We start from the raw sequence: 57,671 nt of genomic DNA, 5'->3' as shown, positions 1-57,671 counted from the left end.
ATGTGCGGTACTGTTGATTTTCGGCCATGTGTTGTTGGCAAAAGCATTTGCTGATATGGCATGGACTGAATACACCACAGCTGCTATTCCATTTGTTCTATTTGGTATCTGTGCGCTGGCGATTCGTTACGCAGAAAAACAAGAAGAATCCTAACCGATTATCAATGACAGCTTTCTACTAAGGAGTAGGGAAGGAAAAATCTATTTCTTACTCCTTATCAAATTGGCTTGTCCAACTCATTACCACTCATTATTCGTCCTCACCAAATATATTCCCCTTGTCAAATGTAAGCCCGAGTAAGTGCTTTCTCAAAAATTGTTAGTCATAGCCAAAATGTTGACCCCACTCTAAAGCTATTAATAAATTGATCAGCGAATAAACCTTGTTGTATTTGTGTCAATTATTGGTCGTGCGCAAATTAGCAAACAAGTTGATGTGCTTACAGTGTCTTACACCATATAAATATCTCTCTCATACAATCGTATTGTTCAGTTGAGAGGAATAAATATGAATAAAATGAGTGTATTAGCAATCGGGCTGGTGGCGAGTTTTGCTCACAGTAGTGAACTTGTCGTTGACCTAAACGACTTATCGAATGTCACTGAGGTAGAAAGCCACGGATTGACATTGATAAGTGAATTTCATGGTTATGAGCTTGATGAAGGCCGTTATCGCTATGCGAACGACGTTGACCTTGATGGTTTAGATTGGTCTTTTTGGTACGGTGAGCATCAACATATAGCAAAGCCTGAAGTCAGCTATATCTCAAACGTGCGTGAAACAGGCAACTTAGAAAAAGTAAAAAACGGTACTACTAAGAATGCTATCGGCAACCGTTATTACTGGGATGGAGGAAGCTCGCTAGATTACAGTGACCAATTGGCAGACTCTGCAATTATTCATGGCAATGGTGGTTACGAGTTTACGGTCACTCCAGGAAAAGAGGGCGAGTTTGTTGTTGAGCTTTATACACACAATTGGTTGTCATCGTCCGATGTCACTGCTTGCCTCAAAAATCAATGTACAACTGTTCAGAACGACATCTCTTTCCACATGACCAGCGTGAAGAACACAATCCGCTTTCAATCTGAATCGCCAGATGACCAACTAACCGTAACCTATAGCCGTAGCCCAAGACAGTTCGATTTTGAGCAAGATAAGGGGTATCACGCACTAGAAGCTATCCAGTTCATGGAGGTAAGATAATCATGAACAAACTGATTCTTGCATCAGCAATCTTGGCGACATTTTCAGCGCAAGCTGGCATTGGGAAAATGGATCGCTCGGTGACTCAGCACAAAGAATTTGCACTACAAAGTAAATTTGATTTCGCATGCCACATGAATGCAGGATCTGCGACGCTGATCGACCCTTATTGGGTCATCACAGCGAACCATGTGTCAGGAGCGAAGAGTGAAGGCTATCGCAACACGGTTACGTGCTCATCATTTAAAAAAGATGAGAATGGTGTTTATCAAACAGTACATTCATCACGCGCAAGTACCGATCCTAACGGTGTGTGGGGTGAATACGAGTTTACAGATGGTGTGTATGATTTTGCACTTGTCCGTTTGGACACGCCAATCACGGGTATCAAACCCGCTAAGCTTCCTGAAAAAGGCATGTTTAGCTATGACGAAATTTATGAAGTGAACACCGTTGGGTTTGGAAACTACAATGGCCGTAATGGTGGTAGAAAATTCGTCAAGTACAACGACACCGATAAAAAATGGCTGGCAGAGTACAAATACGATCCTGTCATCATGCCGCAGAGTAACCTCCAATGGTTGGCGATTCATGGTGACTCAGGCTCGGGTATTACGATTGAGCGTGATGGTGAATTTTATATTCTGGGTGAGATAGGCCTGCAGTATTACGGAGAACTCGGTTGGCAAGATACCTATGATGACGTTATCGGCCGTTTAGAGAGCATTAAACATGACATGAAAACACACGGCTTTAGTTACACAGAAGTCGTTGAGTTAAGTGATGTGAAATGGACACATGAAACACAAGGCACTGTTGATAACCTGCACGCATTTTATAGTTACTGGCGAGCTGAAAACATGGACTTTAATGGTACGTACTGGACTGAAGATGGTGGTATCTATAACACAGTGTATGCCGCTGATGGTGAGCGCTATACTTTTGAAACGGTTATTCCTGCTAATCCAAAGGCGCCCGCGTTTGACCTCTTTATCAATGGTCGTCAGGTTGCCCACAATATCAAGGCGGACAAAGAGAGTTTGCTGTTGAAGGTGAACGCTTTTGAGCAGAAAGGTGACCAAATGATTGTCGAATTCAAGCCAATCAATATCGACAAAAACAATGAATCAGTCGAGAAGATTCTGTTAGATCACTTCTTGGTACGACACGCAGGTGAATAGCTTCGCGGATTTAACCAATAAAAAACCTCCGCAATTGCGGAGGTTTTTGTTTTCTTTCTTTTAATTCAGCGTAGTGCGGAATTAGAAGTTCGCAGAGCGAGGAGTACGTGGGAATGGGATAACGTCACGTACGTTGCCCATGCCTGTTACGTAAGATACTAGACGCTCAAAACCTAGGCCGAAACCAGCGTGTGGCACTGTGCCGTATTTACGTAGGTCGCGGTACCAGCTCATGTGTTCTGGGTCGATACCTACTTCACGCATACGCTCGTCTAGGATGTCTAGACGCTCTTCACGCTGAGAACCACCGATGATTTCACCGATGCCAGGTGCTAGTACGTCCATTGCCGCTACTGTCTTACCGTCATCGTTCGCACGCATGTAGAATGCTTTGATGTCTTTCGGGTAGTTCTTCACGATTACTGGTGCTTTGAAGTGCTCTTCTGCTAGGTAACGCTCGTGCTCAGAAGACATGTCGATACCCCATTCAACTGGGAATTCGAACTCACGACCTGAATCTAGAAGAATCTGGATTGCGTCAGTGTAATCGACTTGCGCGAAGTCAGAAGAAACAAACTGCTCTAGACGAGTGATTGCTTCTTTGTCGATGCGTTGAGCGAAGAACTCAAGGTCATCACGGCACTCTTCAAGTACTGCTTTGAACACGAACTTAAGCATGTCTTCAGACAGCTTAGCAACGTCTTCTAGGTCAGCGAATGCAACTTCAGGCTCAACCATCCAGAACTCAGCTAGGTGGCGGCTTGTGTTTGAATTTTCAGCACGGAACGTAGGGCCGAACGTGTAAACTTTGCTTAGTGCACAAGCGTAAGCTTCTGCGTTTAGCTGACCAGATACCGTCAGGAATGTCTCTTTACCGAAGAAATCTTCGTTGTAATCTACATCGCCTTTCTCTGTGCGAGGTAGGTTTTCCATGTCTAGCGTAGAAACGCGGAACATCTCACCAGCACCTTCTGCATCAGAAGCTGTGATCAGTGGAGCAGATACCCAGAAGAAACCTTGCTCGTGGTAGAAGCGGTGAATTGCTTGAGATAGGCAGTTACGAACACGCGCAACAGCACCGATTACGTTAGTACGTGGACGTAGGTGCGCTACTTCACGAAGGTACTCGATAGAGTGACGAGTTTTCGCCATTGGGTAAGTTTCTGCGTCTTCAACCCAACCAACAACTTTAACGTCAGTTGCAGCAAGTTCGAAGTCTTGACCTTTCGCAGGAGACTCAACAATCTTACCAGTTACTTCAACAGAGCAGCCTGTAGTCAGCTTTAGTACTTCGTTTTCGTAATTATTAAGATTATTAGGGACCACGGCCTGAATCGGGTCGAAACAAGAGCCGTCATAAATGGCAAGGAAAGAGATTCCAGCTTTGGAATCACGACGTGAACGGATCCAGCCGCGAACAGTTACTTCACTGTCTACCGCTAGCTTGCCGCCAAGTACGTCTTTTACAGGCGCGTAAGTCATGTTGGTTTCATTCTCCATTGAGGGACAAATTCAACCCAATGCTAAATCACGATAGTTTTAATTTTCTGATACTTGAACAAAAAACAATCGAAACATTGAGTTGTATAAACTTTTTAAATCAATGGAACATATTACCTGTCACACAGAGAGCTTCAACCTTTATTGTTAGTTGAAGAAAGAAATATTTCCTATATGGACTTATTTTTCTTTAAAGGCCGACTTTTTACTCTATTAGTCGGCCTTGTTTTAGATATGAAGAAGCGTGATTAGCTTCCTTGTTGCTTATTTGAAAGGGTAAATTGGTTGATCAAGCTCTCTAGGTGGTCAGACAGCTCTTCAAGGTCGTTACTGATGTCACGAGTACTTGCTGCCGATTGTGAGGTGTTATTGGCATGAGATGTGATCGCTTCAATCTTATTCTGCACATCTTTCGTTGCGTGCGTGGTGGATTGAGTCTGATGTTGAATATCTTGAGCGTGCGCTAATACCTGCTTCATCTCCTCAACAACGCCATTCATCTCTTCTGCTAGTGCGTCGATATCGGTCGAGCTTTGGTAAGCCTGCGCACATACATGGTCGGCAGATTGTAGAGATTGCTCACTACCTTGCTGGAATTGATTGATGATCGACTCGATGTTGCCTGTGGCTTCTGCCGTGCGAGAGGCTAGGTGGCGAACTTCATCGGCAACCACCGCAAACCCGCGGCCTTGCTCCCCGGCACGTGCTGCTTCAATCGCTGCATTGAGCGCCAATAGGTTGGTTTGCTCGGCAATTCCATGAATGACGGTCAAGATAGAAGACACTTCGCCGGTTTGTTGATTGAGAGAAGAAATCTTATCTTTCACCTCTTCGATGCTGGTCACTAGGTTCTTAATCTCATTACTTGCATCGTGAGCTTGGTTTGCGCTCTTGAACGCGACGTCAGCGGTATGGTTGATTAGGTTCGAAGCTGTCACAGTGGCTTGCTCTGCACTCACTTGTTGCGCTTGAATCCCTTCAATGTTGCTTTGCACTTCGGCCGTTTCACCTTGCTGATCGCTGGCGGCTGTCTCAGTAATGTGAGCAACACTGGTTAATTGGTTTGCCGACGCATTCAGTTTATGTGAGGTGTCTTGTACCTGACCTAAACTGTTCGAGACCGTCTTCATGAAAGAGTTGATCGCTGCTGATAGCGAACCAATTTCGTCATTACGCTCAATTGGCAATCTTTCAGATAGGTTTTTGTCGTCGCTGACGCGTGTCATGAAACGAGCGGTTTGCTGAAGAGGGCGGACAATGATCTTGCGGATAAGCCCCATGGTCAGAGCAAAGCCAACAAAAGAGATCACAGCCATGATGGCAATGGCTGTCACAGTTTGAGTATGAATAAGGTCGTTTACATGGCTCAAGTTGTACTCAAGACGAATTGCGCCGAGTACTTCACCTTCCGGTGCCATATGACAAGACACACAGTTAGTGCCGCGGTAATTCTCACTCGACTTCATTGGCAGGGCGATGACCAGTCCTTTACCCCAATCCGCACTGAAAGGTTCAATGACCGTTTCACCGGCGAGCGCACGTTTATCGATGTCGTCTTTCGGTTGTTGAGCAGCACTGCCTGGACCATAAAGTTTGCTGACAGTGTCTGCTCTAAGCACGCGAACATCTTCGATGCCTTCTTGCGCCAATGCTTTATGACGTAGCGTCTCTTTTTGCGACATGGTGCCTGTCAGCATCATCATGTTGAGGCTATCGAAATAGTTACTGGCTTTATCGTGCAGTTGCTCACTCAAAACTGAGTTTACAAGTTGCTTCTGCTGCGTGTATTGAAAGTATGTAGAGATAGCGAGGAGTAGGGAGAAAACTACGGCCAGTGCTACCAGTATTTTAAACGTTATTGTTGAGCGCATACCGAACACATATTTTTATTAATTATAATGACGAGCATACTGTAGCGGCAAAGTTATGCGGTACCTACCATAAAGGGGTAATTGTGTGACCATACTCCGATTGTGGTTATGTTTCTGTGATGTAGCAGCTTTGTGATGGAAAATTGGCGTTAAAACGTCATAAAAACAGCGCACTTAGCGTCATATTTTGATCTTGTTTCAACTAATGAGGTTTTTAATTAATGTATTTGTCTATAGTGGCGGGCGTGAGATTGAAAATGAAAATAACATGTGAATATGAGTTAAGACTTTTAGATAAATGTAGCAAATAGGATCGCTTAAATGAGTGATTTAGAATATATGTGATGTTTTTTAACTCTGATTGTTTAAATTACAGTCAAACGAACAAAAAATAGCAGAAAATAAGGTTGTGCCGTTGTTTTTCAGGTGTCTTTCGTTAAGATGAATTTACCTCAATACTTGAGGAACGCAGTAAAGGATCGCTGCTTGTAATAACACGGAATGTGATTAATTTGGACACATAGATGAAATTCAAAATCACATCACCAATCATCGAACCGACAGAAGGTTCACCACATCAGCAACAGAACTCTTCAGTTGCCTCTCTTTCTCTACAATCTCGCTTTTATCACAGCTCGCTTTCTACTGCCTTCTCGCGATTTAACTCCGCTTATCGCTCCTATCGATATTCGTTTTAAAGCTTAACTTCTTTCGAATTTTCTTTGCATCTTGATTGATGACAGAGAAGTACACCTATTAAAAACTAAACAAATAAGTTAAAGACAATGAATATTAAAATGATAGGGAGCTCCCTAATTATCGCTGGTACCGCTCTGGGTGCTGGTATGCTCGCAATTCCAATGGTTCTTGCTCAATTTGGATTGCTATACGGTTCACTTTTGATGGTACTGATCTGCTTCGGTACTACTTATGCGGCGCTTCTGCTCCTTGAAGCGACAATCAAGGCTGGTGGCGGCCTTGGTTTGAACTCAATCGCGCGTAAAACTCTAGGCAAACAAGGGCAGCTGATTACTAATGGCCTGCTTTACGCTCTGCTAATCTGCTTATTGATGGCGTACATCTTAGGTGCTGGCGATCTTCTAAGCCAACTACTTGCAAGCCTTGGCATTAATATCAGTGCGACGACAGGCCAGATTGCATTCACCTTGATTGCGGGTGCAGTGGTTGCGTGTGGTACAGGTGTGATTGATAAGCTCAACCGAGCGCTATTCTTTGTGATGCTAGCAAGCCTTGTGATTACGATGACGTTCCTTGCTCCGGGTATGACTCAAGAAAACCTGACGCAAGTAACGAGTCATGATCACGCCGCGCTAATTAAAACCAGTGCGATCTTGTTTACCAGTTTTGGTTTTATGGTGGTGATTCCTACTCTGGTTTCTTACAACCAAGAAGCGACAGACAAGCAACTACGCAACATGGTGATTGTCGGTTCCTTGATTCCACTTGTCTGTTACCTATGTTGGTTATTTGCTGTAGTGGGTAACCTAAGCGAAGAGCAATTTAGAAGCTTCCATAACGTGTCAGACTTGATGGCCGCGTTTGAGACTAAGTCACCTTGGATTGGTAATATCCTGTCGACCTTCACTGGCTTGGCACTATTGACCTCTTTCTTCGGTGTAGCAATGGCTCTGTTTAACCAAAACCGAGACATGTTTAACCAGAACACTGCGGTAACTTACGTAATTAGCTTTATTCTACCTCTTACAGGTTCATTGCTGGCAGCAGATAAGTTCCTACAAGTATTGAACTACGCAGGTATTATCTTGGTGTTCCTTGCTGTGTTTATCCCACTAGTGATGGTTCACAAGCAACGATTTATGAAAATGGCTGAAGATAGATATTCAGCGGAAGGTGGCAGCGTGATGATGCTATTTTCTCTGCTGTTTGGTTGCTTCTTGATTATCTCTCAAGTGATTTAATTCGACGCTAGCCATAGGCATCAAAATAATAGATACAAAAAAGGAACGCCTCGGCGTTCCTTTTCTTTATAAGCAAATTAAATGTGAGTGCTAATTAGCAAACCACTTTGATTGCTAGACCACCTTGAGAAGTCTCACGGTATTTCGCGTTCATGTCTTTACCAGTCTCTAGCATCGTTTCGATAACTTTATCTAGAGATACAGTAGGAGCAGAAGAACGACGCAGTGCCATACGAGTCGAGTTGATCGCTTTTACTGCAGCGATACCGTTACGCTCGATACATGGTACTTGTACTTGGCCAGCAACTGGGTCACATGTTAGACCTAGGTTGTGCTCCATTGCGATTTCCGCAGCCATACATACTTGCTCTGGACTACCACCCATAAGCTCAGCAAGGCCAGCAGCAGCCATAGAACATGCCACACCAACTTCACCCTGACAGCCAACCTCTGCACCAGAGATAGAAGCGTTACGCTTGTAAAGACCACCGATCGCGCCAGAAGCTGCGAAGTAACGGATGTAGTCTTTCTCTGTTACTGTTTGAATAAACTTGTCGTAGTAAGCCAGTACCGCAGGGATGATGCCACATGCGCCGTTTGTTGGGGCAGTAACTACACGACCGCCAGCTGCGTTCTCTTCGTTAACAGCGAAAGCGAACATGTTTACCCAGTCAACAACCGACATTGGATCGTTAGTTGTTTTCTCTGAAGTCATCAGCTGTTGGCGAAGTGCCGCAGCACGACGAGGTACACGTAGTGGACCAGGCAGGATACCTTCAGTGTTCATGCCGCGATCCATACATTCACGCATCGTTTTCCAGATGTTCGCGAAGTAAGTGCGAGATTCTTCATCAGAGTGAAGGGCTGCCTGGTTCTTCATCACAAGTGTGCTGATAGAAAGGCCGCTCTCTTTACACTGGTTCACTAGCTCTTCAGCGGTTGTGAATTCGTAAGGCGATTTGATTGGGTTCTCTTCTTCTTTGCCGAAGTTCTCTTCGTCAACGATGAAGCCACCACCAATAGAATAATAAGTCTTTGAGTACGCTTTTTCGTCATCGATCCAAGCGTGGATAGTCATGCCGTTTTCGTGTAGCTCAAGGTTAGTAGTATGGAAGTTCATACCACCGTCTTTCGGGAACGATACTGTGTGACAGTGCATGCCAACAGGAAGGCGCTCAGTTTCTTCTACGCGAGCGATAAAGCCCGGAATAGAATCGATGTCTACTTTCTCAGGGGTGTTGCCAGCAAGACCCATGATGATAGCGATATCTGTGTGGTGACCTTTCCCTGTCAGTGATAGTGATCCATATACGTCCACGGTGATTTTAGTGATGTCGCGCAATTTTCCCATTGAACGAAGATCATCAATAAACTCTTTACCCGCTTTCATTGGTCCAACTGTGTGTGAGCTCGATGGACCAACACCGATTTTATAGATATCAAAAACACTAATCATAGTGATTACCTCAAAAGAGAGCCTCCCAAGGGGAGTAGGGAGGCTCATTTATTATCATTATATTTGGTTTTAATGCTCAGCTTGCTCAATGAGTAATACTTCACTCATGTGCGTCAGTGTAATGATGCTGAGATTAAAGAGCGCCGTAGATTACAGAACTAATAGCCGCTAGACCACATAAAGCTGTAAAGATTTGTACAGGTGCTGAAGTTTTGTACTTAGCCATTGCTGGTACTTTGTTCATCGCGAACACAGGCATTAGGAACAGAATAGCTGCAATCATTGGAGCACCCATTGTTTCAATCATACCTAGGATGCTTGGGTTAACTACCGCAACAATCCAAGTAGTCACAACGATGAACGCTAGAGAGATTTTTTCAATCTTGCTTACTTGAGTGTTAGAGCGAGATTTGATTAGACCTACTAGACCTTCGTGTGCACCTAGGAAGTGACCGAAGTAGCTAGAAGTGATTGCTGCGAACGCGACTAGAGGACCCATGTAAGAGATAAGTGGAGAGTCGTGAACGTTAGCTAGGTAAGAAAGTACAGAGATGTTTTGTGCTTGTGCTGTTGCTAGTTGCTCTGGAGATAGAGAAAGTACAACAGAGAATACGAAGAACATTACAAAACCCATCAGCATCATTGCTGCGCCACCAGTGATAGCGTCAGTCTTCTTAACTGCGTTTTCACCGTGTACACGACGTTGCTCTTTAGAGAACTGAGAAATGATTGGGCTGTGGTTGAAAGAGAACACGATGATTGGAATTGCTAGCCAGATGATAGAAGGCATTGCAGACCATTCTGGGCTTACGTCCATCATAGATGTGTTCCAATCAGGAACTAGGTAGAAAGACAGTGCTAGTAGAATGAATACTAGTGGGTAAACCATCGCTGAAGTTGCTTTCAGCATTAGCTCTTTACCGAATACAACACCAGCAGTCATAGCTAGGATAAGTGCACCAGAAAGAAGAGGACGTGGAATAGATTCCATACCCATTTGGTTTACAAGGAAAGAGTCCACAGTGTTTGTGATACCAACACCGTAAATTAGAACGATTGGGTAGATAGCGAAAAAGTAAGCGAAAGTAATAAGGTTCGCGCCAGTCTTACCAAAGTGTTCTTCTACTGTATCAGTGATATCTGCTTCAGGATTTTTTGCAGACAGTACAAAACGTGCTAGAGATTTATGTGCAAACCAAGTCATTGGTGCTGCGATTAGAGCTAGGATAACTAATGGCCAAAAACCACCCGCACCAGCTTTGATTGGAAGGAATAGTACGCCAGCACCTACTGCTGTACCGAACAGAGAAAGACACCAAGTAAAATCTTTATAAGTAAACTTGCTCGAGTCTTTTACGGCATTTGCCGAAGAAGTTGTTGTATTCATGTTAAATTACTCATTTTTTGGGAACAGGAAATAAGTCGGGGCTAATTTTGCAGAATTTTCTTCGGCAAAAAATAGATCTAAATCATGTAATGAAACGGCTTGTTATATGATAGGCGAAAAACGGTTTTGTGATCACGATTTTGGCGTGCTACAGGTGATTTTTGCTCATGCCTGATATTAGTTTTTCTTATCTGAAGGGTGGGCTGTTTTAGATTTATACAAGGTAACCGTTTGCGTAAAAACGTATTAATAAATCTGTTCCATGGAATTTTGAGCGTTTGTTAATAAAAAATAACTGAAACCTCCATTTTATGTAACCTGTTTCACTACATGCTGCTGCATTGATTGTACAATTTGTGCCGTTACGCCCCAGATCAACTGGTCTTTGAACGGCATTGCGAAGACGCGATGCTTGACCTTTTTAAAATCTACTAAATGACTGTGTAAGTTGGCTTGGTCGAACACATATTCGGCAGGAACTTCAAAAATTGAGTCCACTTCATTACGGTCGATTTTGGGCTCGTAGTCGGAATCAATCAGCGCAACAATCGGCGTTACTGAAAATTTACTGATGGTATTGAGAGCGGGAAGCTGACCTATCACTTTGACCTGCTCCTTAACAATACCGATCTCTTCTTGTAGCTCTCTAAGTGCGGTATGTTGCAATGTCGGGTCGCTTTGTTCGTATTTTCCGCCGGGAAAGCTCACTTGTCCGGGGTGATGTTTCAGATGTGCAGCTCGTTTAGTAAAAATTACGTTAAGTCCATTTTCACGTTCTACTAGTCCGACAACCACAGCGGCTTGGCGTAGATCTTCATCACGAATCTGTGCCACACGTTCAATGGATTCTGGGTGATAGCCCACAATCGGGTTAAGTTGAAATTGTTGTAAGAAGTTCTGTTTGTCCATATTGAGCCAATGTATTGATTATTATGCTAATAAGTATAAGCACAACTTCTGGCTCAACACCAATCGGCAACACTCGACAGTTTTAGGAATGAAGGGGTGCGAAGCGTTGCATATTTGCTATATTGATAGAAACCACCGCCTATATTGTAAGTTTTCATTGGGCTGTTAAGTACTTAGCAATCTAGTGCTCATAACGACCTAGAGACCATAGCTACTTAGATACTATAGCGACCAGCGGACTCGGCAACTGCAGCGGCGTGATAATTCTAAAAACTAAAAAATGAAGGTATGCAATGAAAGGAATCATATTTACCGAATTCTTAGAGCTTGTTGAAGATAAGTTTGGTCTTGACCTTCTTGAGGAAGTGCTTGAAATGTCCGACGATGAAGGTATCTATACCTCAGTCGGCAGTTATGATCACAAAGACCTAGTTAAACTCATTATCAATCTCAGCAAAAAAACTGACATTGATGCTGCCAGCCTGCAGCGTGTATTCGGGCAGTCTGTATTCAAGAACTTACTCGACTCTTTGCCTGATAAAGCCAGTCTCACCCATAGCAATACCACCTTTCAGTTCATCCAGCATGTAGAGCGTTATATCCACGTAGAAGTGAAGAAGCTCTACCCAGATGCTGAGCCGCCTCAGTTTACATTCTTAACGACGGAAGAAGCACAGCTGGTGTTCGACTATAAAAGCGCCCGCTGCATGTCACATGTTTGCCTAGGTTTAATAGAGGGGTGCGCGGACTATCACAACGAATCTATCGCGATAGAGATGATTCCTCAAAATGAAGACCAAAGCGTTGTTCGTTTCAACTTGAGAGTAGAATAGCAGTATGAGTTCAGAGTCGGCCATTGAGCGTAAGCTTAAACGACAAGTTGCAGCACGAAAAGAAGCGGAAAGGTTACTAGAACAGAAAAGCCTGGAACTCTTTGAAGCAAACCAACAGCTTGAGCTGGCGCTACGTCAGCTTGAGAAGCGCTCCAACGCCAACATACGTCGGATCGAATTCCAAGAGCAGATAGATAACTTGTTGATCGACTTTGGTCGGGCGTTTTTACGTAACGACTTAGACGACGTTATGCTCCAAGAGTTAACCACCAACATCACTAACAGTTATCTAATTGAAGCTAGCCGTTTAGTGCTGCCTCCAAAATTGCTGCCTGAACTAAAAACCAATGACTATGGGGATGCTGCGCTCGGTGGAGTGGATCTGGATGCTCAAGAATTGATGTGGCAAGGCGATGTGTTGTTGATTCCGCTTGAGGTAGAGAAGGTTATTATTGGCTCGCTACTAGTAAAGGTAAACCTCGGCGATCAAGATGGCGACTTTATTCAAAGCCAGCTTATGCTAGTAACGGATCTTATCTGTAGTGCCATTACCCATCAACTGGCTATCAATCGTAACATCGAATCAAGACGCCGAGCTGAAGAGTCCGAACGTTCTACTCGCGACTTTGTTGCGATGATTAACCATGAACTTCGAACGCCGCTTAATGGATTGTTAGGAAGTGCAGAGTTGATTAGCGATACAGAACTGACTGAGCCGCAACGTGAAATCATTAACAACCTCAGCCAGTCTGGTGAATTCCTCAGAACCATCATCAATGATTTGCTCGACTACAGTAAAATCAACGCAGGTATGCTGGAACTGATTCCAAAAACATTTGCGTTGCGTGATCTGAAAAACACCATAGAGAGCATTTTCATCAACCGTGCGACGGAGAAGCAGCTCGACTTTACGATTTCAATAGGCAAGCAGGTTCCAGCCTATTTTAATGGTGACTTGGAGCGAATCACTCAGTTGTTTGTGAATTTGATCGGTAATGCCATTAAATTCACTGAAGAGGGTTACGTCCGAGTAGATGTGAGCTGGAAAGATGGGCAATTCGTTTTTGCTGTAGAAGATACCGGGGTAGGTATCGCCGAAACCGCAATCAACACCTTGTTCGACCCGTTCACTCAAGCTGACCGATCCAGTAGTCGAAACTATGAAGGCACCGGCTTAGGCCTTGCGATATGCCGTAAATTAGTGAGCCTGATGAACGGCCATATCTCGGTAAAAAGTGAGCAAGGTGTTGGGACCACATTCACCATCGCACTACCTCTCATCGTAGTAGAAACGTCTCACTACGAAGAGAAAGTAAAAGAGAGCATCGTTTCTGATACAGGTTTATCACTATTAAAAGTGCTGGTGGTAGACGACATCAAGATGAACCAAATCATTATTCAGCAGATGCTGCGCAAGCATGAGATTGAACCAGCCATTGCGAACAACGGCGTAGAAGGCTTTGAACTGGCCAGTGCCAATGAATACGATGTGGTATTCATGGACTGTCGAATGCCAATAATGGATGGCTTTGAGGCGACCGAGAAGCTTCGTGCAAGAGGCTACACCAAATCGATTGTGGCATTGACTGCGGGCACGACTTTAGAGGAGCGTGAGCGCTGCATCGAGTGTGGTATGGACGACATCCTGAGCAAGCCATATACGGCCAATGATCTAAAAGAGATGCTTAAGAAGTGGGGAGTAAGCCCAGTTACTCAGTAGGTACAGCAGAAAGGGTATTAAGATAATAGCTTGTACACTTTGTTAGCGTGACTCAAATAAAAAACCAGAAGCTCGGACTTCTGGTTTTTTTATTTTGTTAGCACATCTAGAATACTGCGTTGTGCTTTTGATTAGTCTTGAGCAAGCACAGGCAGGATTCTACTGAGCTTGTCTAGTGTCTCTTGATATTCAGATTGGCAATTACTGTCTGCAACTACGCCGCCACCGGCCCATGCGTAAAGTGTTTGGTCCTCAGCAACCAAGGTTCGAATCGTGATGCTAGTATCCATACGACCATGACGACTGATATAACCGATACTGCCACAATAAGCAGAGCGTCTATGCGGCTCTAACTCTTCAATGATCTGCATTGCTCTTACTTTCGGTGCACCAGTAATGGAGCCTCCAGGGAAGCACGCTCTTAATAAGTCAGCGGCGTTGTATTGTTCATCGAGATCAGCACGAATGGTACTCACTAGGTGATGCACCGCAGGGAAGCTTTCGATATCAAACAGTTTCGGAACGTGTACTGTTCCCGGTTTTGCGACGCGACCAATGTCATTGCGCAGCAGGTCAACAATCATCAGGTTCTCTGCTTGGTCTTTCTCTGCATTAGCTAAATCGTTCGCGTATTCAGCATCGACTTGAACTTCTTCAGAGCGAGGGCGGGTACCTTTGATTGGTTTGGTCTCAATTGTGTTGTCTTTAAGCTCAAGGAAGCGCTCTGGAGAAACACTTAAAATGGCGCATTCTTCAAGGCGAATAAAACCAGAGAACGGCGCGCTGTTGTATTGCTCAAGCTTTTCATACGCTTGCCACTCTGAGCCTTGGTACTGAGCATTAAAGCGCTGCGCCAAGTTAATTTGATAGCAGTCACCAGATAATAGGTACTCTTGAACAGAATCGAACTTATTGCTGTAGCTATCCTGACTCATGTTCGACTGCCATTTAGTGGTTAAGCTAAATGGCGTATGAGATACAGGGCTACGATCCTGAAGCCATGCCAGTCGCGCTTCAACATTTAAACCAACTACACACGCTGTCTTGAGTTTATGGTCAACAATAACAGCCCAATTATACAGGCCAACGGCCATATCTGGTGCTTTGATATCATGTTCAGCCAGTTCTGGTAACGTCTCTACACGACGTCCCAAATCGTAGCTGAAATAACCCAATGCACCACCAACAAACGGCAGGTCATGTTCACAATCAAGATCGGGGATTAATTCCTGTTGATACTGATGCAGCAACTCAAATGGATCGTTCTCTGAAACGACACGATTTTCATTAACATTTATTGTGGTTTTTTGACCGATTGTCTCGAATGTGGCGACCGGTTGAGCAACCAAAATGTCAAAACGACTATCAACATGGCTTTCTGAAGCTGAGCGTAATAGCATTGTCCACGGTAGGGTTTCTATACCTGAAAACAGCTGTTTAGCTAAAGTTGATTGATATTCGAGCGGCTTGATTTGGATAGACTGGAGTTCGTTGTTATTCATTTGTTTAATTTGTGACAAAGAGTTCGATCACTGCATGGCGTGTGAGAGGAAGCAAGAGTATCATAAATTGAAATTAAAATGGGCTCCTGATTCACACAGTTCAAAACAAGGGGTTTAGTGCAAAGCGAAGCAGGCGACTATCTTGGCTATTTAACGGCTCAGATAAGCGAGTGTTAAAGCAACTAAATTAAGCTCAACATTATAATAAGCTAAACACCCATAGAGCCATGAGCCCAACATGGAACTAGAACAATAAAGAGGCATGCAATGACGGTTATTCGTAAGCAAGATGTGATCAGCAGTGTCGCTGACGCACTTCAGTACATTTCTTATTACCACCCTTTAGACTTTGTCCAAGCCCTAGAAAAAGCCTATGAGAAAGAAGAGAGCCAAGCAGCAAAAGATGCGATCGCTCAGATTCTAATTAACTCTCGTATGTCGGCAGAAGGTCATCGTCCAATCTGTCAAGATACGGGTATCGTAACCTGTTTCGTCAACATCGGTATGGATGTGAAATGGGAAACAGACCTAACAGTTCAAGAGATGGTTGATGAAGGCGTTCGTCAAGCTTACAACAACCCAGATAACCCACTGCGAGCATCTGTCCTAATGGACCCAGCAGGTAAGCGTATTAATACCAAAGACAACACACCAGCGGTTGTTCACATTAATATGGTTCCAGGCAACAAGGTTGAAATCCAAATCGCGGCGAAAGGCGGTGGCAGCGAAAACAAAACTAAGATGGTCATGCTTAACCCTTCTGATGACATTGCAGAATGGGTAGAGAAGACACTACCAACTATGGGTGCAGGTTGGTGTCCACCGGGCATGCTAGGGATAGGTATCGGTGGTACGGCTGAAAAAGCGGCGGTACTGGCGAAAGAGTCTCTAATGGAGCACATCGATATCCAAGAGCTTATCGAAAAAGGCCCTGAGAACGCAGAAGAAGAGCTTCGTCTAGACATCTTCAACCGCGTAAACAAGCTAGGTATTGGTGCACAAGGCCTTGGTGGTCTAACTACCGTTGTTGACGTGAAAATTAAAACTGCGCCAACACACGCGGCGTCTAAGCCAGTATGTTTAATCCCTAACTGTGCAGCGACGCGTCACGTACACTTCACGCTAGACGGTAACGGCCCAGCAGAGCTAACGCCACCTAAGCTAGAAGAGTGGCCAGACATCACTTGGGAAGCGGGCGCGAATACACGTCGTGTTAACCTTGATGAAGTAACTAAAGAAGACGTTCAAGAGTGGAAGACGGGTGAAACGGTTCTTCTATCAGGCAAAATCCTTACTGGCCGTGATGCTGCGCATAAGCGTATTCAAGGCATGTTAGAGAGCGGTGAAGGTCTACCTGAAGGCGTAGATTTCAAAGGTAAGTTTATCTACTACGTAGGTCCGGTTGATGCAGTGGGCGATGAAGCGGTAGGTCCTGCTGGCCCAACAACTTCAACACGTATGGATAAGTTCACTGACATGATGTTAAACGAAACAGGCATCATGGGTATGATCGGTAAAGCGGAACGTGGTCCTGCAACAGTTGAGTCGATCAAAGAGCACAAAGCGGTTTATCTAATGGCAGTGGGCGGTGCAGCTTACCTTGTAGCGAAAGCGATCAAGAAAGCTCGTGTTGTCGCGTTTGAAGACCTAGGCATGGAAGCGATTTACGAGTTTGAAGTAGAAGATATGCCAGTAACGGTAGCGGTTGACTCAACAGGTGCTAACGCTCACCAAATTGGCCCAGATACTTGGAAGGTTAAAATCGCTGAAGCTGAGCAGTAATTGCAAGCGATTAGGGTAAAAGGTCTAGATTTTTTACTCGAAAACGACAAAAGTGCAGCAAGTCCTGCACTTTTGTCTTATTATCAATGATATAGTGATAAACACATAGTTTGATATAAGAATATAGGAGAAACGGATGCCTCGTTTTATTCAGATCCTCCAGATTATTTTAGCCGTGGTGATTGGTGGTTTTGTTGGTTATGATCTGATCTTGAAAGGGATTAGCATCTTCGATAATAAATACGTCACAATTACATGTGCATTGTGGTTGATTGCAGAGATTGCGCTATTTGTTATCTATAAGTTGATAGAAGACGATTAGTCGTCAAACGTTCCTCAAATGCAAGAAAGACAAATTGTCAAAAGCCCCTGATTATAACGATAATCAGGGGCTTTTATTCATCTAGCATTAAGAAACGATATTAGATAATACCTCGCATAAACAGGACGGATGCTTTCATTTACTTCTCTTCCTTATCCCCTGTTTTTGAAATACGCTCCTGTGCAGTCAAGCATGCGAGCCAAGTATAACGGAGTCGTTCGAATGAAAAAAATAACACAAGAAGTGAGTGACTTTATCAGTCGAGGAACGGATTCTCATATTAGAGTTGCGGTAACTGGTCTATCGCGCGCTGGTAAAACCGCCTTTATCACTTCCTTAGTGAACCAGCTGCTGCATACTTCAACCCACAACAACTTGCCCTTGTTTACTGCGGCGCGAGATGGACGCTTAATTGGCGCAAAACGCATTCCGCAACACAACATGATGATTCCACGCTTTTCTTATGATGAGGCGATGGATGCGCTGCACGCAGAGCCACCATTTTGGCCAGTGCCGACGCGCGATGTGAGCGAAATTCGATTGGCACTCAAATATAAGCCAGCGAGTGGCGCGAAGAAGCTTCTACGTAAAAATAGCACCTTGTATCTCGATATTATTGATTATCCGGGAGAGTGGCTACTGGACTTACCGCTACTGGATATGGATTTTGATACCTGGAGCCTGTCTCAGTTTGCTGCGCTGAAAGGTCAACGCGCTGAATTGGCACAAGTATGGAAAGAGCAAGCGAGTGAACTGGATTTACTTGTAGATGCGGACGAAAAGCGCTTAGCAGAAATTGCGGATATATACACGCAGTACCTGCATTGCTGTAAAGAGCAAGGTTTGCACTGGGTTCAACCGGGTCGATTTGTCTTGCCGGGTGAATTAGAGGGTGCACCTGTGCTTCAGTTCTTCCCATGCTTGGAGCCAACGGAAAAATATGGCAAACAGAGCAATTATGCAGTTCTTAAAGCGCGCTATGAAGAGTACCAACAGAAAGTGGTGAAGGCGTTTTACAAGAACCACTTCGCTACATTTGACCGCCAAATCGTTTTGGTCGACTGCTTACAGCCTCTAAATGCTGGCCATGACTCTTTCATGGACATGCGTGGTGCACTGGAGCAGTTATTAAAGAGCTTTAAATATGGGCGTAGCAATATTCTGCGTCGCTTGTTTGCACCGAAGATCGACAAGATCCTATTTGCGGCGACCAAAGCCGATCATATAACACCGGATCAGCATCCAAATCTCGTGTCTTTGCTACAACAGATGGTTCATCCAGCTTGGCAGCAAGCGGCCTTTGAGCATATTGAAATGAGCTGCATGAGTATCGCGTCGATTCAAGCGACCAGTGCAGGTTTCATCGCTTCAGGCTCGAGCAGCCAACCAGCGCTACAAGGTACGACATTGGATGGACAGCCACAAACCATGTATCCAGGTGAAGTACCGAAGAAGTTGCCGCACAAAGATTATTGGCAACAGAATAGTTTCGATTTCACCAGCTTCAGGCCGATGCCTCAGCATTCTGATGAACCTTGCCAGCATGTGAGAATGGACAAAGCACTTGAATATCTTATTGGCGATAAATTGAAGTAGGGGGTTAAAGAATGAGTGAATTGAAAACCAAACAAGTCTTCGACCAACCACTGAATAGTGAGTTTGCCGATGAAGAAAAACGTCAAGATACGCCAGAGCTGAATGCGCAAACCGTATTTGAACAGCAAGAGAAGTTCGTTCCTGCCGCTGTAGAACAAGACAGCGAACAGCAGGGCGAGCCGGAGAAACAGCTAGAGCAGGTCATCCGTCCAAGTCGCGGTCGTAAATGGCTGGCTTCAGGTCTACTAACGGCTTTTGCAGGCTTAGTGGGCTGGCAAGCTATCGATAGTGTTGTCACCGCTATCCAAACGTCGGACTGGCTATCACTTGGCTGGGCTGGCTTTATGGCGGCCATCGCGTCGCTTGGTCTTGGTGCTATGGGTAAAGAGTTGTGGAAACTGCGTTCTTTGAGAAACCATTTCAGTGTTCAAGAGCAGAGCGAAGTGCTGCTCAAAAGCGATAGCGTTGGCAAGGGTAAAGCCTTCTGTGAAGATATCGCCAAGCAAGGCGGTATTATTGCTGAGTCGCCAGCGTTCGATAAATGGAAGAACAGCATTAACCCAGCGCACAGCGATGCCGAAGTGCTGGATATGTATGATGCGATTGTGGTGTCGCAACAAGATAAGATTGCTACCAATCTCGTTACGCGATACTCAACAGAATCAGCAGCTCTTGTTGCTGTGAGTCCGTTAGCCGCAGCTGATATGTTGCTGGTGGCTTGGCGTAACTTCACCATGATTGACAAACTGGCTGATGTATATGGGATTGAGCTAGGTTACTGGTCGCGTTTGAAATTGTTCAAACTGGTATTGGTGAACATGGCGGCCGCGGGTGCGAGTGAGCTGGCTATCGATGCAAGTATGGATCTCGTTTCTATGGATTTAGCAGGCAAAGTGTCAGCGAGAGCGGGTCAAGGCTTAGGTGTCGGTATACTGACTGCACGCTTAGGATTAAAAGCGATGGCACTGCTGCGACCAATGCCTTGGCATCAAGATCGCAAAGTGAAGTTATCGCATATGCGCAAAGCCGTGGTACACGAGCTGAAAAGTATCGCAATCAAGTAATTATTGAGAGAAGAGTAAACATCTGTTTACTCTTCTTCTTGACTGAATAGAGGCCTTAATTCACACTACTGTCAACTTATCCTGACACCTTGAATAGGAATACTTGTGCGTCTTGAAGTATTGTGTGAAGACAGACTCGGTTTAACCCGTGAGCTGCTTGATATTTTAGCAACCAAAAGCATCGATCTGCGTGGTATCGAGATTGATGTTAAAGGCATTATCTATCTGAATTGCCCAGATATCGATTTTGATGCTTTTAGTGAACTTATGGCTGAAATTCGTCGAATTTCTGGTGTAAAGGACGTCCGAAAAATTCAGTTTATGCCAAGCGAAAGGCATAACACAGAGCTGATTGCACTACTTGCAAACCTTCCAGATCCAGTTATCTCAATCGACCTTAAAGGGTCAGTAGACATGGTTAACCATGCTGCGCTTAATCTGTTTGGTAAGACAGAGAAAGAGGTCGTGGGTGAGCCAATCTCTACTTTTGTCCCTAACTTTAACTTCAGTCGTTGGATTGAGGGTGACGTAAAACGCCATCGTGAAGTCGTGGTTTTGGATGGTTTAGACTTCTCTATCGAGATCCTTCCTGTCTACCTTGGTGGTGACGTCAATGAGCCAGTATTGGCCAGTGGCGTAATGACCATTCGTTCGTGCCAACAAGACCAAGCGCAACAAGACTCTTTGTCAGAGCAGAACAACTTAGGCTTCGAGCATTTTGTCGGTGTCTCTAACCGTCATAAAGCGCTGATCAGCCAAGCTAAGAAACTGGCGATGCTTGACCAACCGCTACTTATTGAAGGTGATACGGGCACAGGTAAAGAGATGCTAGCGAAAGCGTGCCATAACCGCTCTCATCGCTCTTCATCGCCTTTCCTTGTGTTGAGCTGTGCCTCAATGCCAGATGATGTTGCGGAAACAGAACTGTTTGGTCACGCTCCGGGTTCGTTTAACCATGAGCAGGGCCATAAAGGTATCTTTGAGCAAGCGAATGGCGGTACGGTTTTCCTTGATGAAATCGGTGAGATGAGCCCACACCTGCAGATTAAACTACTGCGCTTCCTACAAGACGGCAGCTTTAGACGTGTTGGTGAAGAAGAAGAGATGCATGCAGATGTGCGTATTATCGCTTCAACGCGCCACAAACTGTCTGAACTGGCTGACTCTGGTTCGTTCCGTGAAGACCTTTTCTACCGCTTAAATGTACTGACGCTGTCGATTCCAGCACTGAGAGAGCGCTCGAATGACGTTGCGCCACTACTTGAGCTTTTTGTGGCTAAGTACGCGCAGCAACTCGGCATGCTGAAACCTAAGCTCACTGCTGAACTGGTTGAGCAGCTTGGCAATTATCAGTGGCCGGGTAATATCCGTCAGCTCGATAATATGGTGCTTCGCGCACTGACTGAGTTAGAGGGTGATACTTTAGCGGTTGAGCAGTTCCACTTACCTCAGCTAGAAACCATGAACTCTGGAATGGCTAACCTTAGCCTAGACGGTTCATTGGATGAGATAATGAAAGACTATGAATCGCAAATCTTAGAGAAGCTTTATCAGTCTTTCCCATCTAGCCGCAAACTCGCTAAACGATTGAATGTGTCTCATACCTCGATTGCTAACAAGCTTCGAGACTATGGTATCCGCAAGAATTAGGGACGTTTGATGGAAGATAGAAGTACTCCTGAGCGTCTATATAAACGCTCAGGCAATCTGATTGTGCGTACTGCAGAAATAGACGATGCGTCACTGATTAGTGGTTATTTCCAAGCCAACCGTGAGCACTTAAAGCCGTGGGAACCCACTCGTGAAGAGGCGTTTTTCGAACGCACTGGTTGGGCTCAGCGTCTAATTAAGCTTAATGAGCTACACAAAATGGGGCTGGCTTACTACTGCTTGATTATCAACGCAGAGACCAACGAAATGTTAGGCACCGTCTCGTTCAGTAATCTATCTCGATTCCCATTTCATGCGTGTAACCTGGGTTACTCCTTGGCGAAAGATGCGCAGGGCAATGGTTACATGCGTAAAGCGCTTCGCATGGCTTTGGACTACATGTTTGAAGTGCAGAAGATGCATCGCATCATGGCAGGGTATATCCCACACAATGAAAGAAGTGCGGCTGTATTAAAGCATTTAGGCTTCGAGAAAGAAGGGTTTGCTAAAGACTACCTTTTGATCGATGGCCAGTGGCGAGATCATGTTCTCACTTCATTGATCAACCCGAATTGGGAAGATAAATGATCGTGATGATCTAGAATTAGAATTTGCTGAGCGATTAAGCTCGGTAGTAAAACTATCAAGCCGAATGAACAAGGCTTTTTAAAAGTTAAGGAAATTTGATGTCATATACAACTTTGGACGAATACCAAAGAAAATGGATTTTCACTCATCAGTCAATGCCATTGCCTGCTGAAGACTTAGAAAAGATCAAACCTATGACACAGGCGCGCGCTTCTCAGTTCTGGAAAGAGAATGTAAGCCCACAGAGCCCAGACGCAGATAGACTGAGCTCGCAAGACTGGCCAAGCAAAGCATCTAACTGGGAGCAAGAGATCAGCTGGATGGAAAACTGGGAAGCTGACGAACCAGATATGCCACAAGAGATCTTAGACTTTATTGACTGGCAAGATGACGTAACTGTCTATTTTTGCTATGAAAAGTACAATGTTCTTGAGACTAAATGGTCTGTATTTAAGAAGCATTGGAAGAACTTCTTGTTCTACGATGATGGCCCAATTCTGTTAGGTCGCCGTCGCTCTGAAGCACTTTGGTTTGCGACTAATGGTACTGTGAAAATCGGTAATCGAGCATAAGTTGAATTGAATTTTAAGCGATAGAAAAGCGAGCATAGTGCACGCTTTTTTTATTTTAGCTGGGTGTAACGTTTACTCATTTTGTTTTCGTACATTTGCTCATCCGTTAGTCGAATCAACTCTTCGATAGGTGGAATATTTGATGAGTAAATAAGTGAACCATGGCTAAAAGTGGCATGGCAATCTATCCCCAGTTTTTGGGAGTGTGTCTTAAAGTCAGATTGCACTCGGTTTATTATCTTGCTTAGGGAATCTTCGGTGATGTCTCTACACAATAAGAGAAACTCATCTCCTCCAAGTCTTCCACAAATATCATCTTTACGAGTGTTACGTTGAAGTGAATGAGAGAAGGACTTTATATATTGGTCGCCAATATTATGTCCGAAGTTATCATTGACATACTTAAGCCTGTCGATATCAAAATAAACAGCTCCAATACTGATGCCATTTTCTATAGTGCTATCGATGAATTTTGGTGACTCGCTTAATATCGCTCTACGATTAAATATTTGGGTCAATTCGTCGTGATTAGACGTATATTTCAATTTCCGCACTCGTTCTGCAGTATGTACTTCTCTTTCCAATAGCGCACGAATACTCTCCATTAAATTTATCTGTATCGGTTTATAAGAGGTCTCTTTAGTGTCTAGCGCGCAAAGTGTTGCAAACATGCTGCCGTCGGATTGGAAGATCGGCAAGCCTAGATAGGAGACATAGCCCATCTGCGTGAGTTCGGGATTGTCGTTCCATTCCTCTTTACCAGACGCATTTTTTACATAAAGCATTGCTCTGGTTTCCATCACTTTCTTGCAGTACAAATTGATGTCTCTGGGGATGATTTTGCCAGGGTTCGCTTTAACACCTGGTGAAGAAGACATCGCAATGTTTTGGAACCCAACTTCAGCCGTAAGAATAAGCCCAACAGCGGGAGCATTAAGTACTTCTGCTATGTTATTGAGCATGCTTTTCCATAAAGAGAGGTCCATTTCTTTCACTAGATCATTGATGGCATATTTAGAGCTGGATTGATAGATATTGGTAAATGGCATTAATGATCACCTTTTTGGAATGTCATACTGTTGACTTTAATGTCAATTTTCTGCCTTTGCAATCTGAAATAATGTATTTCCTTCCGTTTGTATTTTTAATAAGACAGAGGCATAGCCCATAGGTGGTGTGTTTATAAAAATTATATAAAAAGCGCTACGATCATGTTTATTTTTTAACAAAAATAAGAGCATTCTATCTGTTTAAATAATGTGCTTATAAGGAGGTTTTCGATATGTAAATCACAAATTCACTATGGTTTTACCGGAAAGTATGGAATCAATCGGGTGGAGTCCTATATTGGGAAGTGTAGCCTTAGTGGAGGTGAAGTATTATGATTTGGGAAACTCTCGAACGTGTAAATAAACTTCGCAAGGAAGCAATGGAAGATCCAGATTTCTTGGATTCGGCAAAAATGCATGAGGAGTGGATATTGAACGAAACTCATCAGCCAACTAAACGAGGAGCAAAACCAAAGAAACCTAAAAAACTGTCTGATATTTACGAACACACGGATTTTACGATTAACCCAACTGGAACAAAACATTAGTAATGACAAACCACATTATGGTTCAACGATTTAAATGGTTAAACAAGGTAACCAACATAAACTAAAAAGCCACTTTCAATCAGCGAAAGTGGCTTTTTTATTATCAAGTGATCGTATTCGAGCTATTAACTATGAATCAAACTCAGCCCGCTTGGTAGAGCATCACCAAATACTCGCTTAGATTCACTCTCCGAAAGCTCTGTCACTTCAGTCACCAGCGTTAGCCACGAGTCCGGCACTTTACTGCTCTTCAATTTCTCGACAACTTGTGCGCGGAAATCATCAGAAATATCGAATAAGCGGTCACCAGTCTTACGGCAAATCATCACTGCCGCAAAAGCGATCATTGGCTCTTTGTGCCAATTCTGTTCAAGCAGCTTAGGTAGCCACTGCTCAGCTTGTTCACGAGGAATGACGCTGTGTTGGCTACCGTACAGAGGCGTACGAGACGCTAAACGACCCAGAGCCCACCAGTGAGCTTGCTCGAACTGATTATGATTAATGGCTTTGTTGAGGAACCAAGTCGAAAGCAGCGCTTTATCTTCTACTTCCAGTTGCTCTAAGGAGGCGGCTAAACGAACCATAGACTCATAGCCATGGTCTTGTGCATCTTTCGCTGATTTAGGATTCTTCATCGCCCCTGGGTGTAGGTACTTAGCAATATCCGCCAAAATGGTCTCTTGCTGCTCTTGGTTTAAGCCGCCCGCAACACGACGCCAGAATACCCACCAGTCTGTCCAGCCTTGGTGATTCTTAAACTGGATACCTTGCTGGTAAAGACCCCACAGCTGTTCCATACGCCATGAATCCGTTGGATCACCAAAACCGGGACGCATGGAATATCCAGCCAAGCGAAGCCAGTTTTTCTCGTGAGCTTCAGAACGACGGCGACGTTTTCTACCTAGTGAGAAGGTATCAAAGAGGTGACGTAAGGTGGTGAAGTCCCACTCATCACGTTTACCTAAACGCTTTTCAAGATCTTTAGCGAGGGTTTTAATCTCTTTTGAATCGGCACTTTTCTTATTACCGCTGTAGAGGCGAGATACTAGCTCTTTACACTCTTCGAGACGAGGGTGGAGCTTCTCTTGCTCAGTATCATCACCTTGCTTATTGCGAACCTCAAACTCCAACGACCAACGCTGGCTGTCATCATTAACGCTCACACACTCCATTTTCAGTGTGCCGACTTCTGTTAATTGGCAAGCAAGCTGAACCTCAACACGCTCTTTCTGGTTAGCTTGAAGCTCTTTGTCATCCAAGCCTTCCAGCGTTGAGATATAAGGCGGTAACGGTGAAAAAAGATCCGCATCGACGTCAACCATCACGCCATTTTGAATCGCAGTATCGTGAGCGATCTGATCATGAGTGGAAGTCAGTAGGTTGAATCGTACTGGTTCGCCAAGAGTTAAAGAGAAACGACGACTGCTTAGACGAATCTCATGGCCTTCTTCGGTACCTTTAGCCAGTAGACAAAGTGCTTTGCCCATCTTGTTCTTTTCTTGTAGGTGCAAGAAGTAGGAGCGTGCGGCACCACCACCAATTTTAAGTTGTGCGCCACGTCGTGCTTTACCAAAGGCAACGGCACCTAAAGCGACCGACCAATCCGGATGCGGGTTGTCTAATACGGTGATATCCGAGCCTTTCCAACCACTCATTAATTGAGTGATACGATCGGTCACCAAGTCACTGTTAAACACACCACCGTTCAATAGGATGGCTACCGGAATAGCGGGTGCAGATTCATCGTGCTCAATTGAAGAGTTTTCTAACGCGGCTTTCGAGACTTGCTGATGCTGAGTTAAGAATTCGGCGATATGTTTGCTTACTGCTGGATCGGCGACATACGGAAGACCAAACTCAACCACTGCGCTGTGGCGTTTGTCTGGAACTTCATTAAAGTCAGAAAGAGGGAAGAAGCCTTCAAGAGCAATCTGGTGTACCTCTGATTTGGTCAATCCAATACTCTTTGTACCACCAAGAAGTTTCGAACCACTACCCAGCATGGTGATTTTTACGTCATCTGGTGCTTGGCTTGAGAGTAGGCTCTCTTTAGCACTACGAGTCTGCTGAATAAGCTTGGTTAGGCTAGAAGCGTTAAGCTTTTTCGTTTGGTTGAAACGTTGCTCAGCAAGGTGAGCTAGAGCCAAGTCGAGGTTGTCACCACCAAGCATTAAGTGTTCACCGACGCCGATACGATCAAGGGCGAGTTCTGCTTCTGCGCCATTTTGAGAATTGAAGCGTGCTTCAATCAAACTTAAATCGGTTGTACCACCACCGACATCACACACCAAGATCAGAGGTAGTTGTTCAAGCTCTTGAGCAGCCGTTTGCTGGTGGCGTGCATACCAGTCGTAGCAAACTGCTTGAGGCTCTTCTAGTAGTAAGATCTTGTTAAGACCCGCCAATTGAGCCGCTTCTAAGGTTAACTTACGTGCTGTTTCATCGAACGATGCTGGCACAGTTACTACAACGTCTTGATCTTCCAGTTTGTTGCTAGGGTTGCGGTAGTTCCAAGCTTGGCGGATATGGTTAAGGTAGCTTGCACTCGCCACAACAGGTGAAACCTTATCAACGTCACTTGCACCTGCCCATGGCAAGATGTCTGAGTTGCGGTCTACAGCTTGGTGAGAGAGCCAACTTTTAGCGCTGGATACCTGACGACCTTCAACTTTAGCGCCGAGTTCACGTGCCCATTCGCCAACAATCACATTACTAATATCGCCAGCGACAGGTTCAACGTCCCATGGAAGGGTAAGATCGTTTTGTGCAATCTGCCCTTGAGCTGGGTGATAACGGAAAGAGGGGAGTAGGGGTTTACGAACCACTTCGCCAGGGCCAATAAGCTGGTCGATGTCGAACAGAGAAACAGGGGATTGTTGTAAATCGTCGGTGATTTCACAGTAAGCCACCACAGTGTTGGTGGTACCCAAATCGATACCGACTAAGAAACGAGGAGATGCCATACAAAACCTTATTCTTCTTAAGTGATGACCAGTTTGTTGAAAGAGTTGGTCTTATTGTCGTAATTCTTAAACGTCATTCCCGATAAGGAGGTATTACATCAATCGTGATAAACAATTGAGTCGGGAATATCATCACTTTGGATTTCAATGTATCGGTTGAAAACAGATTCTCTAGGTTATCCGTATCAGCGGCAGAGAATCACGCTTTGATAAAATAACGGCACCCGCGAAGGTGCCGTTGAATCATTATGCTTGCTCGTTTGAGTCTTGGTTCGAATCTTCACGAACGTCAAACTCAACGTGCCATTTCTGACCGTTGTCAGTTGCGATAGCTTCTAGGTAAAGCGTACCTAACTCAGTGACGCGTGAAGCAAGCGTTACAGGGACGACTTCGCCTTCACGACGACCTTCAGACACTGGCAGAGTCACTTGGATTTCTGGTAGCTCTTCTAGATCTTCTGGTGCCCAGTGGTCAAGGTGAGTACCAGCTTCATCATCACGGCGTGTCGTTGAACCGAAGAATTGGAAGTGAACCGGTTGACCGATCACTAGGCCGAACTCTTGGCTTGGTACTTGAACGCTTGAGCCTTCTTCCATACCAAATGGTGCAACACACAGTGCTTCCATTGGAGGAGCCATACCCGGAATTGCTGGCATCGTACTTTCGATACCTACGTAGTAAGCAGAAGCGATACCACCGCGAATACGTACGCCTTGACCACGACGAACAGCGCCGTAGTAAGAAGCACCGCTTGCAACGGCAAGATCCAGATCAAGACCAGAAAGCTGCTTAGCAAATTCAGCGTCAGCGTTGATCAACCACTCATTGATCGTGTCTGAAAGGCGATCAGCCAGTAGGCTAGATTTCAGAACACCACCGTTGAATAGGATAGCCGTTGGTTTGATGAAATCAGCAGTTGGCGCTTCCGCACCTGGCATGCCTGGCATGTTTGCGAATGGGTTAAAATCTTGCTGAGCCGTTTCTTCGCCACCTGATAGCGCGTTTGCTTGCTTAGATAGGAAAGCCGCAATATGACGCGTAATACCCGCATCTTGAGCGTAAGGCAGACCCATTTGAGTCAGTGCACCACGTGTTTTCTGAACTGGGTGATCAGTTACAGCTACTTTAGGGAAGAAACCATCAACCAGAGTTTGCTGTACTTCTTGTTGTGTTAGTTCAGTTTTAAGCGTTGCGCCCAGTAGCTTAGAACCACGGCTTGGAACAACGATTGGCACAGATTGCAGTTCAGCATCGTTTAGTAACGCTTCTTTTGCATCACGACATGCGTGTGTCATTGCTTGAACTTGCCAAGGAGCCAGCTCTTTACCTTCTTGTGCTAGCTTCATCTTCAGACGGTAAGCCAGCGCTAAATCCATGTTGTCACCGCCAAGTAGGATGTGTTCACCTACCGCGATACGGTTCAGAGTTAGGTTGCCGTCGTCTTCTGTCACTTCAACCAAAGAAAGGTCAGTCGTACCACCACCGATATCGACAACAAGTACGATGTCACCAACTTCAACTTCGTCACGCCATTGATCGTTGCTGTTATCGATCCAGCTGTACAGTGCCGCTTGCGGCTCTTCTAGAAGTGTTAGGTGCGTGAAGCCAACGTTACGTGCTGCTTCTGCCGTTAAGTCACGAGCTGCAGGGTCGAAAGATGCAGGAACAGTAATGGTCACATCTTGCTCAGAAAGCGGGTGTGATGGGTTAGCGTGGTTCCAAGCATCTTTCAGGTGCTCTAGGTAAAGCTCAGTCGCTTTCAGCGGTGATACTTTTTCAACTTCTTCAGGGCTACCTGCAGGAAGGAAAGCATCACGACGGTTAACGCCACCGTGACATAGCCAAGATTTCGCGCTAGCGATTAGGCGGATTGGCGTTTTCGAGCCGAGGTTACGAGCAATCGCACCAACCAGTGCTTTTGGTTCTGTTGACCAAGGAAGAACGCGTGACGCTTCGTTCATCTCGTGTTCGTGCGGCTGGTATAAGAACGAGCCAAGTTGGCTGCGCGTTTCTACTGTACCCGGAGCAGTAAGCTGAGGGATTGGCATTACCTCAACGCGAGCGTCTTCGTTTGTTGTATCGATGAACGAAAGTACACAGTGTGTTGTACCCAAGTCGATACCAACGCTGTACTTAGCGCCTTGCTCTTGTGCTGGTTGCTCTTGAGACGAAGCGTCTTGAGATAAATGGTTATGCTGGTCCATTATAGTTCTACCTCTGCAGGAGCAATAACAGATGCATCGTAGTTTTCAGCCAGTTTAGGTAGCTTCATTTCAGTCGCTTTCCAGCCTTTGTGAACAAGCGTACCGTTGAATGGTGCGCTACCAGTTACGTTACCTGTTAGACGAACTTCTTGTGGGTTGAAACCTTCAGCCACAGTGATGCGAGTCTCTTCGTCTTCGCTACGGATGTGAGATAGAGTTACGTAGTCGCTCAGTACTTTTTGACCGCCAGTGTGGATAACACGTGCTGCAGCACCAACTTCTTCGTCAGAGAACGACGTTAGGTCTTCTTTTAGGAAGTCAATCAGGCGAGCTTCTTGTTGCATGATAGATAGAAGCTGCATTGCAGAATCCGTTGATGCTGTTGCTAGCTTAGATTCAACTTCTACTACTTTTTCGATAACTTTTTCAACTTCAACAACTTTCTCAACTTCTACGATCTTTTCAACCGGCTTTTCAACTTCAACAATTTTCTCTACTGGTTTTTCAACCACTTTCTCGACGACTTTAGATTTGCGAGATACAGCGATCAGCAGTAGTAAAACGCTTGATGCAGTTAGGCCTGCGTGAAGCATATCAAACGTTTGTGGGATAAGGTTTAAATCAAAGTTCATTGTGATTTCTCTTTAGATTGATTTAACGGTATATTCGCTTGTATAGATGAATATACTGGTCGGAAAGAAGAGTGATTTACCTTAGGGTAATTCAGTTTCTTTCAAGCTATAAATATGGGTAGATACTAGCATATTCAAGGTCTAAGAGCTTTATTTTATGTTTTTGATAACGGGTTTTTTTGGCGTGTTAGCTTGAAAAGTAATCGGGATTTGTTGGTTTAATCGCCACTAATGTCCGTGGTGTGTAAATAGTGTTAGTTCTATTCCAGAATCATCCCTAAAGGGGAATAGAGTCTATTATACTGTCGGTGTATAATTTCGAATCAATTAACATGTTTTGGAAGCTCTATGCCGCATACTATCGACCCTAGGACTGGGTTGAAAAAACGAACGCTCCCGTTAATTACTTTTTTCGTCACGTTTTTAATAACGGTTTTGTGTCTCGTCATCGTTGCCATAACTCAAAGTCGATCCTTAAAGGCCAACCTAAACAGTTTTGCTGATCATCAGACTTTGAGTTTGAAAGCTTTCATCGACAACGACGTTGCCTATATCGGCTCTGGTGCAAATTTCTTTTACTCCAATGATCCTCAACATTGGGACAAGTTCGATCGATTCGCAGAACAAACCATTAACGGATCCAAAAGCCTTATTGGCCTGCAATGGATGCAAAAAGTCACTGCAGACGAAATGGAGCAATACACAGCGAAAATGAAATCGCTGAATCCCTTTTTTGAAATCTACACCATCCCTAAACATGGTCCTAAAACCTATGGCTATGTGCTAGATGATGAACCAGCGTTTATCGCGACCGACCTTTATCCGAATACAGAACCTAACAATCAAGTATTAGGGTTCTACTCCTCTCGTGACCGCTTTAGGCTCATCGTGGACAATATACGTGAGACTCGAGAAGCGAATATTTCAGATAAAGTACGACTACTGCAGGACGGTTTGAGTAGAGATTTACCTAAAACCGGTATGTTGGTGTACCACCCAGTATTTGATGGTCAAAGCGATGATTTGCTTGGCGTGGTGATTGGGGTAATTCGAACAACCTTCTATTTTGAAAACCTTTTAGCCTCAACCGTGGGTGATATGGATGTGTATGTGCGTGTTACGGACCATGGTTTTGAAGCGGAAGATGCCCCCCTGTTGTTTGAGTCAGAAGGCTTTGAAGGCGTCGATGGTCAGAGTATCACTAAGCATATTATGCTAACTAATCGACAGTGGACCATCGATTACAAGAGCAATTCCTACATCTCATTCAACGGCTATTTGGTACTGGCAGGTATCGCCATAGTCGGGACTATGATCTCGCTGCTGTTGGCGTACATTGTGAATTTACAAGTACGTGAGAAAGAACGGCTTTCTCAAATGCTTGATAAGCGCACGGAAGAGCTTCGTTTTCTGGCTAATCACGATAGCCTAACTGAAATATACAACCGACGTGCCTTTAATAAAATGCTCGATAAGGCCATAAGAGGTGACACGCCGTTTAGCCTCATTGGGTTTGATATTGATAAGTTTAAAGTGATCAATGATGAATATGGTCACCCTGCCGGCGATGCTTTGTTGGTGCACGTAGTGAAACTTATTTCAACCAGTCTTAAATCAGGCGACAATTTATTCCGAGTTGGTGGGGATGAGTTTTGTATCCTTTCTAGTATTTCCGAGAGGGAGCAACTGTCGAGTTATCTAGACTGTATTCTAAATAAGGTGCGAGAAAGCGTTTGTGAACACAAAGGTCAACAGCTTAATTGCACCTTGAGTATCGGCGCAACTATCCGCGTCAATGAGGGCATCGAAGAGACGCTTCAACTCGCCGACAGTATGCTTTATCAAAGTAAAGTCAACGGGCGCAACCAAGTGACGATTGCAGGTGATTTGAACACTTAGCTGCCTTGGGGTCGAGATCTTTAATAGGCTCAGGTACAATCCCTGCTTTAAAATTTTAGACGAGAGAATTAGGCAACGTATGAATCACAATCGAGTAGTCTGTTTCGATTTGGAAATGTGCTGTTGGAACGAAGATGGAGTAGGAACAACCGGCGAGATCATTGAAGTGGGTCTAGCTGAGATTGATCTGGCTTCAGGAGAAATCGTTAAACGCGCGCAGTACTACGTTAAGCCTGAAAAAGATGAAGTCTCTCTGTTTTGTGCTGAATTAACTGGTATTACTCCACGTAAAATCGAAAAGCAGGGCCGCCCATTGGCGTCTGTCGTTCAGTCGATGATCAAAAACTTCGGTGGTCCCAATAAGATTTATGCAGCTTGGGGGCGTGATGACCTGATACTACACAAAGAGTGTATTGAGAAGGGGATTGAACCTCCGTTTACCGAGTTCTTGAATATTGCGACCTTGTATCGCATTCAACATCGTCTGAAAGACAAACGTATCGGTCACCGAGCTGCTCAAGAAGCACAAAATATCGAGTGGGAAGGGCGTCAGCACTCAGGGTATGTCGATGCATACAACCTTGCTAAGCTAACACTAACCATGCTCTAGAAATCAGTGTTACTCATTAGAAAAGCCATCATTACTCAATCAGTAATGATGGCTTTTTTCTTATTAGTTACTCTTTATAGGTTGGGATAGCGACTCTGTTACCACGTTTTCGATGGTGCTGGGTTAGAGTGCCAGTCGGTGTGGGTTGCGCCGCCGCTTTCTACCCAAGGTGTAATGTCAGGATAAGCCCGACTAGTGTCCGTTTTCTCGTATGGATGAGCCCAGTTAGCAGGGATATCTAATGCCCAAGGTAGACCCGCCTGAGTTTGATAGAACTCGTTATTCTCAACAACACTGTCATCATCACCTACGCCAAATATGTTGGTATTCGCAAGGTCTGTGCTCGGGTAGTTCATTAAATGAATCTCTTTGTTTCGAGAACCCACTTTGAAAATGAACGGGTTGAACGCTTTTGGTGCCAAACTGCTCATAGAGCCATCAATGACTAGTGATGCGCTGTAATCTACCGCACTTCGGTTATCACCTGCCTCAGTGTTATAGAAGTTAGAAGAGCCGTTGGCTGGCAACAGATCGCTCACACTGTCAATCAACACGAAGACCATCTCGCCGCTGTGACCAGATTCAGGAGTCACTGTTGTAGTTACGCCGTCGATTGTACGAGTCAGTGTACCGACATCAGACGCTTCCAATCCAGCGAGAGATATGGCGAAGCTGTTGTTGTCAGCGGCACCACGCGCAACGGCTTGACCGTAGTAATCGAAGCGGGTGATCTCATTGCTAGCGTTAGTGTAAACACCGTAAGCGTAGCGAGTGACGAAGTCATTCAGGTCGTAATCGCCTTCATAAGGCCATAAATCTTCGTACGCTAATGTATGCCAGCCGGTTGTTGGCGTACGGCTGTAGAAGGCGATATTCGGATCGTTTGGCGCATAGTCGTTGGCGTCAGCAACACCGTCGCCATCGCTATCCCCAATCTCTGGCCAGCTGATTTCTGCAAAGTTACTGATTAAACCGTTAGAGTCAACTGCAGTCACTTGTACTTTCCAAAGCTCGCCATTTTCAGTTTGATTAGCTAGTAGAGTAGCGCCATTGTTGTCATCCTTGCCGACGAATTCATCGTCCACATAGAAACCTTGTCCAACATCCACAAACCAGCGATAGGTATAAGTGACTGAGTCACCGTCTGGGTCGGCAGGGCTTGGGCCTGTTACTGACACTACTAGTGGGTCATTATCGCCTAATCCACTACTGCGAGATAAGGTTGGGGTGAATGGAGGATCGTTCTCGATCTCAGTATAAGTTACCGTCAATAAGCTGTAGTCGAGCGTGGTTAACCAACCGTCGCCATTAACATCAATGTCTAGATCTACATTAATTAAGCCGTCATCCAATGAAGCAAGCGGTAGGTCGAATACAGTAGTAGACCAGTTGTTGTTGGTACCTTGTAGGAAGCCAGGGTTGAGCATAGTGCCGTCGACGGTAACACTGTCGTACTCACCATTTTCACCATGGTGTGCTTCAGAATCCACATCGTAGGCATAAATTGTCAATGTCGCAGAGGTTACTTGAGCTCCAGCCGGAATAGAGATGTCATGTTGCCAAGAGTAGTCTTCATTCTTGTTACTGTAGATCGAAAATCCGTATCCAGACGGTGCAACATAATGAGGAGAAGTACTACTAGCATTGATCGTTTGGGTCACGGTCGTAGAGCCGTCACCGTTATCGACGGTTTGGTTGTCTGAAGCCGCTGCAAATACTTGATTGGAAAAGCTACACGCAGCGATGGAACCAGCAACAAGTAGTGATTTTTTCATATTATCCATAATATTCACTCCTTAATCTGCGTCTAAAACGATGTTGCAGCTGACGTACAGATCATTGGTAATGTCTGTCGAGTCAACTTGAGAGATACACTCATTACCACGAACAAGCGCCACCAACTTAATGCCTTGCCATGTGTCTAACAGGCTTAATGTGTTAGTCAGCTGGCCGTCGCTATTTGTCATCCCCGTATAAAATGGTTGGGAGTCGGTACCGTCACTGCTCATGCTATACAGTTTTACGATGTGAGCACCACGGATCGCTGCCGCCTCTCCGTCACGCTGTGAAACATCACTGACAACATTAATTGTCAGGTCTCGAGAAGTTGAGCCGCTCCATTCGAAAGAGCTCGGCACTGAAATATCTGAGAAACTCTGTGTTGCTGCAGGTGTTGATGTGCTGCCTCCGCCTCCGCCGCCACCTCCTCCACATCCATGCAAGGTGAGAGCAACTGATGTTGTTAATATTGTTGGAAGTAGCTTTCTCATGGTCGGTTCCCTTTTGTCCCTAAAAACCTAAATAGAGCAAAGAGGGTGCCAAAATTTAACTATATGAAAATAATAGATTTTAATGTTTTTTGTTATTTTGGGGATAGGAGAGCGAGTGAATATATCAATATGAGAATCAAAATGATGGAACAGTGAATTGCAGAAGTTGTAGAAACTGATTTAGGTGCATTTTTGTGGGGCGAAGGGGGCGATTAAGGTATCTATTTTTAATTAATATTAAAGATCGACTCGTGGTCTTTTTATCGTGAAATCCTATGTTAAGTTTCTCTCGCTTTTACAAGGGAGTGAGTATGAAAGAAACAATAATCAGACAATCGTTAAAGCACACACTCGGTGCTTTGATGTTAACGATGAGCAGCTTGGCTGTGGCTAAGCCAGTAGTGTTGATTAATACGTTTGCTGTCGATGCGGCAAGCGAAGAGGTAACGCTTGAGTATTGGGAGGCTGCGAGAGACATTCTTGAGCAACAACCGGGGTATATATCGACTAAATTGCACCGTTCACTCGATTATGATGCGACTTACCGTTTTATCAACGTAGCGCAGTGGGAAAGCGAAGCCATGTTCAAAAGTGCCATAGCGCACATGAGAAAAGAGTTACCGCCAATGATGTTTCAAGGCGTATCTGCTGACCCTAACCTGTACCAGATTATACGAGACTAAGAGATGACGTCGATGCGATATACAACCCCTCTGACTTTAGCTTTTTTTAGCTTATTTTTATCTTTTAATATTAATGCAGCGGCTTTTGGCGTTGCTGTTGCGTGGAAAACCGATGATGCTCAAGCGGTGTTTGATGCAATGCCCAATCAAAAGAAAGCCTTCGCCAATTTGATTGATGCAGGTTTAATTCACGATATGTTTGTGAGCGAGAGCTTCATCGGTGACAAGTCGTTTCCTATCATTAAGTTCGTGATGGAAGCTAACAGTGAGCAAGAAGTCCGAAATACAATAGGTAACTTACCACTGCAATATAAAGAGTTGGCAGAGATTACCGAGGTGCGAGAGATCGGGAACAAGTGGCTAAATACCGACGTTGCCTTCACCAACTACGCCGTAGAACTGAGTTGGAAAAAGCCAGAAGATAAATTGCTGGTGGATAAGGTTATCGGACGTGATTTGCAGAAAATTGTTGATTGGAGTGCAACAAGCACCATCACTTCAGCATATCTTTATAACAAAGACATTTCAGACTCAGCCGATGGTGAGGCAAAGATGATTCGACCTGTTTACTCAATCGCAGTGCTCGCCAAAGATGAGGAGCACGCACGGCAAGTGGCGAATGAACTCGAAGCAGTTAAACTAGGCTTTGCAGATATACATGTTAGTGAGCTGGGTTTTAAGCTAAAGCTTTGATTCCGATATAATATTTGTAAATGTGCTAATCTATATTGATTGGCACATTCGTTTTTCTACTGTATGGACAATAATAAAATTACCTTAAATGACTTAGTGCTTGAGCTTGATACTTGCACCTTACGAAGCACGACTTCTTCTCACCAAGTTAACCTCTCTTATTCAGAGTGCCTGATCCTAAATCTATTGTATAAAGAGTCCCCGAAGACCATTAAGCGTGATGTTTTGCTCGAACAGTGTTGGCCTGGAAAAATAGTAACCAGTAGCTCGTTAAATGTTGCCATTAAAAACCTTCGTAATGCGTTGATTACATTGGATGCACCATTCAAAGTCGTGACAGTGCAAAAAGAGGGCTACTGCATTCCAGCTCTTGATTCCTTAGCGTCGATTCCAACTACTGACGATACGGGAACTAAGGTAGAAACTCACGCTGAAGCGGCTGAGCTATCCGATACTCTCGAGTCCACCCAGAAAATGGTATTTGGAATCGCTTTAGCATCGCTAGTGAAAGGAGCGCTCGGCTCATTGGTGGCTATCGGGCTTTTAACCACTTTTTCTCAAATGGCATTTTTCATGAATCATGAGACCATTGCAGGGATAGAGGTCGTTCATGATGACATCAAAATCATTAAGAAAGACGAGGCGCTTTTTGAGGAACTCTCAGAGCGAGGGGTAACTCGCGTGTATCTGCATGACCGAGGTGTTGGATGCAACAATATTCAAGCCGTTGCTTTAATGGACGGTCAGTGGGTTGAGATTACCTCTGAGTTTTTGTCACTTACCTGCCGCCAAGAGTCCTAGCATGAGACATTTTTTTCTACCAATTATCCTGGTTGTTGTTCTTATCTTATCGGTAGGATTGGTTTCCGGTATGTCCACCAATAACGCTTATCAGTTTAAGGTGACTTATGATGGCCTAGGGTATGAAGAGCTGACACTGCGCCTCAGAAATGGTCGTTCAAAAATGCATTACATTGGTTATGACCGAGAGGGTAAGGTGATTCATGCCAAGCAGTTCTTTGGTGTTTTCCTGCGTTGGGGGGATCATTACTATTTCTACCAGACCGAACAAGACCAGGCGTCTAACCCTCAAACATTCAATGTAAAAAACCTATTTATTCAGGAGCTAGAGAATAAACGCAGTGTTTTGGTCTCAGACCAAAGAGGGCTGTTTATCCATAAAAATGGTGTCCCTCTGGAGCTAAAGGGCATTTTTTACGGACGTTCCCTCTCTAGTGGTTGATGTTCCCTCTTTAGTGATTATAGATATCAAGACTAACTCATTGTTGGGTTAGTCTTCGACGCAATTGGGATATTAGGTGGTGTTGCATGAGGGATCGCGACAAGGCTACTCTTCGCCAAGCACGCTCAGTTTTGTCTTAATGAAATCGCTGTGGTCCACATAAAGCAGTTCTGCGGTTTTGCGGATCACCGCATCTTCCATCGGATCAATCTCACCGTCAGCATGAGCCACTTCCCACATCGCCTTAATTAAGTCGATACGCACCGGTTGTGATAGCTCTCTAAGTTGCGAAGTGAAATCATACAGAGACACAGATTGGTCAACTTGTGGCTGCGCTTTTTCAAGCAGTTGAGCAGCTTCTTCTTCTGTTAGACCTAGCAGGCGCTGAATCAGCATGAGTTTGGCTGCTTGCTCTTTCTCATCGATTTCGTGGTCAGCACCAGCGACTTCACACAGCAGGCTCGCAATCGCAATATTGGGCGATGCTTTCGAGGTTTTGCTAAGGTCTTCACCTTCAATCAGTTGTTTGAACAGTGAAGTAAGAGAATTAAACATAATAAGCTCCAATCTACGAAACAGGACTAAGTTGCACGCTCAACCGAATTGATAATATTGAGATATAGGTTGAGCTAATACTATTAATATTGGGCTTACCTAGGTCATTCGCAAGTGGATTTACACTATGTTGACAAAACTATAGGTAGTTTGACGAGTCATTAGCCCTAATCAGGCTCTGGGAAACGAGTTACCTTTCCATCGCCACTCAAGGTAGTGATTGAAATAGGTTTTCCCGATTCATCGAGCTTAAGTTCACCAATCGCGCTGCGGTTTGAAAGGCGATAGAAGTTCTGGTTGTCAGGGCTTCTCTTCTCGATTCTCAAACGCTTACGTTTGGTGAAGTAGTTAAGTATTGAACGCGGGCTATACAGCAGGCGATCACATACGTCGCAGAACTTAAGCAGAGGTGCTGGGAACTCGTTCTTGATACCGCTACAAGTGATCTGATAGATGTTCGGACTGTTTTTGCGATAACGCAGCTTGATGTCGTACGCAAAGGAGTAGTGCACATCGCCAGAAAGCACCACAAAGTTGGTCGGTGTTTTGGTGTGGGTGAAAATGCTGATGAGGGTGTTAGCACTACCTGGGTGGGCCATCCAGTTCTCCGCGTCAATGAGCAGCGGTTGGCCACAGGTAGTCATGATTTTCTGCAGTGCTTCGATAAACTTAACGCCAAACATCGGTGCAGCAGAGATAATGATTACCTTATCTTGATGCATGAGTTGATGTTGGAATTCAATCAGAGCTTCCCAATCCATCAAGCCTGACGGTTTGTTCATGCGTGATTCTGAACGCCAACGACGAGTACGAGTATCAAGCACAATCACCTTCGGTGATAGATCGATGGTGTAGTGCCAATCTTCAAAGCGACTCAAGTATTCGACGAACGCTTGATGCGCTTGCTCGTCAATCTTGGGTTGAAGTGGCATAGGTTCAAGTGACTTGGCTTCTTGTGAGCTTTGAATCTCAAACACCGATTTAGCGTGCTCGATAAACACATCATTGAACTTCTCAGGCGCATTACCCCAACCTTGGCAAAGCCAGTAAGACGCGAGGCCATTACCAATCACTTGTGTTGCCAACTGGTTTTGCAACACCGCTTGTTCCCATCCGACGGTGAGATTCCAGTCATCGGTAACGTCATGATCATCGAAGATCATGTAGGTCGGGATGTGTGCGAGCAAGCGTTGCACCTGTGGCAAACCTGCAATGAAGTCGTTAATAACCTCAGTTTCATCGCGCCACTGTTGTTGCTCAAGTGGCGTTAGCTTTCTGCCACCTTGTTCGAAGTTGTTTTCAATCAGACGTTCACGGTTAATGCACTGCCAAAGAGTAGGTGACCATACCAACAGATACATAGCGACGAATTCAGACAATGTCACTAAGTGGTTTTCACAATCACGAGAACTGAAGATAGGCACCTTGCGGTTAGGGAACAGTTTGTCCAACAAAGAGTCTGACTGATTGTGATGCGGCAGATAGTGGTGGCGCTGGTAAAGGTGATATTCACTTTCAAACAGGGACTGGCTGTCATGAATATCATTAACCTGAGCGTCAGTCGGTAGGCGCTCATCTGGCAGACCAAGCAGTTGGATTACTTGCCAAATGGCATCTAGCATAGGGCCTGCTACATGGTCAGCGTAAATCTGGTCGCCACTCATCATCAGCAGGTCAGGGCGCTCTTGAGGAGTCTGTGTTTCTACTTTGTTGTCAGCTGCGACCAAACTGTCTTTACTCGGATGGTGCGGGTTGCGACAAGAGCCATGCAGAATGTAATTCGACTCTTCAGATACAACAAATTCAACGCGTTGGCGATCGTTGTAAGTAAGATGTGGTGCTAGTGCTTTAAGCGTGCCTTGTTCCGTCTCGATATCGTACTCGAGTGGCGTATTGGTTGGAAATTCACCGTGAAGCTGGATAAGTGTTACCCAAGCTGAAACACCAATTCGCAAGCTTTGCTGCTCAGCCAACTTTGACTGATAAAACGCGTTATCTTGGTCGCGATGGTAGAGCGAAACCATACCTAAAAGCGGCTGACTGGTGACGGCCCAGATGACAACCTCGTCTTTGGTCGTTTTACGCAGTATCGGGCCAGCAATAAGTAAGGGGAGTGTCTCAGGTGTCGAATGCTTCACAGTGTTCCTAAAATCGTGGTGGTGGACTATTCTTTAATTATATTAAGTCGTTATCTGGTTCGGGCGTCTCGAGTATTTCGATAACTTCCGAGCTAGAAAGTTCATGACCCATTAAAAATAGAGCCAGCATCGCGTCGGCTTTTGTTTTGGTGTCTGAAGGAGCATCAAGTATTTGTTCGAGTTTTTCTCGGATCATGGTAACTTCGTGCTCCACAAAACCACGACCTTCTTCGTCTCCTTGTGTTTCTTCAGGAGCATTATCAAATTGAAGAAACAACAGATCACCATCAAGCGTGGTGTCGACTAGTCTTTCAGGTAACCAAGCCTCTCCCATGACAACGTCAGGATCGGCATCGCTCGGAAGCTGGTTTATAATGTTTTGTAATTCGGAAACTTTCACAATACTTTAAATTGACCATAGGGTGATCTTCATTGTAACGGTCAATGACGATCAAACCTAAAGTTAGTTGACCAAAATTGGTCAAGAAATGTCTATTCGGTAGCAGAAATCGGCTCAACAGAGAAAAAACAGTAATGAAGAACAAATTAATAGCAACCATGGTTAGCTCGTGTGCGCTACTTAGCAGTGGTAATGCAGCAGCGATCGAAGAGCAGGAGTGGGGAATTGCCGCGATGTATCGAACGGCGAGTATTCCCTACGACACGTCCGGTGGTGACCAAACGGTAAGCTCGTTCGTGCCAATGCTGTTTTTTAAGAACGACTATGTCTTTATTGATGGCACAGAAATGGGTGCCTACCTGCTCGAATCAGACGACGAGAAGTGGCAGCTGAATGCAATTTCGCGCATGCGTTTCATCGATATTCCTGCATCTGAACAGAATGCAATCGAGGGTGATACCGCCGATTTTGGTGCGCAGGTTGCCTACCAATTGGACGATCAATGGCGCTTAGAAACTGAGTTTATGAGCGACGACTCTTACCGTTTTCATGGCAACTTTAGAGCCAAAGGCTACTACGAAGTAGGGGACTGGGAGTTCACACCAAGTGCAACACTGCGTTATAAGAGTGCCGATTTTAACACTGAGTATTATGAAGTGGGTGGGCAGTCGATTGGTGCCGGTGCCGATTTCAATGTGGGTATCGAAGCCAAATATCACGTTATTTCTAACTTGTACCTGCTTGGTTCTACGAGCGTTACTCGCTTAGATGATAACGCCTACGAATCGTCAATTGTTGAAGACCGCTACCAAGGTGAATTCTACGTCGGATTTGGTTTCTTTAATGACAAAGAGAAAGCGCCAAAACCTCGACTTAGTAACCCAGCCTATCTTCGTGTGGCACACGGTTGGGCAACGCCATCAAACATCGGCGACATCATGAAGTTCAACGCCGAGAAAGATGAGTTCAATAACCAGCTGACCTCATTCTTCTACGGTCATCCACTGACGGATGAAATATTTGGTTTTCCGTTGGATATTTATCTAACGCCAGGTATCGTTCACCACTGGAGTTCAGAGGTTCAATCAAGCAGTACCGAATATGTGGTTGCGATTAAGGCTTACTACACCTTTAACTGGCCAACGCAATGGCGTTTTGGTGTCGCAGAAGGTATGTCATACATCGATTCAATTACTTACATTGAAGCTACCGAGATGGCAGAGAAGGGCTATACCGCAAGTCACCTGTTGAACTACTTAGACTTCTCGTTTGATGTCAATGTAGGCGATCTGTTCGGTAAGAATGATCTCAACAATCTATGGTTCGGTTACTCGCTGCACCACCGTTCGGCTATCTTCGAAAACGCGTCACAGTTTGGTCGCATTAAAGGTGGCAGTAACTACAACACCATCTATTTCCAATATGAGTTTTAAATGCAACTCGATATAACGACGAAAGCCTCATAATGATATGAGGCTTTTTCTTTTTCATTCAGATTATATTCTTTTGAAACAGCGTTAACTTAAGCCAGTTCAGCCAGTTTGCTCTGCGCTTCTGAGATGCCTTTTGCTGCTGCGTCTTCACCCATGTTTAGTGCTTCTGCGTAAACAAATTCCACATCTGTGATGCCAACGAAGCCAAGTACTGTACGTAGGTAAGGTGTCACGCTGTCAGTTGCCGCGTCTTTGTGAATACCACCACGAGTCGTTACGACGATCGCTTTCTTACCTTCGATTAGACCTTTCACGCCGTTCTCTGTGTAAGTGAACGTCACGCCAGCACGAGCAATTAGGTCAATCCAGTTTTTCAGCTGAGTTGGGATAGTGAAGTTGTACATAGGTGCAGCAATCACTAGCGTATCTGCAGCTTTAATCTCTTCGATTAGCGTATCAGATAGGTCAACAATCGCTTGCTGATCTTGAGAAAGATCTTCCGTTGCGCGAAGCGCAGTGGCTACTGAAAAGTCCAACACTGGAAGTGGATTTGCAGCTAGGTCGCGAACAGTCAGTTTATCTTGGTCTACATTTTTGATGAACTCTTCAACCAGTTTAGTTGATTGAGAGTAATCGCCTAGGATGCTTGATTTTAGGGCTAATACACGAGACATAATGGTTTTCCTTGAATAAGTGCTTTTTGTTATGTGATGCATTATAGGAGAACAAAGAGAGCCTAAAAGGCGATAGATTCGCTTAAGTTGTTCGAAAAAATTGAATGACTCTAGAAGGTGCGCTTTTGTGAGGTGCTTTCCGTTATCTTGTTCTAGCCCTTATGTGCTACAATTCGCAAAGTTTTATGTAATGAAAAGAATAGGACACGCTTTGACTTCGTCTCCGGAAAAAGCAGATAAGAATCAAGACGCCGCACGTTCGGACGCGGCAGACAAGAATTCTGCTTCTCAGGCTAAGGCCTCCCAAAATACACCTGCCTCTCTTCGTAAAGCGCTCAAAGAATGTATGATGCGCGATCGCTTCCGTCTGAGTAAGCGAATTGCAGGTGCTAACCGAATTAAAAACGAGAAATCGAAACACGCCGTCTTTGATGAGATTGCACTAGATATTGCCCAATCGATGATGACGGCAACCCAGCGCGCTGCGCAAAAGCCAACCATCGAATACCCTGAAATCCTGCCAGTAAGCCAAAAGCGTGACGATATCGCTAAGGCAATTGAAGAGAACCAAGTGGTGATCGTGGCGGGTGAAACGGGTTCAGGTAAAACAACTCAACTTCCTAAGATCTGTTCTGAGCTTGGACGCGGTCGCTATGGCCTAATTGGTCATACTCAGCCACGTCGTCTGGCTGCGCGCTCTGTAGCGAACCGTATTGCAGAAGAGATGGAAACCCAACTGGGTGAGTTTGTGGGTTATAAGGTTCGATTTAACGATCAAATCTCGGATAACACCCAAATCAAACTGATGACCGACGGTATTCTACTGGCCGAGATTCAGCACGACCGTTATTTAAACCAGTACGACACCATCATTATCGATGAAGCGCACGAACGTAGCTTGAACATCGATTTCATCATGGGCTACTTGAAAGAGTTGCTACCAAAGCGTCCTGATCTAAAAGTGATCATCACGTCGGCGACTATCGATCCTGAGCGCTTCTCTAAGCACTTCAATAATGCGCCAATCATTGAAGTATCTGGTCGTACTTACCCTGTAGAAACACGCTACCGCCCACTGGGGGGGGAAGACAGTGATTCAGATCGCGACCAAATGGAAGGCATCTTCGAAGCGGTTGATGAGCTGTGTGATGAAGGCTTAGGCGACATCCTGATCTTCATGAACGGTGAACGTGAGATTCGTGACACGGCAGATGCGCTAAGTAAGCGTAACCTGCGTGACACTGAAATCGTGCCGTTGTATGCACGTTTATCAGCGGGTGAGCAGAACCGCATCTTCCAATCGCACACGGGTCGTCGAATTGTACTGGCAACCAACGTTGCGGAAACCTCGCTAACGGTTCCGGGTATCAAGTACGTAATCGACCCAGGTACAGCGCGTATCAGTCGCTATAGCTACCGTACTAAAGTACAACGTCTACCGATTGAGCCTGTATCTCAAGCGAGTGCTAACCAGCGTAAAGGTCGTTGTGGTCGTGTGGCTGAAGGTATCTGTATTCGTCTGTACTCAGAGGAAGATTTCGAATCACGCCCAGAGTTTACTGATCCAGAGATTCTGCGTACCAACCTAGCGTCGGTAATCCTACAGATGACGGCGCTTGGACTAGGTGATATCCAAGCTTTCCCATTTGTAGAAGCGCCAGACAAACGCAACATCCAAGATGGTGTAAGACTGCTTGAAGAGCTAGGCGCGATTGCATCCGGCAAACCAAACAGCAAGAGCAAGAACCAAGGCGACGATACTAAGAAACTAACCGCTATTGGTCGCAAGCTATCTAAGCTTCCAATCGACCCGCGTTTAGCACGTATGGTGATTGAAGCTCCCAACAATCGCTGTCTGCACGAAGTGATGGTTATTGCGTCTGCATTGTCGATTCAAGACCCGCGTGAGCGTCCATCAGACAAGCAGCAGTCATCTGACGACAAACACAAGCGTTTCTTCGATAAAGACTCAGACTTCATCACCTTCGTTAACCTGTGGGACTACATCAAGAAGCAGCAAAAAGCGCTGTCGAGTAACCAGTTCCGCAAACAGTGTAAGCAAGATTACCTGAACTACCTGCGCATTCGTGAGTGGCAAGATGTTTACTTCCAAATTCACCAAGCAATGCGTGAATTGGATACCAAGCTTAACGACGAACCGGGTAGCTACGAAGGCATTCACCAGTCGCTGCTATCGGGTTTGCTATCGCACGTTGGTATGAAAGACCAAGAGAAGAACGAGTACCAAGGTGCACGTAATGCTCGCTTCCATATCTTCCCAGCGTCTGGCCTGTTTAAGAAGCAGCCTAAGTGGATCATGTCAGCTGAGCTGGTGGAAACCTCAAAACTTTGGGGTCGTATCATCGCCAAGATTCAACCAGAGTGGATTGAGCCGTTAGCCAAGCACCTCATTAAGCGCAGCTACAGCGAACCTCATTGGTCGAAGAAACAAGCCGCGGTCATGGCGCACGAGAAAGTGATGCTTTACGGCATTCCAATCGTACCTAAGCGCCTAGTGAACTACGGTGCAATTGACCCGACTGTTAGCCGTGAACTGTTTGTACGCAGCGCACTGGTTGAAGGTGAATGGGAAACTAAACATGCCTTCTTCAAACAGAACCGCAAGCTTCTGCAAGAAGTGGAAGAGTTAGAGCATAAATCGCGTCGTCGTGACATCTTGATTGATGACGATGAGCTGTTTGATTTCTACGACCAACGCGTTGGTGAAGAGGTGGTTTCTGGCCGTCACTTCGATACGTGGTGGAAGAAAACCAGCAAACAGACGCCTGAGCTACTGAACTTCGAGAAATCGATGCTGTTCCGTGGCGATGCGAGCCATGTTACTGATTTAGATTACCCGAACTTCTGGCATCAAAATGGTTTGAAGCTGAAATTGAGCTACCAATTTGAGCCGGGCGACGATAACGATGGTGTGACGGTTCACGTACCACTGCCGATTCTGAACCAAGTAGAGCAGAGTGGCTTTGACTGGCAGATCCCGGGGTTACGTCAAGAACTTGTCATTAGCCTTATCAAATCGCTACCTAAGACGTTACGACGTAACTTTGTGCCTGCGCCGAACTATGCAGATGCATTCCTTGCGCGAGTAACGCCACTTGAAGCGCCGCTACTCGATTCTCTAGAGAAAGAGTTACGCCGCATGACAGGTGTCGAAGTAGTACGTGATGATTGGAAACTTGATCAGATCCCAGAGCACTTGAAAGTGACATTCCGCGCGGTAGACCACCGTCGCCGTAAGCTGAAAGAGCACAAAGATCTGCACGAGTTGAAAGAGAGCTTGAAAGACAAGGTTCAAGAAACACTGTCGAAAGTGGCTGATGACGACATCGAGCAGCAGAACCTTCACACATGGAGCTTTGGCGAACTGCCGAAGGTGTACCAACAGAAACGTGGCGGTTACGACGTAAAAGCCTTCCCAGCGTTAGTGGATACCAAAGACAGTGTAGAGATCAAACTGTTCGAAACTGAGCAAGAGCAGATCTCAGCAATGAAAGCAGGTCAGCGTCGTCTGATTTTGCTTAACGTGCCATCGCCGATTAAGTACCTGCACTCGAACCTGCCAAACAAATCTAAGTTAGGTCTTTACTTCAACCCTTATGGTAAAGTCCTTGATTTGATTGATGATTGTATCGCTTGTGGTATCGATAAGCTGATCGAAGAGAAGGGCGGTTTGGTTTGGGAACCAGAGCAGTTTGAAGTATTGAAAGAACACGTTCGTGCAGAGCTTGGTGATACGGTTGTAGAGATCGCTCAGCAAGTTGAAACTATTCTGACGACAGCGTTCAACATCAACAAAAAGTTGAAAGGGCGTGTTGATCTGTCGATGGCATTTGCCTTGTCGGATATCAAAGCGCAGATAGAAGGGTTAATATTCAAGGGCTTTGCGACTGAGTGTGGTTGGAAGCGTCTGCCGGACATCCTGCGTTACATGCGCGCGATTGAGCGTCGTATGGAGAAACTGCCGATTGATCCGAACAAAGACCGCCTACACATGATTAAAGTCGAATCAGTAATGAACGATTACAAAGAGTTACTGAATAAGGTGCCAAAAGGGATCGCGGTTCCAGAAAATGTCAAAGAGGTGCGTTGGATGATAGAAGAGCTTCGTGTAAGCTTCTTCGCACAGCAACTTGGCACGCCGTACCCAGTATCGGATAAGCGTGTTAAAAACGCTATCGATGCTTGTTAAGGATTGAGCGAGACAATCGAGCAAGGTTCAGGTATGAATCTTGCTTATTTTCTTGTTAATTGGATAGTAATTACAAAAAGACGTTTTAGTGGCAATCATTTACCGCTTAAGCGTCGCTAGGACGAGAAGGTCAAGTATGAAAAAAACGTTATTAGCGCTAGCTCTGCTAGGTGCATCTTCAACAGCGATGGCTGATTCATGGTTATACGGTGGTGTAATGGGTGGTCAAAACTCATTTGCTGACGAGAGCGAATCAGCGGTGGGTATCCACGTGGGTACAGGTATTCTACCTATCATCGGTGTAGAAGCAGGTTACTGGGATCTAGGTTCTTTCAGCAACACTAAATACGGCAACCGCACTGCTCAAGACATTGACGCATCAACAGCTTACCTTGCTATTAAGCCAAGCATCGACTTCGGCCCTCTACACGTTTACGCGAAAGGCGGTCTGCACTCTTACGAGCTGAAGGGCGAAACATTTAAGCAAGACGACGTTGATATCATGTACGGTGTTGGTGCAGAGTACTTCATCTTTGGCCCAGTATCTATTGGTGCAAGCTACCAGAACTTTAAGATGAAAGACGATGACTCAGGTGTATTCACGCTAAACGCGACAATCCACCTACTGTAAGATTTTTCTAAAGCAGTGAGTCGTCATTTTGGCGCTTTCGATTAGAATCGCACCAAAAACAACGAATTAATAAAAACGCCAGCGTAATTGCTGGCGTTTTTGTATTTGGGCTTTAAGTAGCGAGTTTATTGCGAGTAGCTAAGTTTATTGTAAGGAGCTAGCTCTATTACAACTAACTCGTCTAGCGAGACTTTTTACTGTCTAGAATCTGTTGGATTCTCGGGTTCAGAGCCTTACCGTGCTTCTCTTCGTACTCTTCACGTTTCAAATCGTTGAGGTTCTTCACTGAGTTCGCCGCCAGTAAATGTTGTGGCAGCTCTGTATGAAGCATACCTTTCTCATCAAGTCGTTTCGCTTCCAAGTAGTACTTCTTGAATAGGGCATCAAGTTTATTTTCAGCTGTGCGTTTCAAGTCGTAGAGCTTGTTTTGAATCAGCCATTTTTCAATTGGGTTGATAGCAGTACGAGACAGCACACGAATGCGGCTATCCAGTAGCTCTTCTTCTGTCAGTGAATCTTTTAAGATCCAAAGCTCACCCATTTGTGGTGGCCAGCTGTTACCCAATTGAATACGCTCATGACAGTGCATCAGCACGCGGTTTAAGCCGTCAGAGTCGATGGTATTAGCGAATTCAATAAACTTACCGCTTGGCTCACTGCCGTATTGGTATTCCCACTGCGTTTCATACACGCTTAGGAATGAACCGAATACATGGATACACCAGTCAGACAGCTCTAGCTCAGCCGGATCTTGGTCAACGACAGGCACTTGCTGATTTGAGCCTGTATTGGACTCGACAGTAGGTACCGATGGCGAAGCAGCGACCGGTAAAACTTCTGGAACAACAGCAGGCTCAGGATCAGAAAGTTGGCTTTTTGCCTTTCTGGATGAGTTGCTGCCTGAAGCGCTCAGATGGGCTAAGCTTTTGTCGATACCCATTTCCTTGAGTTTGTCCTGAAGTTCCTGAATATTGAGCGGTTTTCGGTTGTTGTCTTTCATTTTGCTTCTCGTTAACTAGCCAGTACTGCAACTTAGATTCAATTCGAGATATTGGCATTAATTCATTGGCTTTGGCTTTGTACCAAAGGACAAACTTCTTCCATATTAGATTATGGTCACCGGACAATCCGGAAAACTTAAACGCACGTTCAGCCCACGATGGAATGTTCTCTTCATCCAGATCATGAGTTGAAATTGTGTTGCCATTCATTCCACCGCGGCTTTGTGGGCGAGGGGAGGTCGACATCACTTGCATTGGCGCTGGAGCAGGCTGATATTTCGGTGCAGGTGCAGGTGCAGGTGCAGGTGCAGGTGAATAAACTGGGATGGAGTTGACCTGTTGTGCAGGTTGCTCTTGTTCCAGCAGCATCTTAAACACGTGCATTTCTTGGTTGTCTCTGCGCTCGACTTTCACTTTATCTAGCCAACCATTGTCGACTAGGGCTTTTAAGCAGTCCGCTAATCCAAAAACAGATAGAGCCGTCAGCGTAGAAGCCTTGTTAAGTTCAATCGTTGCGTAGCCTTCATCATCGGCATTGTCTGCGAGTAAAAGCATCACCAACTTTTCAGCTGGGCTGCTGGTATTAATTTTCCAAGTAAGATAGGTAAATTTAGCGCTCAAAATGATGCTCTTGATAAAGTACAACTCATGTTCCCATTGTAAGCCACCCACACCGGAATTTATAGCAACTTAAGCTAAATCAATGTCAGCTAAACAAATATTAAGCATTGCTGAGCATTCAACACTCCACCTCTATTTCAAAACGACCTATTTAAGAATCATAACGCTCCCAGAGTAAACAGTTCGTCACGTAAGGTATTGAAAATGTATGAGCTTGATTGAGTAATGGTTAGAAATGATTCATGAGTCGAATAAATTTATAAATGAGACTTGATCTGATCAATAGTTGAGCTATTATGACGATAAGTCAAAAATGACGAAGCGTCACAAAATGGCAGCGTACATGATTATGGGATTCATGTTATTATATTGAGTAGGAGTATTGTTTAATACAGACAAGGTTTAAAACAGGCCGCGTCTGTATACAGGCTGAGTTAAGGTACGGACTAAACATGAAGTTTGGCTTAGGTTGCAAAGATGAAATAAAAGGAATGCTAGGGTGCATCTCGGGCATGACTAAGAAACAACAAGCGATCGCAGAACGCGAGGTAGAGCTTATGTTGTTGGCAAGGGATATCGTTAGAGAGCAGGGCTTTGGTAACTTAACAATGGATAAGTTAACCGCTGCGAGCTCTTACTCGAAAGGGACGATATACAATCATTTTTGCAGCAAAGAAGACGTTGTTTTAGCCCTGTGTATTCATTCACTTAAAACAGAGGCGATGTTATTTGCGCGCTCTGGAGAGTTTGAAGGCACAAGCCGTGAAAAAGTAATGGCACTGCACGTTGCATACCGAATCTATGCACGCATGGAGCCAGTACTGTCAACCTGTGCAATTATGGCTAAGAGCCCTTGGATACTAGAGAAGGCCTCGCCAACAAGAGTGCAAGAGCTCAATAAACTCGAAGAGATGGTGATTCAGCATGCCGATGAGTTGGTAAACCGCGCTGTTGAAGCGGGGGATCTGAAGTTCTCTTCTGGAATTGGTTCTGATGCTATTGTTTTTGCAAACTGGTCGATCGCTTTTGGTTCCAACGCCTTGAACCAAAATGCATCTAACAGCCACTGTATTAAACGAATCCAAGACCCATATTCAGTGTTACACAACGCCAATATGCTTTTAGATGGCTTGAACTGGAAGCCGCTCTCTTCGGAATGGGATTATAAAAAGACCTGGCGCCGAGTAGAGCAAGAGCTGTTCAGTGAAGAAGTCGCCTACCTAGAATCTGTTGGTCGTTGATCATACTTAACCCACCTTGGTGGGTTATTTAAGCGCCATTAGTGACGAATCGTCAAAAACATGAGCTGATTTAGGTTGTATCGAATCAATTCTTAGTTTTGACCTCATTTTGTATGTTTGCCAGCGAATTGCTGGTTTTTAAATATACATTTATGACGAATCGTCACATATGGAGGCTGTGATGGAACCCCAAAATCAACCATCAGAAACCCAGAACGCTTGGTATACTTTGCCCACCCAACGTTCGTTTATAACGCTGTTCGTAGTGCTAGCGGTGATCGCCGTTGCGACGTTCGGTGCCAAAAACCTCTATTTCAGAGGTGACTACAACATCTTCTTTGAAGGAACCAACAAACAGTTGATGGCGTTTGACGAGATTCAAACCACCTTCGCCAAAACAGACAACCTTTCCATTGTGATCGCCCCAGACGATGGCAATGTCTTCACTCCAGAGACTCTCACTCTGGTTCAAAACCTCACCGTCGACTCATGGCAGATTCCATACTCTAGTCGTGTCGATTCCATCGCGAACTATCAACATACCGAAGCGTTCGAAGATGACCTGTTGGTAGAAGATCTCTTGTATGAAGAGTACGAGCACACGCCGGAGCGAATCGCCAAAGTAAAACAGATCGCCCTCAACGAGCCACTCCTCAAGAATGCGTTGGTGTCGGCGTCTGGCGATGTGACGATTGTTAACGTGACCGTGCAACTGCCTGAAGTGGATAAAACTGCGGAAGTACAAGAAGTTATCGTGGCTATTAATGCCATGATTGACAAGTACCAAGCTCAGTATCCGAATGTTGAATTCCATAAAGCGGGCATCATCGCCATGAACAACGCTTTTATGACTTCCGCTCAGGAGGACAGCTCAACGCTAGTACCGTTAATGCTGTTAGTGGTGTTGGTGTTCCTTACCTTTATGCTGCGTTCGTTCTTTAGCGTTGTTGCAACTCTTGTGGTGATCATCTCCTCGATTCTCGCGACCATGGGCTTGTCTGGTTGGGCTGGTATGTTCTTAAGTACCGCTACCGTGAACGTTCCAACATTGGTGTTAACCCTAGCGGTGGCTGACTGTGTGCACGTGATTGTCACCATGCGCCAAGCCATGCAGCGTGGAATGACTAAAGCCGAAGCAATTCAATACAGCATCAAGCTTAACTTCATCCCGATTCTAATCACGTCGGTGACCACAGCGATTGGTTTCTTGATGATGAATATGTCGGATTCTCCAGTGCTGCGTGACTTCGGTAACTTGTCTGCACTGGGTGTGATGATCGCTTGCTTGCTATCAGTCTCTCTGCTACCTGCGCTACTTAATCTGCTGCCAGTGAAACGCCTTGCGCCAACCACTAGTGAGTCTGAAAAAGTGACCTTCATGGACAAGCTAGGCGATTTTGTGGTCAACAATCGTAAAGCCTTGCTACCAGTTTCTACGCTAGTGATAGTGGTTGCTGCTGCCTTGATTCCACTTAACAAAGTTAACGATGAATCGGTGAAATACTTTGATACCTCAAATGAATTTCGCCAAGCCGCTGACTTTATGGAACAGACCATCAGTGGCATGACCAACCTAAGTATCGCGATAAAAACCAACGAGTCTCAAGGCATTGCCGACCCTGTGTTCTTGCAAGCGATTGGTGACTTTACGGAGTGGCTGCGCGTTCAACCAGAAACTGACCATGTTGCAACACTGTCAGACGTTTATAAGCGTTTGAATAAGAACATGCATGGTGACGATCCTAGCTATTACCAACTGCCACTCGATCGTGAACTTGCGGCGCAATACCTGCTGCTTTACGAGATGTCTCTGCCATATGGATTGGACTTAAACAACCAGATCAACGTCGATAAATCCTCAATCAAAATGGTACTCACCGTCGATAACCTTGGCAGTGTGGAGCTGGTGGAACTTGAACAGCGCATCTACGCATGGTTCGCAGCGAACGCACCACAATATGAAGTAGTGGCATCCAGCCCATCTTTAATGTTTGCTCACATCGGCGAAACCAACATGGCGAGCATGCTTTCTACCTTGCCAATCACGCTAGTGCTTATCTCTGCGCTGATGATCTTCGCTCTGCGTTCGGTTCGCCTAGGCGTGATTAGCCTAGTACCAAACATTGCGCCAGCGATCATCGGCTTTGGTTTATGGGCGCTTATCTCGGGTGAAATCAACCTTGGTTTGTCAGTCGTTGTCACGCTTACTTTGGGTATCGTGGTTGATGATGCGGTGCATTTCCTAAGTAAATACCAGCGTGCTCGCAAAGAAGGCCAATCAGCTGAACAGGCGGTGCGTTACGCTTTCCACACCGTTGGTCGCGCATTGTGGATCACCACAGTGGTGCTTGTTGCTGGCTTTAGCGTACTCGCGCTATCTGGTTTCAGACTCAACGCCGACATGGGCTTACTGAGTGCCATTGTTATCTTTATCGCACTGGTTGTGGATTTCATTTTGCTACCAATCTTGCTGATGATTTTCGACAAAGAAAACCACTACGTGAGCGACGCAAAAAAGCAAACCGCTAACACACAGGCAAACCCAACCGCCGAGTTATCCACTTCGACCAAATAAGGAAATGTCCGCCTGCATGCGGGCTGACCAAGGAGATTATTATGAAAAGCTTTAAACATTCTATTCGTAACAAAACAATAGTTAACAAAACAAAAGCTAAGACAACGACAACAATGAAAATAAAAGCAAAGAAAACACTAATAACGTCAATGATAACAATGGGTGCGCTAACCATAGGCACATTTGCGGCTTTACCTGCGCTGGCTGATCCTGCAAAAGGGCTAGAAATTGCGGAAAAACGCAAAAGCCTAGATACAGGCTGGGGCGACTCGGTTGCGACCATGGAGATGCTGCTTAAAAACAAACAAGGAGAGAGCAGCACTCGCTTAATGCGCCTTAAATCTTTAGAGGTTGATAACGATGGCGATAAAGGCTTAACCATCTTCGACCAACCGCGAGATGTAAAAGGCACGGCTTTCCTTAACCATTCGCACATCACCAAGCCAGACGATCAATGGTTATATCTGCCAGCTCTAAAACGTGTGAAACGTATCTCTTCACGTAACAAGTCAGGCCCGTTTATGGGCAGTGAGTTTGCTTACGAAGATTTGAGTTCATTCGAGCTAGAAAAGTACACCTTTAACTATGTGGAAGACGCCAAACTCGATGGGCTCGACACCTTTGTGTTAGAGCAAGTGCCAACCGATAAAAACTCAGGTTACACCAAGCAGAAAGTGTGGCTCGACCAAGAGCACTACCGCCCAATGAAAGTCGAATTTTACGACCGTAAAGGTGCACTGCTAAAAACTTTATCGTTCCAAGATTACAAACAGTACCTAAACCAGTACTGGCGTGCCCATACTATGGCGATGCAGAACCATCAAACCGGTAAAAGCACTGTCCTAACCACAACAGACTTGGTGTTCAAGAACGGACTTGAAGAGCGCGACTTCCAGAAAAACACCCTTAAGCGAGCGAAGTAGGGCATTGATATGAAAAGGAATGTGTTACTAGGCTCGCAGCTAGCGGTGACCATCGCAGCAACACTCGGTTTAATGAGTGTTTCTTCGATGTGCCATTCGGTTGAGCTGGCAGGGCAAGTTAACGTGGAACACCGTCAGTTCTTTAGTGACGGCTTACAAGGGCAGAGCACAGACCAAACTTCGTTGGTGCTGCAACCTGAACTCTATTGGGAGCAGCAAGACGGTAATGGTAGCTTCACCTTTACCCCGTTTTATCGCTTTGACAGCCAAGACGATGAGCGAACACACGGCGATGTTCGTGAGGCGCTATATCTAACATATTGGGACGATTATGAGCTGCGTGCTGGTGTCGGCAAAGTGTTCTGGGGTGTGACGGAATCGGCGCACTTGGTGGATGTAGTGAACCAGACCGACGCCATTGAATCGGTTGATGGTGAAGCCAAGCTTGGCCAACCTATGGTGCACTTCACCTCAGTTAAAGATTGGGGCACCGTGGATGCAATGCTACTGCCGTATTTCAGAGAGCGTACCTTTGCGGGCGAGGATGGAAGGTTGCGACCAACCATCCCAGTTTCTGATGATGCGCTGTATGAATCCTCGAGAGAAGAAAAGCATGTCGATGTCACGCTGCGTTATAGCCAAATGTACGGAGATTGGGACGTTGGCTTGAGCTACTTAGCAGGTACCAACCGCGACCCATACTTTCGCTTTGAAGGGAACAAGCTCAAACCTTACTACGCGCAAATGCAGCACGTCGGGTTAGATGTACAAGGTATTGTTGGTGACTGGCTACTCAAGTTAGAAAGCGTTTATCGAGACAGTTTCGATAACCACACAGGGCTCGTCACAGGCTTTGAATACACTTGGGTAGGGGCGTTAGATTCGTATTGGGATGTTGGCTTTCTTGCAGAATATCTGTATGACAGCCGAGGCAATAATGCGCAAAACGTGGGCCAAAACGATGTGTTTGTCGGAACGCGATTTGCGCTTAACGATGAAGACGGCACCGAAGTTCTGGTCGGCATGACGCAAGACTTAGACAACAGCGATGTTTACAGTGCGCGCGTAGAAGCTTCAGCCCGAATCATTAACCACTTTAAGTGGCGATTGAACGGTTGGTTGTTCGAGAACGAAACGCCGGAAGACTTGTTGTTCTTTGCTCGCAAGGACGATTTTGTTGAGCTGGCGTTGGAGTATTACTTCTAATGTTGGCTAATTGAGGCGTTGTTGTTGAACAAAACGCCTCAATTTTAGTTTGGAGTGCGGTTTATAACGATCAAGGTCGTCTTTTTATAAAATCGGCGAGAAATCGAATAGCCCTAAAGGTAAGGTGGTTATGTTTGTTGACCACCTATAATGATCGGATATGCATTTAAATTATGCTGGCGGCATTGGCCCTAAGGGACTTATGAATTCATTTAATTGGGATAAAAATTTTGAAACAGGTATTGATGCTGTAGACGAACAACATCAATACCTTGTTGGCTTTATCAACCACTACGGCAACCTGTTATCGGAGAATACGATTTCTATCGGTGACATTAACGTTGCTTTGCTCGATCTGACACGCTATGCCGAATTCCACTTTAAGGAAGAAGAGTGTTTGATGAGGGAGCGTGGTGTGCATGAAAAGCACATTGAAGAACATATCAAAGTGCATCGTGTCTTTATGCAAGACATCTACAGCATGCAGGCTTTCATCTTGGAAGAAGATCAATCATCGGCACGACAATTACTTGATTTTCTGATTCATTGGCTCGCCTATCACATCCTTGGCATCGACCAAAACATGGCGCGACAAATGGCAGCGATAGCAGAGGGCGCGACACCTCTACAAGCCTTTGAAGCAGAAGAGAAGCAGCAAGACTCTTCGACCATTCCCTTGTTAGCGGCACTGAAAGGTTTGTTTGAACAGGTGTCTGAGCGCAATAAACAGTTGTTACGCTTCAATCAGTTACTTGAAGATAAAGTCGAAGAGCGCACTGCTGAATTAAAACGAGCAAATAAGAAATTGGAAGAGCTGTCGCTAACAGACTCGCTCACCAAATTACCTAATCGTCGCTGTGCGTTTAAACAGCTCGCAGTGCATTGGCAAGAATCCCAAGAGCTTGGCCTACCTTTGGTTTGCATTATGATCGATGCCGACCACTTCAAAAGCATAAATGATACCTGCGGCCATGATGCTGGTGACTTGGTATTGCAAACCCTCGCACGTGAACTAAAAAACACCTTCCGTAATGACGATATTGTATGTCGGTTAGGTGGCGATGAGTTCTTGGTGATTTGCCCGGACACCGACCTGAAAGGGGGAATGTACATCGCGGAAACGGCTCGACAGAAAGTGTCTGAATTAAAGGTTGAAACCGGTCATCAAGCTTGGGTAGGCAGCATTAGTGTCGGTGTGGCAGAAATAACCCCAGAATTTGAATCGATGAGTGAGTTGATCAAAGCCGCCGATGAATCTGTTTACCTAGCGAAAGGTGCGGGCAAAAACAGCGTTTGTTCGATTCAGATTCAGACCTGATTTTCTTCCAGTCCTGGAATACCGTTTGCTCATTCTCTCGGGTGTAACTTAGGTATAATCTCGAGTGAAACTCACCTCTAAATCAAGGAGTGGTACCTGTAATTGTGCCACTTCTTCATCCTCCTCACTTATATCTCGTGAAAGTTGCCGTGTTTTTAGTCAATAACTTGTTCTTTTGGCAATTCAATTTGGCATTAGTAGCTGGTTTGATTACTATGTGTAGCTATCGAAAAAACTAATCATCCGATACGGACACTACCTGAAGGTAGATGAGGAAACGATGCAACATCTAGAAGAGATCATTGCTAATGCAACGACAGCGATTGAAAGCGCTGATTCGTTAGTCGCACTTGATGAAGTGCGAGTTCAGTATTTAGGTAAGAAAGGTGAATTAACTTCACAACTTCAAAGCCTAGGTAAACTACCACCTGAAGAGCGTCGCACTGCTGGTCAAGAGATCAACAAAGCGAAAGGTGCTGTTCAACAAGCGATCGCAGCTCGCAAAGACGCACTACAACGTGCAGAGCTAGAAGCGAAACTGGCTGAAGAGACAATCGATGTGAGCCTACCAGGTCGTCGCATTGAGAACGGTGGTCTACACCCAGTAACACGCACAGTTGAGCGTATTGAACAGTTCTTTGGTGAGCTAGGCTTTAACACTGAGTCTGGTCCTGAGATTGAAGATGCATTCCACAACTTTGATGCACTAAACATCGCAGAAGATCACCCAGCTCGTACTGACCACGATACCTTCTTCTTTAACCCAGACCTAATGCTACGTACGCACACGTCTGGTGTTCAAATCCGTACAATGGAAAACGGCAAGCCTCCTTTCCGTTTCATCGCTCCGGGCCGTGTTTACCGTAACGA

Annotated in this window: 47 protein-coding genes and 1 pseudogene (2 of these 48 cut by a window edge); 30 read left to right on the top strand and 18 right to left on the bottom strand. The window is 45.2% G+C overall.

Annotated elements, in window-relative coordinates; translation table 11 throughout:
• From KI743_RS15765 to KI743_RS15755, 3 genes are all read left to right on the top strand, one after another.
• Positions 1 to 154: the 3' portion of a hypothetical protein gene (locus KI743_RS15765; protein ID WP_285467214.1), read on the top strand. Its footprint begins 53 nt before the window's first position; only the last 154 of its 207 coding nucleotides appear in the window; the start codon falls outside the window, past its left edge; the stop codon is at positions 152 to 154.
• 354 nt (positions 155 to 508) lie between these two features.
• Positions 509 to 1,207: a hypothetical protein gene (locus KI743_RS15760; protein WP_373417839.1), complete on the top strand. Its 699-nt coding sequence runs from the start codon at positions 509 to 511 to the stop codon at positions 1,205 to 1,207.
• Between the two features lie 2 nt (positions 1,208 to 1,209).
• Positions 1,210 to 2,388 (top strand): serine protease, encoded by a 1,179-nt coding sequence (locus KI743_RS15755; protein ID WP_285467212.1) that lies wholly within the window; start codon positions 1,210 to 1,212, stop codon positions 2,386 to 2,388.
• 81 nt (positions 2,389 to 2,469) lie between these two features.
• Here the strand turns inward: KI743_RS15755 and asnS are convergent, their stop codons facing one another.
• Positions 2,470 to 3,870 carry an asparagine--tRNA ligase gene (gene asnS / locus KI743_RS15750; RefSeq protein ID WP_150868825.1) on the bottom strand — a complete coding sequence of 467 codons (1,401 nt, stop codon included), beginning with the start codon at positions 3,868 to 3,870 and terminating at the stop codon, positions 2,470 to 2,472.
• 266 nt (positions 3,871 to 4,136) lie between these two features.
• Positions 4,137 to 5,759, bottom strand: coding sequence for a methyl-accepting chemotaxis protein (locus tag KI743_RS15745; protein ID WP_285467211.1), 1,623 nt, complete (start codon positions 5,757 to 5,759; stop codon positions 4,137 to 4,139).
• Positions 5,760 to 6,283: 524 nt separating this feature from the next.
• On the opposite strand from KI743_RS15745, the gene KI743_RS15740 reads away from it, so the two are divergent.
• On the top strand, positions 6,284 to 6,457 hold the full coding sequence (locus KI743_RS15740; RefSeq protein ID WP_160168781.1) for a hypothetical protein: 174 nt from the start codon (positions 6,284 to 6,286) through the stop codon (positions 6,455 to 6,457).
• An 87-nt stretch (positions 6,458 to 6,544) separates the two neighbouring features.
• Positions 6,545 to 7,699 (top strand): amino acid permease, encoded by a 1,155-nt coding sequence (locus KI743_RS15735; protein WP_285467210.1) that lies wholly within the window; start codon positions 6,545 to 6,547, stop codon positions 7,697 to 7,699.
• Positions 7,700 to 7,793: 94 nt separating this feature from the next.
• Here the strand turns inward: KI743_RS15735 and KI743_RS15730 are convergent, their stop codons facing one another.
• From KI743_RS15730 to KI743_RS15720, 3 genes are all read right to left on the bottom strand, one after another.
• On the bottom strand, positions 7,794 to 9,155 hold the full coding sequence (locus KI743_RS15730) for an L-serine ammonia-lyase (protein ID WP_150894305.1): 1,362 nt from the start codon (positions 9,153 to 9,155) through the stop codon (positions 7,794 to 7,796).
• A gap of 133 nt (positions 9,156 to 9,288) precedes the next feature.
• Positions 9,289 to 10,542, bottom strand: a complete 1,254-nt coding sequence (locus tag KI743_RS15725; protein ID WP_285467209.1) for an aromatic amino acid transport family protein — start codon at positions 10,540 to 10,542, stop codon at positions 9,289 to 9,291.
• Positions 10,543 to 10,851: 309 nt separating this feature from the next.
• Positions 10,852 to 11,451 carry a CoA pyrophosphatase gene (locus KI743_RS15720; RefSeq protein ID WP_150868821.1) on the bottom strand — a complete coding sequence of 200 codons (600 nt, stop codon included), beginning with the start codon at positions 11,449 to 11,451 and terminating at the stop codon, positions 10,852 to 10,854.
• Positions 11,452 to 11,744: 293 nt separating this feature from the next.
• Here KI743_RS15720 and KI743_RS15715 point away from each other — a divergent pair, with 293 nt between their 5' ends.
• Positions 11,745 to 12,284, top strand: coding sequence for a heme NO-binding domain-containing protein (locus tag KI743_RS15715; protein ID WP_285467206.1), 540 nt, complete (start codon positions 11,745 to 11,747; stop codon positions 12,282 to 12,284).
• A gap of 4 nt (positions 12,285 to 12,288) precedes the next feature.
• Complete coding sequence (locus KI743_RS15710) at positions 12,289 to 14,004, top strand: ATP-binding protein (RefSeq protein ID WP_285467205.1); 1,716 nt, start codon at positions 12,289 to 12,291, stop codon at positions 14,002 to 14,004.
• A 131-nt stretch (positions 14,005 to 14,135) separates the two neighbouring features.
• On the opposite strand, the gene pabB is transcribed toward KI743_RS15710, so the two are convergent.
• Positions 14,136 to 15,506, bottom strand: a complete 1,371-nt coding sequence (gene pabB, locus KI743_RS15705; protein WP_285467204.1) for an aminodeoxychorismate synthase component I — start codon at positions 15,504 to 15,506, stop codon at positions 14,136 to 14,138.
• A 267-nt stretch (positions 15,507 to 15,773) separates the two neighbouring features.
• Between pabB and KI743_RS15700 the strand changes: the two genes are divergently transcribed.
• The 7 genes from KI743_RS15700 (at position 15,774) to KI743_RS15670 (ending at position 23,080) form a co-directional block, all read left to right on the top strand.
• The gene (locus tag KI743_RS15700; RefSeq protein WP_285467203.1) at positions 15,774 to 17,288 is read left to right on the top strand and encodes a fumarate hydratase; all 1,515 of its coding nucleotides are present in this window, start codon (positions 15,774 to 15,776) and stop codon (positions 17,286 to 17,288) included.
• 136 nt (positions 17,289 to 17,424) lie between these two features.
• The gene (locus KI743_RS15695; RefSeq protein WP_032548748.1) at positions 17,425 to 17,610 is read left to right on the top strand and encodes a hypothetical protein; all 186 of its coding nucleotides are present in this window, start codon (positions 17,425 to 17,427) and stop codon (positions 17,608 to 17,610) included.
• Between the two features lie 222 nt (positions 17,611 to 17,832).
• Positions 17,833 to 19,206 carry a YcjX family protein gene (locus KI743_RS15690; protein WP_285467202.1) on the top strand — a complete coding sequence of 458 codons (1,374 nt, stop codon included), beginning with the start codon at positions 17,833 to 17,835 and terminating at the stop codon, positions 19,204 to 19,206.
• An 11-nt stretch (positions 19,207 to 19,217) separates the two neighbouring features.
• Positions 19,218 to 20,270, top strand: a complete 1,053-nt coding sequence (locus tag KI743_RS15685; RefSeq protein WP_285467201.1) for a YcjF family protein — start codon at positions 19,218 to 19,220, stop codon at positions 20,268 to 20,270.
• Positions 20,271 to 20,375: 105 nt separating this feature from the next.
• Complete coding sequence (gene tyrR, locus KI743_RS15680) at positions 20,376 to 21,920, top strand: transcriptional regulator TyrR (RefSeq protein WP_032548752.1); 1,545 nt, start codon at positions 20,376 to 20,378, stop codon at positions 21,918 to 21,920.
• A gap of 9 nt (positions 21,921 to 21,929) precedes the next feature.
• Positions 21,930 to 22,508: a ribosomal protein S5-alanine N-acetyltransferase gene (gene rimJ / locus KI743_RS15675; RefSeq protein ID WP_285467200.1), complete on the top strand. Its 579-nt coding sequence runs from the start codon at positions 21,930 to 21,932 to the stop codon at positions 22,506 to 22,508.
• Between the two features lie 98 nt (positions 22,509 to 22,606).
• The gene (locus tag KI743_RS15670; RefSeq protein ID WP_032548754.1) at positions 22,607 to 23,080 is read left to right on the top strand and encodes a DUF2947 domain-containing protein; all 474 of its coding nucleotides are present in this window, start codon (positions 22,607 to 22,609) and stop codon (positions 23,078 to 23,080) included.
• Positions 23,081 to 23,130: 50 nt separating this feature from the next.
• Here the strand turns inward: KI743_RS15670 and KI743_RS15665 are convergent, their stop codons facing one another.
• The gene (locus tag KI743_RS15665) at positions 23,131 to 24,129 is read right to left on the bottom strand and encodes a sensor domain-containing diguanylate cyclase (protein WP_285467199.1); all 999 of its coding nucleotides are present in this window, start codon (positions 24,127 to 24,129) and stop codon (positions 23,131 to 23,133) included.
• Positions 24,130 to 24,461: 332 nt separating this feature from the next.
• On the opposite strand from KI743_RS15665, the gene KI743_RS15660 reads away from it, so the two are divergent.
• On the top strand, positions 24,462 to 24,677 hold the full coding sequence (locus KI743_RS15660) for a hypothetical protein (protein WP_032548757.1): 216 nt from the start codon (positions 24,462 to 24,464) through the stop codon (positions 24,675 to 24,677).
• Between the two features lie 125 nt (positions 24,678 to 24,802).
• On the opposite strand, the gene KI743_RS15655 is transcribed toward KI743_RS15660, so the two are convergent.
• The 3 genes from KI743_RS15655 to KI743_RS15645 form a co-directional block, all read right to left on the bottom strand.
• The gene (locus KI743_RS15655; RefSeq protein WP_285467198.1) at positions 24,803 to 27,640 is read right to left on the bottom strand and encodes an Hsp70 family protein; all 2,838 of its coding nucleotides are present in this window, start codon (positions 27,638 to 27,640) and stop codon (positions 24,803 to 24,805) included.
• 246 nt (positions 27,641 to 27,886) lie between these two features.
• Positions 27,887 to 29,845 carry an Hsp70 family protein gene (locus KI743_RS15650; protein ID WP_285467197.1) on the bottom strand — a complete coding sequence of 653 codons (1,959 nt, stop codon included), beginning with the start codon at positions 29,843 to 29,845 and terminating at the stop codon, positions 27,887 to 27,889.
• Complete coding sequence (locus tag KI743_RS15645) at positions 29,845 to 30,477, bottom strand: DUF2760 domain-containing protein (RefSeq protein ID WP_032548760.1); 633 nt, start codon at positions 30,475 to 30,477, stop codon at positions 29,845 to 29,847. Before KI743_RS15645 ends, KI743_RS15650 begins: the two co-directional genes overlap by 1 nt.
• Positions 30,478 to 30,825: 348 nt before the next feature.
• Here KI743_RS15645 and KI743_RS15640 point away from each other — a divergent pair, with 348 nt between their 5' ends.
• Together KI743_RS15640 and KI743_RS15635 are read left to right on the top strand one after the other, a co-directional pair.
• Complete coding sequence (locus KI743_RS15640) at positions 30,826 to 32,376, top strand: sensor domain-containing diguanylate cyclase (RefSeq protein ID WP_285467196.1); 1,551 nt, start codon at positions 30,826 to 30,828, stop codon at positions 32,374 to 32,376.
• 79 nt (positions 32,377 to 32,455) lie between these two features.
• Complete coding sequence (locus KI743_RS15635; protein ID WP_032548762.1) at positions 32,456 to 32,986, top strand: 3'-5' exonuclease; 531 nt, start codon at positions 32,456 to 32,458, stop codon at positions 32,984 to 32,986.
• Positions 32,987 to 33,084: 98 nt separating this feature from the next.
• On the opposite strand, the gene KI743_RS15630 is transcribed toward KI743_RS15635, so the two are convergent.
• On the bottom strand, positions 33,085 to 34,770 hold the full coding sequence (locus KI743_RS15630) for an LruC domain-containing protein (protein ID WP_285467194.1): 1,686 nt from the start codon (positions 34,768 to 34,770) through the stop codon (positions 33,085 to 33,087).
• Positions 34,771 to 34,782: 12 nt separating this feature from the next.
• Positions 34,783 to 35,256 (bottom strand): hypothetical protein, encoded by a 474-nt coding sequence (locus KI743_RS15625; protein ID WP_285467193.1) that lies wholly within the window; start codon positions 35,254 to 35,256, stop codon positions 34,783 to 34,785.
• A 362-nt stretch (positions 35,257 to 35,618) separates the two neighbouring features.
• Between KI743_RS15625 and KI743_RS15620 the strand changes: the two genes are divergently transcribed.
• The 4 genes from KI743_RS15620 (at position 35,619) to KI743_RS15605 (ending at position 37,875) form a co-directional block, all read left to right on the top strand.
• Positions 35,619 to 35,939, top strand: a complete 321-nt coding sequence (locus tag KI743_RS15620; protein WP_373417843.1) for an antibiotic biosynthesis monooxygenase — start codon at positions 35,619 to 35,621, stop codon at positions 35,937 to 35,939.
• A gap of 12 nt (positions 35,940 to 35,951) precedes the next feature.
• The gene (locus KI743_RS15615; RefSeq protein ID WP_225312843.1) at positions 35,952 to 36,632 is read left to right on the top strand and encodes a hypothetical protein; all 681 of its coding nucleotides are present in this window, start codon (positions 35,952 to 35,954) and stop codon (positions 36,630 to 36,632) included.
• 63 nt (positions 36,633 to 36,695) lie between these two features.
• Positions 36,696 to 37,433 carry a winged helix-turn-helix domain-containing protein gene (locus tag KI743_RS15610; RefSeq protein WP_285467189.1) on the top strand — a complete coding sequence of 246 codons (738 nt, stop codon included), beginning with the start codon at positions 36,696 to 36,698 and terminating at the stop codon, positions 37,431 to 37,433.
• A 1-nt stretch (position 37,434) separates the two neighbouring features.
• A complete protein-coding gene (locus KI743_RS15605) occupies positions 37,435 to 37,875 on the top strand; it encodes a hypothetical protein (protein WP_285467188.1) in 441 nt (146 codons plus the stop codon).
• 105 nt (positions 37,876 to 37,980) lie between these two features.
• Here the strand turns inward: KI743_RS15605 and KI743_RS15600 are convergent, their stop codons facing one another.
• The 3 genes and pseudogenes from KI743_RS15600 to KI743_RS15590 all read right to left on the bottom strand — a co-directional run.
• Positions 37,981 to 38,430 carry a TerB family tellurite resistance protein gene (locus KI743_RS15600; protein ID WP_032548770.1) on the bottom strand — a complete coding sequence of 150 codons (450 nt, stop codon included), beginning with the start codon at positions 38,428 to 38,430 and terminating at the stop codon, positions 37,981 to 37,983.
• Positions 38,431 to 38,597: 167 nt separating this feature from the next.
• Complete coding sequence (locus KI743_RS15595; protein WP_285467186.1) at positions 38,598 to 40,568, bottom strand: alkaline phosphatase family protein; 1,971 nt, start codon at positions 40,566 to 40,568, stop codon at positions 38,598 to 38,600.
• Positions 40,569 to 40,626: 58 nt separating this feature from the next.
• Positions 40,627 to 41,023 (bottom strand): annotated as a pseudogene (locus KI743_RS15590) (hypothetical protein); the annotation flags it as partial.
• Between the two features lie 79 nt (positions 41,024 to 41,102).
• Between KI743_RS15590 and KI743_RS15585 the strand changes: the two are divergent.
• A complete protein-coding gene (locus tag KI743_RS15585) occupies positions 41,103 to 42,401 on the top strand; it encodes a MipA/OmpV family protein (protein ID WP_285467183.1) in 1,299 nt (432 codons plus the stop codon).
• A gap of 89 nt (positions 42,402 to 42,490) precedes the next feature.
• Here the strand turns inward: KI743_RS15585 and KI743_RS15580 are convergent, their stop codons facing one another.
• The gene (locus tag KI743_RS15580; RefSeq protein WP_150894352.1) at positions 42,491 to 43,075 is read right to left on the bottom strand and encodes an FMN-dependent NADH-azoreductase; all 585 of its coding nucleotides are present in this window, start codon (positions 43,073 to 43,075) and stop codon (positions 42,491 to 42,493) included.
• A gap of 211 nt (positions 43,076 to 43,286) precedes the next feature.
• Between KI743_RS15580 and hrpA the strand changes: the two genes are divergently transcribed.
• Both hrpA and KI743_RS15570 read left to right on the top strand, forming a co-directional pair.
• Positions 43,287 to 47,285: an ATP-dependent RNA helicase HrpA gene (gene hrpA, locus KI743_RS15575; protein ID WP_285467372.1), complete on the top strand. Its 3,999-nt coding sequence runs from the start codon at positions 43,287 to 43,289 to the stop codon at positions 47,283 to 47,285.
• A gap of 136 nt (positions 47,286 to 47,421) precedes the next feature.
• Complete coding sequence (locus KI743_RS15570) at positions 47,422 to 47,916, top strand: outer membrane beta-barrel protein (protein ID WP_285467182.1); 495 nt, start codon at positions 47,422 to 47,424, stop codon at positions 47,914 to 47,916.
• Positions 47,917 to 48,097: 181 nt separating this feature from the next.
• Here the strand turns inward: KI743_RS15570 and KI743_RS15565 are convergent, their stop codons facing one another.
• Positions 48,098 to 48,856 (bottom strand): hypothetical protein, encoded by a 759-nt coding sequence (locus KI743_RS15565; RefSeq protein WP_285467371.1) that lies wholly within the window; start codon positions 48,854 to 48,856, stop codon positions 48,098 to 48,100.
• Positions 48,777 to 49,538 carry a hypothetical protein gene (locus KI743_RS15560; RefSeq protein ID WP_285467181.1) on the bottom strand — a complete coding sequence of 254 codons (762 nt, stop codon included), beginning with the start codon at positions 49,536 to 49,538 and terminating at the stop codon, positions 48,777 to 48,779. Before KI743_RS15560 ends, KI743_RS15565 begins: the two co-directional genes overlap by 80 nt.
• Before the next feature lie 452 nt (positions 49,539 to 49,990).
• On the opposite strand from KI743_RS15560, the gene KI743_RS15555 reads away from it, so the two are divergent.
• The 6 genes from KI743_RS15555 to pheS form a co-directional block, all read left to right on the top strand.
• Positions 49,991 to 50,779, top strand: a complete 789-nt coding sequence (locus KI743_RS15555; protein ID WP_285467179.1) for a TetR/AcrR family transcriptional regulator — start codon at positions 49,991 to 49,993, stop codon at positions 50,777 to 50,779.
• Between the two features lie 181 nt (positions 50,780 to 50,960).
• A complete protein-coding gene (locus tag KI743_RS15550; RefSeq protein ID WP_373417838.1) occupies positions 50,961 to 53,354 on the top strand; it encodes an RND family transporter in 2,394 nt (797 codons plus the stop codon).
• 113 nt (positions 53,355 to 53,467) lie between these two features.
• On the top strand, positions 53,468 to 54,277 hold the full coding sequence (locus tag KI743_RS15545) for an outer membrane lipoprotein-sorting protein (RefSeq protein ID WP_285467370.1): 810 nt from the start codon (positions 53,468 to 53,470) through the stop codon (positions 54,275 to 54,277).
• A gap of 9 nt (positions 54,278 to 54,286) precedes the next feature.
• The gene (locus KI743_RS15540) at positions 54,287 to 55,483 is read left to right on the top strand and encodes a hypothetical protein (RefSeq protein WP_285467177.1); all 1,197 of its coding nucleotides are present in this window, start codon (positions 54,287 to 54,289) and stop codon (positions 55,481 to 55,483) included.
• A gap of 202 nt (positions 55,484 to 55,685) precedes the next feature.
• The gene (locus KI743_RS15535; protein ID WP_285467176.1) at positions 55,686 to 56,801 is read left to right on the top strand and encodes a GGDEF domain-containing protein; all 1,116 of its coding nucleotides are present in this window, start codon (positions 55,686 to 55,688) and stop codon (positions 56,799 to 56,801) included.
• Positions 56,802 to 57,081: 280 nt separating this feature from the next.
• Positions 57,082 to 57,671 carry the 5' portion of a phenylalanine--tRNA ligase subunit alpha gene (pheS, locus tag KI743_RS15530; protein ID WP_032548794.1) on the top strand. The gene runs 394 nt beyond the window's last position, so 590 of the gene's 984 nt are visible here — the first part of the coding sequence; the start codon lies at positions 57,082 to 57,084; its stop codon lies off the right edge, out of view.

Origin of the sequence: Vibrio sp. D420a (assembly GCF_030248625.1) — a bacterium.
GTDB lineage: Bacteria > Pseudomonadota > Gammaproteobacteria > Enterobacterales > Vibrionaceae > Vibrio > Vibrio fortis_A.
The sequence above is the reverse complement of the archived record's forward strand: the minus strand, read 5'-3'. Positions and strand labels throughout refer to the sequence as shown.

What these genes read in the sequence shown, in the direction of transcription:
- KI743_RS15665 (WP_285467199.1), bottom strand. Translation starts at nt 24,129, where the DNA reads ATGCCATTTACCAATATCTATCAATCCAGCTCTAAATATGCCATCAAT.
- KI743_RS15640 (WP_285467196.1), top strand. Translation starts at nt 30,826, where the DNA reads ATGCCGCATACTATCGACCCTAGGACTGGGTTGAAAAAACGAACGCTC.
- KI743_RS15655 (WP_285467198.1), bottom strand. Translation starts at nt 27,640, where the DNA reads ATGGCATCTCCTCGTTTCTTAGTCGGTATCGATTTGGGTACCACCAAC.
- KI743_RS15580 (WP_150894352.1), bottom strand. Translation starts at nt 43,075, where the DNA reads ATGTCTCGTGTATTAGCCCTAAAATCAAGCATCCTAGGCGATTACTCT.
- KI743_RS15660 (WP_032548757.1), top strand. Translation starts at nt 24,462, where the DNA reads ATGATTTGGGAAACTCTCGAACGTGTAAATAAACTTCGCAAGGAAGCA.
- KI743_RS15555 (WP_285467179.1), top strand. Translation starts at nt 49,991, where the DNA reads ATGAAGTTTGGCTTAGGTTGCAAAGATGAAATAAAAGGAATGCTAGGG.
- KI743_RS15570 (WP_285467182.1), top strand. Translation starts at nt 47,422, where the DNA reads ATGAAAAAAACGTTATTAGCGCTAGCTCTGCTAGGTGCATCTTCAACA.
- KI743_RS15600 (WP_032548770.1), bottom strand. Translation starts at nt 38,430, where the DNA reads ATGTTTAATTCTCTTACTTCACTGTTCAAACAACTGATTGAAGGTGAA.
- KI743_RS15630 (WP_285467194.1), bottom strand. Translation starts at nt 34,770, where the DNA reads ATGGATAATATGAAAAAATCACTACTTGTTGCTGGTTCCATCGCTGCG.
- KI743_RS15585 (WP_285467183.1), top strand. Translation starts at nt 41,103, where the DNA reads ATGAAGAACAAATTAATAGCAACCATGGTTAGCTCGTGTGCGCTACTT.
- KI743_RS15605 (WP_285467188.1), top strand. Translation starts at nt 37,435, where the DNA reads ATGAGACATTTTTTTCTACCAATTATCCTGGTTGTTGTTCTTATCTTA.
- KI743_RS15760 (WP_373417839.1), top strand. Translation starts at nt 509, where the DNA reads ATGAATAAAATGAGTGTATTAGCAATCGGGCTGGTGGCGAGTTTTGCT.
- KI743_RS15700 (WP_285467203.1), top strand. Translation starts at nt 15,774, where the DNA reads ATGACGGTTATTCGTAAGCAAGATGTGATCAGCAGTGTCGCTGACGCA.
- KI743_RS15645 (WP_032548760.1), bottom strand. Translation starts at nt 30,477, where the DNA reads ATGAACTTTGATTTAAACCTTATCCCACAAACGTTTGATATGCTTCAC.
- KI743_RS15545 (WP_285467370.1), top strand. Translation starts at nt 53,468, where the DNA reads ATGAAAATAAAAGCAAAGAAAACACTAATAACGTCAATGATAACAATG.
- rimJ (WP_285467200.1), top strand. Translation starts at nt 21,930, where the DNA reads ATGGAAGATAGAAGTACTCCTGAGCGTCTATATAAACGCTCAGGCAAT.
- KI743_RS15755 (WP_285467212.1), top strand. Translation starts at nt 1,210, where the DNA reads ATGAACAAACTGATTCTTGCATCAGCAATCTTGGCGACATTTTCAGCG.
- KI743_RS15610 (WP_285467189.1), top strand. Translation starts at nt 36,696, where the DNA reads ATGGACAATAATAAAATTACCTTAAATGACTTAGTGCTTGAGCTTGAT.
- KI743_RS15720 (WP_150868821.1), bottom strand. Translation starts at nt 11,451, where the DNA reads ATGGACAAACAGAACTTCTTACAACAATTTCAACTTAACCCGATTGTG.
- KI743_RS15615 (WP_225312843.1), top strand. Translation starts at nt 35,952, where the DNA reads ATGCGATATACAACCCCTCTGACTTTAGCTTTTTTTAGCTTATTTTTA.
- KI743_RS15745 (WP_285467211.1), bottom strand. Translation starts at nt 5,759, where the DNA reads ATGCGCTCAACAATAACGTTTAAAATACTGGTAGCACTGGCCGTAGTT.
- KI743_RS15710 (WP_285467205.1), top strand. Translation starts at nt 12,289, where the DNA reads ATGAGTTCAGAGTCGGCCATTGAGCGTAAGCTTAAACGACAAGTTGCA.
- KI743_RS15650 (WP_285467197.1), bottom strand. Translation starts at nt 29,845, where the DNA reads ATGGACCAGCATAACCATTTATCTCAAGACGCTTCGTCTCAAGAGCAA.
- KI743_RS15695 (WP_032548748.1), top strand. Translation starts at nt 17,425, where the DNA reads ATGCCTCGTTTTATTCAGATCCTCCAGATTATTTTAGCCGTGGTGATT.
- KI743_RS15740 (WP_160168781.1), top strand. Translation starts at nt 6,284, where the DNA reads ATGAAATTCAAAATCACATCACCAATCATCGAACCGACAGAAGGTTCA.
- KI743_RS15690 (WP_285467202.1), top strand. Translation starts at nt 17,833, where the DNA reads ATGAAAAAAATAACACAAGAAGTGAGTGACTTTATCAGTCGAGGAACG.
- KI743_RS15735 (WP_285467210.1), top strand. Translation starts at nt 6,545, where the DNA reads ATGAATATTAAAATGATAGGGAGCTCCCTAATTATCGCTGGTACCGCT.
- KI743_RS15625 (WP_285467193.1), bottom strand. Translation starts at nt 35,256, where the DNA reads ATGAGAAAGCTACTTCCAACAATATTAACAACATCAGTTGCTCTCACC.
- KI743_RS15635 (WP_032548762.1), top strand. Translation starts at nt 32,456, where the DNA reads ATGAATCACAATCGAGTAGTCTGTTTCGATTTGGAAATGTGCTGTTGG.
- KI743_RS15565 (WP_285467371.1), bottom strand. Translation starts at nt 48,856, where the DNA reads ATGGGTATCGACAAAAGCTTAGCCCATCTGAGCGCTTCAGGCAGCAAC.
- KI743_RS15620 (WP_373417843.1), top strand. Translation starts at nt 35,619, where the DNA reads ATGTTAACGATGAGCAGCTTGGCTGTGGCTAAGCCAGTAGTGTTGATT.
- KI743_RS15715 (WP_285467206.1), top strand. Translation starts at nt 11,745, where the DNA reads ATGAAAGGAATCATATTTACCGAATTCTTAGAGCTTGTTGAAGATAAG.
- KI743_RS15685 (WP_285467201.1), top strand. Translation starts at nt 19,218, where the DNA reads ATGAGTGAATTGAAAACCAAACAAGTCTTCGACCAACCACTGAATAGT.
- asnS (WP_150868825.1), bottom strand. Translation starts at nt 3,870, where the DNA reads ATGACTTACGCGCCTGTAAAAGACGTACTTGGCGGCAAGCTAGCGGTA.
- KI743_RS15730 (WP_150894305.1), bottom strand. Translation starts at nt 9,155, where the DNA reads ATGATTAGTGTTTTTGATATCTATAAAATCGGTGTTGGTCCATCGAGC.
- KI743_RS15725 (WP_285467209.1), bottom strand. Translation starts at nt 10,542, where the DNA reads ATGAATACAACAACTTCTTCGGCAAATGCCGTAAAAGACTCGAGCAAG.
- KI743_RS15535 (WP_285467176.1), top strand. Translation starts at nt 55,686, where the DNA reads ATGAATTCATTTAATTGGGATAAAAATTTTGAAACAGGTATTGATGCT.
- pabB (WP_285467204.1), bottom strand. Translation starts at nt 15,506, where the DNA reads ATGAATAACAACGAACTCCAGTCTATCCAAATCAAGCCGCTCGAATAT.
- KI743_RS15540 (WP_285467177.1), top strand. Translation starts at nt 54,287, where the DNA reads ATGAAAAGGAATGTGTTACTAGGCTCGCAGCTAGCGGTGACCATCGCA.
- KI743_RS15670 (WP_032548754.1), top strand. Translation starts at nt 22,607, where the DNA reads ATGTCATATACAACTTTGGACGAATACCAAAGAAAATGGATTTTCACT.
- KI743_RS15550 (WP_373417838.1), top strand. Translation starts at nt 50,961, where the DNA reads ATGGAACCCCAAAATCAACCATCAGAAACCCAGAACGCTTGGTATACT.